This is a genomic window from Leptolyngbya sp. BL0902, assembly GCF_016403105.1.
GTDB lineage: Bacteria > Cyanobacteriota > Cyanobacteriia > Phormidesmidales > Phormidesmidaceae > Nodosilinea.
On the sequence record NZ_CP046155.1, the window covers coordinates 172,117 to 229,420 of the forward strand.

The 57,304-nt window shown below is 59.2% G+C and carries 50 protein-coding genes and 2 tRNA genes (1 of these 52 cut by a window edge); 26 read left to right on the forward strand and 26 right to left on the reverse strand.

Translation table 11 applies throughout. From position 1 onward, the window contains the following. Window positions 1-244: the 3' portion of a MotA/TolQ/ExbB proton channel family protein gene (locus GFS31_RS00725; protein ID WP_198806421.1), read on the forward strand. 446 nt of this gene lie to the left of the window's left edge; the window shows 244 of its 690 coding nt (coding positions 447-690); the start codon falls outside the window, past its left edge; it ends in the stop codon at window positions 242-244. 11 nt (window positions 245-255) lie between these two features. Continuing rightward, on the forward strand, window positions 256-672 hold the full coding sequence (locus GFS31_RS00730) for an ExbD/TolR family protein (RefSeq protein ID WP_198806422.1): 417 nt from the start codon (window positions 256-258) through the stop codon (window positions 670-672). Between the two features lie 198 nt (window positions 673-870). Here GFS31_RS00730 and GFS31_RS00735 read toward each other — a convergent pair whose 3' ends face one another. Together GFS31_RS00735 and ltaE are read right to left on the reverse strand one after the other, a co-directional pair. Then, window positions 871-1,488, reverse strand: a complete 618-nt coding sequence (locus GFS31_RS00735) for a DUF3318 domain-containing protein (RefSeq protein ID WP_317135094.1) — start codon at window positions 1,486-1,488, stop codon at window positions 871-873. 440 nt (window positions 1,489-1,928) lie between these two features. Next, entirely contained in the window at window positions 1,929-2,984 is a 1,056-nt protein-coding gene (gene ltaE, locus GFS31_RS00740; RefSeq protein ID WP_198806424.1) for a low-specificity L-threonine aldolase, read from the reverse strand. A 169-nt stretch (window positions 2,985-3,153) separates the two neighbouring features. Here ltaE and GFS31_RS00745 point away from each other — a divergent pair, with 169 nt between their 5' ends. Next, window positions 3,154-3,729 (forward strand): DUF981 family protein, encoded by a 576-nt coding sequence (locus GFS31_RS00745; RefSeq protein WP_198806425.1) that lies wholly within the window; start codon window positions 3,154-3,156, stop codon window positions 3,727-3,729. A gap of 201 nt (window positions 3,730-3,930) precedes the next feature. On the opposite strand, the gene GFS31_RS00750 is transcribed toward GFS31_RS00745, so the two are convergent. Continuing rightward, window positions 3,931-4,413 carry a cupredoxin domain-containing protein gene (locus GFS31_RS00750; protein WP_198806426.1) on the reverse strand — a complete coding sequence of 161 codons (483 nt, stop codon included), beginning with the start codon at window positions 4,411-4,413 and terminating at the stop codon, window positions 3,931-3,933. A 135-nt stretch (window positions 4,414-4,548) separates the two neighbouring features. Continuing rightward, window positions 4,549-5,253 (reverse strand): magnesium protoporphyrin IX methyltransferase, encoded by a 705-nt coding sequence (gene bchM, locus GFS31_RS00755; protein ID WP_198806427.1) that lies wholly within the window; start codon window positions 5,251-5,253, stop codon window positions 4,549-4,551. A gap of 241 nt (window positions 5,254-5,494) precedes the next feature. Here bchM and purE point away from each other — a divergent pair, with 241 nt between their 5' ends. Further along, window positions 5,495-6,028 carry a 5-(carboxyamino)imidazole ribonucleotide mutase gene (gene purE, locus GFS31_RS00760; protein ID WP_198806428.1) on the forward strand — a complete coding sequence of 178 codons (534 nt, stop codon included), beginning with the start codon at window positions 5,495-5,497 and terminating at the stop codon, window positions 6,026-6,028. Window positions 6,029-6,536: 508 nt separating this feature from the next. Beyond that, a complete protein-coding gene (locus GFS31_RS00765) occupies window positions 6,537-7,970 on the forward strand; it encodes an ammonium transporter (RefSeq protein WP_225907519.1) in 1,434 nt (477 codons plus the stop codon). A gap of 134 nt (window positions 7,971-8,104) precedes the next feature. On the opposite strand, the gene GFS31_RS00770 is transcribed toward GFS31_RS00765, so the two are convergent. Continuing rightward, entirely contained in the window at window positions 8,105-8,554 is a 450-nt protein-coding gene (locus GFS31_RS00770) for a protein tyrosine phosphatase family protein (protein ID WP_198806430.1), read from the reverse strand. A gap of 75 nt (window positions 8,555-8,629) precedes the next feature. Between GFS31_RS00770 and GFS31_RS00775 the strand changes: the two genes are divergently transcribed. The 5 genes from GFS31_RS00775 (at window position 8,630) to GFS31_RS00795 (ending at window position 13,094) form a co-directional block, all read left to right on the forward strand. Then, the gene (locus tag GFS31_RS00775) at window positions 8,630-9,565 is read left to right on the forward strand and encodes an alpha/beta fold hydrolase (RefSeq protein ID WP_198806431.1); all 936 of its coding nucleotides are present in this window, start codon (window positions 8,630-8,632) and stop codon (window positions 9,563-9,565) included. Between the two features lie 272 nt (window positions 9,566-9,837). Continuing rightward, window positions 9,838-10,086 (forward strand): hypothetical protein, encoded by a 249-nt coding sequence (locus GFS31_RS00780; RefSeq protein ID WP_198806432.1) that lies wholly within the window; start codon window positions 9,838-9,840, stop codon window positions 10,084-10,086. Window positions 10,087-10,681: 595 nt separating this feature from the next. Then, window positions 10,682-11,848, forward strand: coding sequence for a sodium-dependent bicarbonate transport family permease (locus GFS31_RS00785; RefSeq protein ID WP_198806433.1), 1,167 nt, complete (start codon window positions 10,682-10,684; stop codon window positions 11,846-11,848). A 113-nt stretch (window positions 11,849-11,961) separates the two neighbouring features. Continuing rightward, a complete protein-coding gene (locus GFS31_RS00790; protein WP_198806434.1) occupies window positions 11,962-12,294 on the forward strand; it encodes a P-II family nitrogen regulator in 333 nt (110 codons plus the stop codon). Window positions 12,295-12,698: 404 nt separating this feature from the next. Next, complete coding sequence (locus GFS31_RS00795; protein WP_198806435.1) at window positions 12,699-13,094, forward strand: response regulator; 396 nt, start codon at window positions 12,699-12,701, stop codon at window positions 13,092-13,094. A 47-nt stretch (window positions 13,095-13,141) separates the two neighbouring features. On the opposite strand, the gene GFS31_RS00800 is transcribed toward GFS31_RS00795, so the two are convergent. Further along, window positions 13,142-13,339, reverse strand: coding sequence for a hypothetical protein (locus GFS31_RS00800; RefSeq protein ID WP_198806436.1), 198 nt, complete (start codon window positions 13,337-13,339; stop codon window positions 13,142-13,144). Between the two features lie 179 nt (window positions 13,340-13,518). On the opposite strand from GFS31_RS00800, the gene uvrC reads away from it, so the two are divergent. The 3 genes from uvrC to GFS31_RS00815 all read left to right on the forward strand — a co-directional run bounded on the left by uvrC (window position 13,519) and on the right by GFS31_RS00815 (window position 16,953). Further along, window positions 13,519-15,531 carry an excinuclease ABC subunit UvrC gene (gene uvrC / locus GFS31_RS00805; RefSeq protein WP_198806437.1) on the forward strand — a complete coding sequence of 671 codons (2,013 nt, stop codon included), beginning with the start codon at window positions 13,519-13,521 and terminating at the stop codon, window positions 15,529-15,531. A 204-nt stretch (window positions 15,532-15,735) separates the two neighbouring features. Beyond that, window positions 15,736-16,524, forward strand: a complete 789-nt coding sequence (locus GFS31_RS00810; RefSeq protein ID WP_198806438.1) for a carbonic anhydrase — start codon at window positions 15,736-15,738, stop codon at window positions 16,522-16,524. Between the two features lie 3 nt (window positions 16,525-16,527). Then, a complete protein-coding gene (locus GFS31_RS00815; protein WP_225907520.1) occupies window positions 16,528-16,953 on the forward strand; it encodes a VOC family protein in 426 nt (141 codons plus the stop codon). Between the two features lie 204 nt (window positions 16,954-17,157). Here GFS31_RS00815 and GFS31_RS00820 read toward each other — a convergent pair whose 3' ends face one another. Continuing rightward, a complete protein-coding gene (locus GFS31_RS00820; protein ID WP_198806439.1) occupies window positions 17,158-18,570 on the reverse strand; it encodes a 1-acyl-sn-glycerol-3-phosphate acyltransferase in 1,413 nt (470 codons plus the stop codon). Window positions 18,571-18,609: 39 nt separating this feature from the next. Next, complete coding sequence (gene glgP, locus GFS31_RS00825; RefSeq protein ID WP_198806440.1) at window positions 18,610-21,219, reverse strand: alpha-glucan family phosphorylase; 2,610 nt, start codon at window positions 21,217-21,219, stop codon at window positions 18,610-18,612. A 361-nt stretch (window positions 21,220-21,580) separates the two neighbouring features. Here glgP and GFS31_RS00830 point away from each other — a divergent pair, with 361 nt between their 5' ends. After that, entirely contained in the window at window positions 21,581-21,718 is a 138-nt protein-coding gene (locus GFS31_RS00830; RefSeq protein WP_198806441.1) for a hypothetical protein, read from the forward strand. A gap of 138 nt (window positions 21,719-21,856) precedes the next feature. Here GFS31_RS00830 and GFS31_RS00835 read toward each other — a convergent pair whose 3' ends face one another. Next, window positions 21,857-22,981 carry a class I SAM-dependent RNA methyltransferase gene (locus GFS31_RS00835; protein WP_198806442.1) on the reverse strand — a complete coding sequence of 375 codons (1,125 nt, stop codon included), beginning with the start codon at window positions 22,979-22,981 and terminating at the stop codon, window positions 21,857-21,859. A gap of 188 nt (window positions 22,982-23,169) precedes the next feature. Between GFS31_RS00835 and infC the strand changes: the two genes are divergently transcribed. Continuing rightward, on the forward strand, window positions 23,170-23,670 hold the full coding sequence (infC, locus tag GFS31_RS00840) for a translation initiation factor IF-3 (RefSeq protein ID WP_198806443.1): 501 nt from the start codon (window positions 23,170-23,172) through the stop codon (window positions 23,668-23,670). A 146-nt stretch (window positions 23,671-23,816) separates the two neighbouring features. Here infC and GFS31_RS00845 read toward each other — a convergent pair whose 3' ends face one another. From GFS31_RS00845 to GFS31_RS00870, 6 genes are all read right to left on the reverse strand, one after another. After that, a complete protein-coding gene (locus GFS31_RS00845) occupies window positions 23,817-24,194 on the reverse strand; it encodes a response regulator (RefSeq protein ID WP_198806444.1) in 378 nt (125 codons plus the stop codon). Continuing rightward, window positions 24,187-26,937, reverse strand: coding sequence for an ATP-binding protein (locus GFS31_RS00850; protein WP_198806445.1), 2,751 nt, complete (start codon window positions 26,935-26,937; stop codon window positions 24,187-24,189). Before GFS31_RS00850 ends, GFS31_RS00845 begins: the two co-directional genes overlap by 8 nt. Window positions 26,938-27,083: 146 nt before the next feature. Then, the gene (locus GFS31_RS00855; RefSeq protein ID WP_198806446.1) at window positions 27,084-29,567 is read right to left on the reverse strand and encodes a response regulator; all 2,484 of its coding nucleotides are present in this window, start codon (window positions 29,565-29,567) and stop codon (window positions 27,084-27,086) included. A gap of 174 nt (window positions 29,568-29,741) precedes the next feature. Beyond that, the gene (locus tag GFS31_RS00860) at window positions 29,742-30,707 is read right to left on the reverse strand and encodes a peptidylprolyl isomerase (RefSeq protein ID WP_263974874.1); all 966 of its coding nucleotides are present in this window, start codon (window positions 30,705-30,707) and stop codon (window positions 29,742-29,744) included. Between the two features lie 179 nt (window positions 30,708-30,886). After that, complete coding sequence (locus tag GFS31_RS00865; RefSeq protein ID WP_198806447.1) at window positions 30,887-32,179, reverse strand: Glu/Leu/Phe/Val family dehydrogenase; 1,293 nt, start codon at window positions 32,177-32,179, stop codon at window positions 30,887-30,889. 223 nt (window positions 32,180-32,402) lie between these two features. After that, window positions 32,403-32,475, reverse strand: a tRNA-Ile gene (locus GFS31_RS00870). Window positions 32,476-32,728: 253 nt separating this feature from the next. On the opposite strand from GFS31_RS00870, the gene GFS31_RS00875 reads away from it, so the two are divergent. The 3 genes from GFS31_RS00875 (at window position 32,729) to GFS31_RS00885 (ending at window position 35,811) form a co-directional block, all read left to right on the forward strand. Continuing rightward, window positions 32,729-32,971 (forward strand): hypothetical protein, encoded by a 243-nt coding sequence (locus tag GFS31_RS00875; protein WP_198806448.1) that lies wholly within the window; start codon window positions 32,729-32,731, stop codon window positions 32,969-32,971. A 50-nt stretch (window positions 32,972-33,021) separates the two neighbouring features. Beyond that, window positions 33,022-34,446 (forward strand): hemolysin family protein, encoded by a 1,425-nt coding sequence (locus GFS31_RS00880; protein WP_198806449.1) that lies wholly within the window; start codon window positions 33,022-33,024, stop codon window positions 34,444-34,446. 291 nt (window positions 34,447-34,737) lie between these two features. After that, window positions 34,738-35,811: a Gfo/Idh/MocA family protein gene (locus GFS31_RS00885; protein ID WP_198806450.1), complete on the forward strand. Its 1,074-nt coding sequence runs from the start codon at window positions 34,738-34,740 to the stop codon at window positions 35,809-35,811. Here the strand turns inward: GFS31_RS00885 and GFS31_RS00890 are convergent. After that, window positions 35,808-36,386, reverse strand: a complete 579-nt coding sequence (locus tag GFS31_RS00890; RefSeq protein WP_198806451.1) for a L,D-transpeptidase — start codon at window positions 36,384-36,386, stop codon at window positions 35,808-35,810. The genes GFS31_RS00885 and GFS31_RS00890 overlap by 4 nt on opposite strands. A 131-nt stretch (window positions 36,387-36,517) precedes the next feature. Between GFS31_RS00890 and lipA the strand changes: the two genes are divergently transcribed. The 4 genes from lipA (at window position 36,518) to GFS31_RS00910 (ending at window position 40,992) form a co-directional block, all read left to right on the forward strand. Continuing rightward, entirely contained in the window at window positions 36,518-37,387 is an 870-nt protein-coding gene (gene lipA, locus GFS31_RS00895) for a lipoyl synthase (RefSeq protein WP_198806452.1), read from the forward strand. A 214-nt stretch (window positions 37,388-37,601) separates the two neighbouring features. Further along, window positions 37,602-38,792 (forward strand): BMP family ABC transporter substrate-binding protein, encoded by a 1,191-nt coding sequence (locus GFS31_RS00900; protein WP_198806453.1) that lies wholly within the window; start codon window positions 37,602-37,604, stop codon window positions 38,790-38,792. A gap of 11 nt (window positions 38,793-38,803) precedes the next feature. Further along, entirely contained in the window at window positions 38,804-39,892 is a 1,089-nt protein-coding gene (locus GFS31_RS00905; protein WP_198806454.1) for an ABC transporter permease, read from the forward strand. A gap of 152 nt (window positions 39,893-40,044) precedes the next feature. After that, window positions 40,045-40,992: an ABC transporter permease gene (locus GFS31_RS00910; RefSeq protein ID WP_198806455.1), complete on the forward strand. Its 948-nt coding sequence runs from the start codon at window positions 40,045-40,047 to the stop codon at window positions 40,990-40,992. Between the two features lie 68 nt (window positions 40,993-41,060). Here GFS31_RS00910 and GFS31_RS00915 read toward each other — a convergent pair whose 3' ends face one another. The 3 genes from GFS31_RS00915 to GFS31_RS00925 form a co-directional block, all read right to left on the reverse strand. After that, window positions 41,061-42,218: a helix-turn-helix domain-containing protein gene (locus GFS31_RS00915; protein WP_198806456.1), complete on the reverse strand. Its 1,158-nt coding sequence runs from the start codon at window positions 42,216-42,218 to the stop codon at window positions 41,061-41,063. Window positions 42,219-42,261: 43 nt separating this feature from the next. Next, window positions 42,262-43,218, reverse strand: a complete 957-nt coding sequence (locus GFS31_RS00920) for a hypothetical protein (protein WP_225907521.1) — start codon at window positions 43,216-43,218, stop codon at window positions 42,262-42,264. A 305-nt stretch (window positions 43,219-43,523) separates the two neighbouring features. After that, window positions 43,524-44,192 (reverse strand): Npun_F0813 family protein, encoded by a 669-nt coding sequence (locus GFS31_RS00925; RefSeq protein ID WP_198806458.1) that lies wholly within the window; start codon window positions 44,190-44,192, stop codon window positions 43,524-43,526. Between the two features lie 305 nt (window positions 44,193-44,497). Between GFS31_RS00925 and GFS31_RS00930 the strand changes: the two genes are divergently transcribed. Next, window positions 44,498-44,570: transfer RNA gene (locus GFS31_RS00930), tRNA-Arg, on the forward strand. Between the two features lie 73 nt (window positions 44,571-44,643). On the opposite strand, the gene GFS31_RS00935 is transcribed toward GFS31_RS00930, so the two are convergent. The 4 genes from GFS31_RS00935 to fumC form a co-directional block, all read right to left on the reverse strand. Next, on the reverse strand, window positions 44,644-45,297 hold the full coding sequence (locus GFS31_RS00935; protein WP_198806459.1) for a DNA-3-methyladenine glycosylase: 654 nt from the start codon (window positions 45,295-45,297) through the stop codon (window positions 44,644-44,646). Between the two features lie 14 nt (window positions 45,298-45,311). Next, window positions 45,312-47,594, reverse strand: coding sequence for a DUF4912 domain-containing protein (locus GFS31_RS21545; RefSeq protein WP_317135054.1), 2,283 nt, complete (start codon window positions 47,592-47,594; stop codon window positions 45,312-45,314). Between the two features lie 336 nt (window positions 47,595-47,930). Next, window positions 47,931-48,230: a hypothetical protein gene (locus GFS31_RS00950; protein ID WP_198806460.1), complete on the reverse strand. Its 300-nt coding sequence runs from the start codon at window positions 48,228-48,230 to the stop codon at window positions 47,931-47,933. Window positions 48,231-48,420: 190 nt separating this feature from the next. Continuing rightward, on the reverse strand, window positions 48,421-49,818 hold the full coding sequence (fumC, locus tag GFS31_RS00955) for a class II fumarate hydratase (RefSeq protein WP_198806461.1): 1,398 nt from the start codon (window positions 49,816-49,818) through the stop codon (window positions 48,421-48,423). Between the two features lie 438 nt (window positions 49,819-50,256). Here fumC and GFS31_RS00960 point away from each other — a divergent pair, with 438 nt between their 5' ends. Next, on the forward strand, window positions 50,257-51,510 hold the full coding sequence (locus GFS31_RS00960; RefSeq protein ID WP_198806462.1) for a M16 family metallopeptidase: 1,254 nt from the start codon (window positions 50,257-50,259) through the stop codon (window positions 51,508-51,510). 113 nt (window positions 51,511-51,623) lie between these two features. After that, complete coding sequence (locus tag GFS31_RS00965) at window positions 51,624-52,898, forward strand: M16 family metallopeptidase (RefSeq protein WP_225907522.1); 1,275 nt, start codon at window positions 51,624-51,626, stop codon at window positions 52,896-52,898. A gap of 149 nt (window positions 52,899-53,047) precedes the next feature. Here the strand turns inward: GFS31_RS00965 and GFS31_RS00970 are convergent, their stop codons facing one another. The 3 genes from GFS31_RS00970 to GFS31_RS00980 form a co-directional block, all read right to left on the reverse strand. Further along, a complete protein-coding gene (locus tag GFS31_RS00970; protein WP_198805430.1) occupies window positions 53,048-54,373 on the reverse strand; it encodes an IS4 family transposase in 1,326 nt (441 codons plus the stop codon). A 309-nt stretch (window positions 54,374-54,682) separates the two neighbouring features. Then, window positions 54,683-55,648: a glutathione S-transferase family protein gene (locus GFS31_RS00975; RefSeq protein ID WP_198806463.1), complete on the reverse strand. Its 966-nt coding sequence runs from the start codon at window positions 55,646-55,648 to the stop codon at window positions 54,683-54,685. After that, complete coding sequence (locus GFS31_RS00980; RefSeq protein ID WP_198806464.1) at window positions 55,645-56,238, reverse strand: Uma2 family endonuclease; 594 nt, start codon at window positions 56,236-56,238, stop codon at window positions 55,645-55,647. The genes GFS31_RS00975 and GFS31_RS00980 overlap by 4 nt, the downstream gene beginning before the upstream one ends. 218 nt (window positions 56,239-56,456) lie before the next feature. On the opposite strand from GFS31_RS00980, the gene GFS31_RS00985 reads away from it, so the two are divergent. After that, complete coding sequence (locus tag GFS31_RS00985) at window positions 56,457-57,056, forward strand: hypothetical protein (protein WP_198806465.1); 600 nt, start codon at window positions 56,457-56,459, stop codon at window positions 57,054-57,056. Window positions 57,057-57,304: the final 248 nt, after the last annotated feature.

The window sequence follows — 57,304 nt, forward strand, 5'->3', positions numbered from 1 at the left end:
GGCCACAGCGGCGGCAGCGGGGATTGGGGAAGCCCTGATTACCACAGCGGCGGGCATGGTGGTGGCCATCCTGGCGCTACTGGTATTTCGGGTGATGGTGACGCTACAGTCTCAGCAAATCGACTACTTCTCAGACGCCGGAAACGAGCTAGAACTGATCTATCGGCAATACTGGCACGAGCCCGCCCAACTCCCGGTCGAGGCCCAGGGCGACCGATTGCCCACCCCAGACCGCCTGCGATAGGGCCATTTCCCATGCGCTTCAAGACTCAATCCAGTCCGCCCCCGCCCCAGGTAGACCTCATCCCCATGCTGACGGTGATGATGGGGGTGTTGGCCTTTTTTGTGGTAGTCACCACCACCCTCAGCCAGGAAACCTTGGTAGACATCCAGCTCCCCGCCGAAGACCAAGCCGACGCCGACGTTCCCTTCCCCGCCGACCCCTTCATTGTGGAACTGGTGGGGGAAAACGAGGTATTGCTCAACGGCCAGCCCACGGATCTTGATACCCTGGCCACGCAGATGGAAGCCTACCTCAGCCGCAACCCCAACGACACGGTTTTTCTGTTGCCCCACCAAGACTTGCCCTACGAACAGGTGATGCAATTCCTCGGCGATATGCGGCGCATCGGTGGCAACCGCGTTTCCCTCGCCATCGAAGCCCAGCCCTAGCAGGTCGAATACAACACCCGACCTTGATAGCCCCAATTCCCTAAGGATTGGCCTGTAGGGTGCATTCGCGGCAATCCTCCTGCCAAGAGCCACCCTGGTCGCTGGGATTCGCCGCAATGCACCGCAGGAAAATCAGAGTTAGCCAAGTAGGCTGTGGCATGAGACCGGAATGAAGCGAGGGCAAAGTCTGGGGTGAGGCTAATACGCCGACCGCAGATCGCCCCGTTCGTTGCGAGCCCGTTCCTTGGCCTTGGCGGCGCTTTTCTTCAGGGCTTCGAGGCGCTTGATGTAGCGATCCCGCTGGCGCTTTTTGGGGGTTTGCTCGATCAAGGTTTTGAGGGCGCTGCCTAGGCTCTTGTAGGCATTGGGCAGGGTGTAGCCAAAACGGGTGGCGATGGCGATGGCCCGCTCATCGGCGTCGATGCTTTCTTGTAGGGTCTTTTGGTTGTTGTTACGCTTATACAGCCGCCAGCCCGAAAAGCCGCACAGCCCCAGGGCCAACATCAGCAGCAGGCCGTCCTGCACCCACAGTTCGCCCACGGCTCCGCCCAAACCAATGGCCAGCGCCGCCATTTCCCAACCATCGCGGGGAATAGTGTCGTTTTGGATGCGGCCCACCTCGTGCCAGAACATCAGGTTGCGCTGGTCGAGGGCCAGTTGTTCCCACTTGACGAGGTCGATCTGGATTTCAACCTGATCCTTGCCCAGTTCTTCGCAGGTAATTAGCGGCGGACTGACATCAATGGCCGATTCCACCGTCACCCAGCTTTGCAACTCGGGGGGCAGCAGGCTTCGTAACCGACGCAGCTCGCCCATATCAGCACGGGCCGTGGAAGTGGCGTAGGAGGTCATGGAGGTCAGAGAGGGGTAAAACAACCAAGGAAACGGGCCGCAGGCTCTGAGGGAGAGCCCTGTTCTTTCATCCTAAACGCCGCCTCTAGGATTTGGCTGACGCATTAACCGTAATGTCAACCGAACCAAAGCGGAATGGATACTCCTATAAATCCTACCTCATGCCCTTTTCGTCAAGGGGCTGCTGAGCATTTCTACCCGGTTTTGTAGATTTTGAGGAACCGAAGATGCTTGGATGCCATCGCCCCACGCCCTGTTTTCCAGGCTGTATGATGTTGCATCCCGTCGCTGCAAATCTGAGGATTCCGAATTTCGCGGTTTTGAATGGCAAGGTTCCCAACCGGATGGCGACAAGCCCCATAAACAACAAACGCTAGTTCTTCAGCGCCTCACCCCCGACCGTTTTACCCCTGGCAAAGGGCGCGAATCGCGGCCACCAACTTTTCCACCTGCTCCGGCTGAATCCAATAGTGGGTGACGGCGCGGAGGGTGTGATGGTCGTAGCCGCCTATGTGAAGGCCGTAGTCTTGCTTCAGGCGATTCACCAGGTCGGTCGGAGAGAGGGGCAGATCGTCCGCCAGGGCGAAAAAGACCATGTTGGTTTCCACCTGGGCAGGGTTGATCAGGATGCCGGGGATGGTTGCCAGCCCTTGGGCCAACTGTTGAGCCTTGTCGTGGTCGTCTTGGAGACGTTGGCTCATGGTTTTGAGGGCAATCAGGCCAGCAGCGGCGAGCACCCCAGCCTGTCGCAGGCCGCCGCCGAGTAATTTTCGATTACGTCGGGCGGTTTTGATGAAGTCTTGGCTACCCACCAGCACCGAGCCCACGGGCGCACACAGCCCCTTGCTCAAGCAAATGCTGACGGAATCGACCCATTGTGTGATGGCGGTGGGGTCACATTTCAGGGCCGTTGCGGCGTTGAAGAGGCGGGCACCGTCCAGGTGAACCCTCAGATTGTGGGATTGGGCAATGGCATGAACGGCCTCAAAATACTCGGCTTCAATCGCCGCCCCATGGTTGCCGCCGGAGCTATTTTCCAGCAGAATCAATCGGCTGGTGGGCAGGTGAGGGTCGTCCTCCCGAATCGCCGCCCGGATTTGGTCTAGATCCATCCGTCCCCGGCTATCGGTGGGCAACGGGCGCGGGGTGATGCCGCCCAAAACGGCTATGCCTCCGGCTTCCCAGCAATAGGTATGGGCGTCTTCTCCCATGATGGCCTCATCGCCCCGTTGGGCATGGCTGAGGGCGGCGATCAAATTGCCCTGGGTGCCGCTGGTCACAAACAGTCCCGCCTCTTTGCCCAGCATTGCCGCTGCTAAAGCTTCCAGGGCCGAGATCGTGGGGTCTTCGCCATAGACATCGTCCCCCACCTCAGCCGCCGCCATGGCCGCCCGCATCTCGTCGGTGGGCCAGGTCACGGTATCAGAACGGAAATCTACGGAGGGAGAAATAGCAGCCATGGCACAAAAACGGTTTTGGCCGCAGCATACTCTGATCCTTCTAGGAGAGGCAAGGTGGAATCGTGCCGTTATGCGCCTGTACGGGGTCTAGAGTTTGTTAGGATCCTGACGGATTACGGGGTTTTGACCCGGTGTTTTCCATTGTTTTAGCAAACTGGAGAAAAGCCCTATGTTTATCAACTACATCACCCTGATGCTCATCAATATGGTGGCAGGGCTGGTGCTGCTGGCAGATTTTGTCTATCGCGGCCTCGATGGGGCCAATATGAAGCGCTGGATTCCCGGTTTTGGCCTAGTGGGGGGCATTGCCCTCGCTACGGGGCTGCACATGATGTGGACATGGCCTGTTCCCGGCAGTTTCAACGTTTCCTTTGGCGAAACCACCGTGCTGTTTGGCGGGCTTTTCCTAATGGCCGCCATCGCCCTGGCCCAAGGCTGGGATCTATTCACCCTGACGGTCTACGCCTTTTTTGCTGGGTTAACCGCCATTTTGGTAGGGGCGCGTATCATCGACCTCGAACAAACCCGACGCCCCCTCGTTGCCGGACTGGGGTTCATCCTCACGGGCTTGGGGGGTGTTTTGTCAGCGCCCACGCTGGTCTATTTGCGCGACAACAAAACCTGGCGCACTGCCGGAGCCGCTGTATTGCTGCTGGCGGCGCTGATTTGGGCCTTTATTGGCTACCTCGCCTACTGGGGCCACCTGGAGTCCTTCAGCCAGTGGCAGCCCCCCGTCATGCGCTAGGCGACTTCCGTAGAAAATAACCTCAAAAACCCGGTTTCTAAGTTGTCCTAATCACGATAGGCCACCTTAATCACGAGACCGGGTTTCTGTACCCAAACTGGGATTCTATAAACTTTGAAAAACCCGGTTTTTGAGCTGTCTTAATCATTAATGATCTCAGATCGCGTTGTCAGAGAAACCGGGTTTTTGTCTCAAAGTAAACTATTCCACAATGAACCGACCGGCCATGCCCTCGGCTCGGTGATTGCCAACGCTGCAATAGTAGTCAAATTCTCCGGCTTGATCGGCTACGAATTCGACAGTGCTGCAATCTCCTCCAGCGGAGATCACCTCGGTGGCGGCATCAAATTCATCCACTACCCAGTCGTGGGTGCCTCCGGTGACGCAGAGGGTCAATGCCACCGTATCCCCCTGCTGCACAACGATATCGGGGTTGCTGTCGCCCGCGCCATCCAGGAAAAATGCGCGACCTTCCGCCGTCATAGCTATGGCAACGACCGCTTCGTCGTCTACCGCTGATTCGCTCTCGGTAGCGGGTTCAGCGGCGGTGGTTTCTTCCGCCGGAGGGGCAGCTACATCGCTATTCTGAGGGGAACACGCCGCCGTGAAGAACAACATCGCCCCTAGGGAAACCGTTGCCAAGGTGCGGAGTTGCGTGGATCGTTGAATGAAATGGCTAACCATAATGTCCGTACGTAACATCTGTGAAGAATTGTAAATCAATTCACAAATTGTCGCCGGGGGCACCTCATTGACATCCGCAAAGCCCGTTGAAGCAGGCCCAACGCCCCCGGTTCTCAAGATGTTCGCCGAGGTTGCCTAGGCGCTGGCCTTCACGGCTTCCAGCATTCGGGAAAAGTAGAACTGGGTTTTGGTCATGGCGCGGCGCTCAATTTTCCAGCCGCTGGATTCTAGAATGGCGACGATATCGGCCTCGCGATGTAGATAGGCGCGGGTGGTTTTGCTGGGGCCGGGGAAAAATTCGCCGATTTTCTTCAACAGGGTATAGCAAGGCGTTTTGGGCGCAAAGCTGAGGATCAGGCGCGATTCGGCCAGGGAACTGAGGTGCTTGATCATGCCTTCCACCTGTTCTTTGGGGTAGTGGATCAGCACATCCAGGCAAATCACCGTATGGTAGCTACCCGATAGCTCTTCTAGGTCCTTCACCTCAAAGGTGGGCACATTTTCGCCATTGAGGGCTTCTTCGGCTCGTTTCTGGGCTTCTTCTACCATTTTGGCCGAAATATCGCTGGAATAGACCTTCGCACCCTCCTGAGCTAGGGGAATGGAGAGACTGCCCACACCACACCCCGCATCGCAGCAGGTGATGTCCTTGAGATTGTCGTCGGCCTTCAGCCAGTCCAGCAGGGTATCAACGGTTTTTTGGTGGCCTTTGCGAATGTCGAGCTGCACTTTGTTGACTTCGCCATCGCCGTAGATGCGCCGCCAGCGGTCGAAGCCCGTGGCGTTGAAATAGTCGCGGACTACGGTTTTATCGTCGGTTTTGTCGTTGGTCAGCGTCATGGCGGCAGGGGTAGGGCGGTTGATAACTTCTGTAAAATCTTATGACGTTTTGCTACTGGCTTCCACCCTCGACATGATTTGAAACCTTTGAAAGACAAGTCCTGAATAGCGGGAGGAGGGAAGGGCGAGGTTCCCTCGCCCCGACGGGATGGCCCACCCGGGACGGTAGGGGCAAGGTCGCTTTACCCAATACCTTGTTTAACGCCTTGCACACTGTGTACATATTTAAGGAGATCATCAAATGACAACAGCGACGACAGCGCCGGAAATTGGCATCATCATGGGCAGCGATTCGGATTTGCCCACGATGCAGGCGGCAGTAGAGGTGTGCGAAGCCTTTGGGGTGGCCTACGAGGTGGCGATTGTGTCGGCCCACCGCACCCCAGAGCGCATGGTGCAATACGCCCAAACGGCCCGCAACCGGGGGCTAAAGGTGATTATTGCCGGAGCTGGAGGAGCCGCCCATCTACCAGGGATGGTGGCGGCCCTCACGCCCTTGCCCGTGGTGGGGGTGCCCGTGGTGAGCCGCACCATGCAGGGGCTAGATTCGCTCTACAGCATTGTGCAAATGCCGGGGGGGATTCCGGTGGCGACGGTGGCCATTGGCAATGCTAAAAATGCGGGGCTGTTGGCGGTGCAAATTTTGGCCTGTGACCGCCCTGCCTTGCTGGATCAAGTGGCGGAATATCGCCGCACGTTAGAGGCCGAGGTCTTGGCCAAGCAAGCCCACCTAGACCGTCTTGGCAGCCAAGCCTACCTTCAGACCATGGCCTAGGAAAAGGGTCGTAGAAGCCTTCCGCAGGAATTCGCCTTAATTCCCTGCAATTTCGATGTTAGGCCAATTCTCAGGGCAATAACCTCAGGCTTTCGCGTTTTTTAGGGCGTTGTGTATTTCCTGATACAGATTGACGGCCTCAGAATTGATGGAATCATGTTGTTCTGTAAAGCTTCGGTAACGTTACAGCGATGCAGGCCAGCCCCCTCTGGTGGTGCTGTGTTGTCCGGGTTGCTGGGCATGGGCTTCCCAGGATTAGCTCAGGCTAACCAAAGGGATTGTCCGGGTTGCGTCACGTTTGGCCTACGGGCTGACAAAACCATAGAGGGTTAGCGCCTTGATTGAGGTCTGCTCCGCCGCTGTCTGGCTATGGCTAGATTGTCTGGCAGACTGGCCGTGTCTACTGTCTGATTGTGTTGAAGGAACGTCTGTCAAGATGTCTAATTTTGCGTTGAAAAATCGTTCTAAGTCCCGGAGACGGTCAAAGCCGTCCTTCTGGACTGCCAGTGTGCCGCCCTTTGACCAAGCGGCAAAGCGGATCTTTGGTCGGGTTGGAAGCTGGGCTGGGTTGGCCTGCATTCCCCTGGCTATCGGGATTGTCGTCACCTGGAGCATGGCTGCCCACGCCCAGGATGAACTGACGGCGGCGGATGTGCAAACCGTCCTCGACAACATCTGGGTGCTGATTGCGGCCTTCCTCGTGATTTTTATGAACGCGGGTTTCGCCATGGTGGAGACCGGGTTCTGTCGGCAGAAGAACGCCGTGAACATTCTCACCAAGAACCTGCTGGTGTTTGCCCTGGCAACCCTTTCTTTCTGGTTCATCGGCTTTTCGCTGATGTTTGGCGGACTCGCCGGTAACGGCTGGATTGGCTGGGGTGGCATCTTCCTGGGTGGCCCCGCCGAAAACTACGGCCTAGAAACGGGAACAGGTCTCACTAAAGACACCTTCTTCCTGTTCCAAGCCGCCTTTGCGGGTACCGCCGCCACTATCGTGTCCGGTGCCGTGGCAGAACGGGTGAAGTTCCTCGACTTTGTGATCTTCAGCGTGCTGCTGACCGCCATTGCCTACCCCATCACGGGCCACTGGCTCTGGGGTGGTGGCTGGCTGGCCGAAATTGGATTCCACGACTTTGCTGGTTCTACCATTGTCCACTCCGTCGGTGGTTGGGCTGCGCTCATGGGTGCTGCCCTGCTTGGCCCCCGCATGGGCAAGTACACCTCCGAAGGTCAGGTGAGCGCTCTTCCTGGCCACAACCTCAGCATTGCAACTCTGGGCTGTTTGATTCTGTGGCTGGGCTGGTTCGGCTTCAACCCCGGTTCCCAACTGGCGGCTGACCTGGCGGTGCCCTACATTGCTGTGACCACCAACATTGCGGCGGCAGCGGGTGGTATGGCTGCTACCCTAACCTCCTGGACGCTGAGCGGCAAGCCCGACCTGTCCATGAGCATCAACGGCATTCTGGCTGGCCTGGTAGGTGTTACCGCTGGCTGCTACGTGGTGGGCTACGCCGGGGCCTTCTGGATCGGCTTGGTTGCGGGCGTCATTGTGGTGTTCTCCGTCGGCTTCTTCGACAGCATCAAAATTGATGACCCCGTGGGTGCCACCTCCGTTCACTTGGTCTGCGGCATCTGGGGCACCTTGGCGGTGGGTCTGTTTGCCAACGGCAACAACTTCACCCAAGCTGGTGCTGAAGATGCCATCGTCGGCCTGTTCTACGGCGGCGGTGTGGGCCAACTGGGGGCACAAATCTTAGGTGTGCTGTCCATTGGTCTGTTCACCGTAGTGGCTACCACCATCTTCTGGATGGTGCTGAAGAACACCCTGGGCATCCGCGTCTCCCCCGAAGAGGAGATGAAGGGCCTGGATATTGGCGAACACGGCATGGAAGCCTACAGCGGTTTCCTGAAGGACACCACCGACATGACCGGGGTAATGTAGGCTCTGGGTTGCAATAACCTAGCAATACATCCTAGGAGGGGTTAGCGACGGCTGGCCCCTCCTGTTTTTTCTAGATGCCCTCTTCTACGGGGAGAGGGGCTGGGGGGAGGGGAGAGCTTCACCCAAAAGGATGGCTACAGCGATGCTATGGCCTGGTCGATAAACCGCTGCCAGCACTCATTAGGTTGCCAAATGCTCAACAAATCCTGCTGGGCGGCGGCAGGGTCAAGCCCCAATTTCAGCACCCGATAAAGATAGACAAACACCGAAACCCTCATATTGAGGGCGCAGTGAACCAAGATTTTGCGTCCCTGGTAGGTATCCATCGCCGCAAAAAACTGATCTAGATCCGTCAGCGTTGGGTTTTCCCACACCACGGGAATTGCCACATAGGCCATGCCCAGACCTGCCACGGCGGCCTGTTCATCGGGCAACGCATGGTCAGAGGTCGGCAGAGCCAGGTTTATGACGACCTCATAGCCCGCCTGGGCGAGGGCGACAAACTCTGCTTCAGTGGGCTGTCCGGCGGTGGCGAGGGTGTCTGAAATCGGCAAAAACTGGCGCATCATGGTGAGGGTCGTCATAATCGGGGCAAGGCCGGGCGGCGAGTCAGCAAAATCTCGGATAGGATACGGTGGGCGCTGTTTGAGGAATCCGCGATGTCGCCAGATTATCTTCTTTTTGCCCAACATGGCTGGGCCGACAATAACCAACACATGGTCGCCCTAGCGCAGCAGTTAGCTACCGATGCTACCCGCATCATTGCCCCTAGTCTCAACTATGCGATGACCTGGCTGCGGATGGCTCCGTTGGTGGAAGAGGTGGAGCAGATCGCCACAAAGGCAGTGGAGACTTACCCCGACGCGCCCCTGCGCATCGTTGGCCATTCCATGGGCGGGCTGATTTGGCTGGAGGTGCTCACTCGCCATCCCGACTGGTGGCCGAAGGTGGAGTTCCTGGTATTGGTGGCCTCTCCGGTGGGCGGGGCCGACTTGGGCCGGATTATTGACCCCCTCCAGGTGGGGGTGGGCATTGCCGCTGACCTGGGCCAAGACCGACGGGCCATGGCCAGCGCCATCGCTGAACGGGTCAATACCTTGGTGATTGCAGGCAACCTAGACGGCGGCAGCGACGGCACCATTACCCTAGAAAGCGCCAAAGTTCCCCACGCCCAGTTTGTAGATATGGAAGGGCTGAGCCATGCCACCATGCGCGACCACCCCTGGGTAATAGAAACTATTCGACAATTCTGGCAAGGCAAAAGCTTTAGCGAACCCCTCACCCAGCACCCAGTCATTGAACAACTGCGGGCCATCCCCGGCATGACCGACGCTCACCTGCGCGACCTGCCCCAATCAGAACCGTTTTTGACCCTAGAAGATGACTCGGTCATTCGCGTCTGGCGGCATCCCCTCGGCATCGATCATGTGTTTGTGACCACCTCCAGTGGAGCCTGTCTTTACGCGGGCTACGTCGGCTGGCTGCATCGCACCGAACTATGGCACACCCTCACCCACCTGAAGGAGACTGTGGCCCATCCCCAGACATCTGATGGCCAAGAGATAGATGCCCCATGCGGCCTAGATGGATCCTAGGGCCAAAAGCCAAGCTTATAGATGGGTTCAGATAATGTAGACCGATGGACTGGGGCAAAGGATGGCCACAACCGCAACGCCCAGAATAAACTGAAAGATATGGTTAAACACAGAAGCATAGACTTCTATCTTCTGTGGCACCTTGGGTCTCCTGGCTAGAGATACCCTCAAGTCACAGGTGAAGGGTTAACAGGTGTTTTCGTGATGGGCAGGCTTTGGCGTGCCGCCGCTACACGCAACGGATCAGCACGGATCAACATTGGGCAAACACCATGAACAAGTTTAATGCGACACAATTACGCACCCGATTGGACAACACCCAGGAAGGCTGGATCGTTCAGGTCTATGGCGGTGATCGCCGCCTGCTCTGGGTGCTTGAGCCCTCCCACGCCTGGACATTTTTCTGGGGGGTGGGGGTTGGCCTATTGCTAGCGGTGGGGTGGTTTAATCTGGCGCGTCACAGCCCACCCAGCCCCCAGGCTTCACCGACGTCGATTCCCGCCGAAATGTGGGTTGACTAAGGACAGGTTAGCTCGAAGTGAGTTGACGGGCCGAGGCCCATCTCCCATTCCGCATCAACACTCGTGGTCAGGTTGCCCGCTCTCGTTGGGGGCAGCATGGCCTCCCTGAACGCCTAGCTCCAGTCTTGCTAAACCGAGCTGGATCACCCCACTTCAGCCCGGTTGGCCCATGGCACTATACATGGCGCACACACCATACATTGAGGAATCTCTGTGCAAACGATTCACATTAACCTTGCCTATAGTGAATTGCGGAGCTGAAAAGAAAAACTTATCAAATGGATTTGACATTGCGTTGCAACTTCATTGCAGAGGGCGTCAAAAATCCATCTGTCTCAGGATAGACTTAGGCTCATAGAGATTCAAGGCTTAATAGGCTTGAATCTATGGAAGGTGAGGTAGGCCAGCGGTCGCCTTCCAGCCCTATTCAGAGATCGGCCATCTCTGATCAGCCTGTCGGCAGGCTCCTTGTTAACACCTGTGCTGTGGGGGTGAAGCGCTACACCCCCGCATTCTTCAATCCTTTTACCGAATTCTCAAACGCCCACTCATCACAATTACCACTCCTCGACAGGGGAGGTGGAAGGAGGTTTTCGTGGATTTCATACTCGATTTTTTGGCCCGGTTTGGTTCACAGTTGCAGTCCCCCACCCTGGGGTTTTTGATTGGCGGCGTCATCATTGCTGCCCTCGGTAGCGAACTGGCAATTCCCGACGCCATCTATAAGTTCATCGTGTTCATGCTGCTGATCAAGGTCGGCCTGACCGGGGGTATGGCCGTTCGCGAGGCCAACCTGGCAGAAATGCTGCTCCCTGCCGTGTTTGCGGTCGTGACCGGGATTGTGATCGTGTTGATCGGTCGCTATACCTTCGCCAAGCTGCCCGGTATCCGCGTTGTAGATGCCCTAGCAACGGCAGGATTATTCGGTGCCGTTAGTGGTTCGACCATGGTGGCGGGCATCACCATGTTGGAGGGCCAAGGCATGGCCTTCGAGGCTTGGGCCAGTGCCCTCTATCCCTTTATGGATATCTCAGCGCTGGTGATGGCGATTGTGATGGCCAGCCTCTACAGCAGCAAACAGAAGCGTGAGAAGTATCTCAAAAATGAGAAGTTCCTCAGTCAGGAGTATGGGGATAGACAGCCCGTTGCCGTCGGTGGCTATGCCGATGAGGTGGGCGGGGGCTCCTCCGGCTATGCTGGCGAATCGGGCGGTTCTGGCGGTAGCTATGCCAGTGCATCGGACGGTTCTGCCAGCGGCAAAGTTCGGGTTTGGCCCATCGTCAAAGAAAGCCTCCAGGGATCGGCCCTTTCGGCTCTGCTACTGGGGATGGCCCTCGGTATTCTCACCCGGCCCGAAAGCGTCTACGAAAGCTTTTACGATCCCCTCTTCCGGGGGCTGCTGTCTATCCTGATGCTGATTATGGGGATGGAAGCCTGGGCAAGACTGAACGAGCTCCGCAAGGTAGCCCAGTGGTACGCCCTCTACGCCTTTGTGGCTCCCTTTGTGCACGGGTTTATCGCCTTTGGGTTGGGGATGATTGCCCACTACGTTACAGGCTTCAGTCCGGGCGGTGTGGCGCTTATGGCCGTCATTGCCGCCTCCAGCTCCGATATCTCGGGGCCTCCCACCCTGCGAGCGGGCATTCCCTCGGCTAACCCCTCCGCCTACATTGGGGCCTCCACCGCCATCGGTACTCCGGTTGCCATTGCCCTTTGCATCCCGTTCTTTGTGGGTCTGGCCCAGGCGCTGATGGGGAGCTAAGCCGAAAAAACTCTGGGTCAGCCCATACCCCACGGGGATGGCCCAGGAATGCAATACCCTAATGACTCAAGACCCAGTAACTCAATTACCCAATTTGTAAGGAGGTCGCCGCCATGTCTAAGCCAGCTAAAAAACTTGTCATCATCACCGAAAAACTGCTGCTAAAACAGATCGCCAAAATCATTGATGCCGCTGGGGCCAGCGGCTATACCGTGGTCGAAACGGGCGGTAAGGGCAGCCGCAATATGCGATCCTCTGGCCAGCCCAGCGTTTCCGATACCACCTCGAATATCAAGTTTGAGGTGCTGACCGATACCCAAGACATGGCCCTCGCCATTGCCGATAAAGTGGCCATGCAGTTTTTCAATGACTATGCGGGCATTATCTACATCTGTGATGCTGAAGTGCTGTACGCCCATAGCTTCTGCGGCCCAGAGGGCTGTTGAGGGTAGCCACGGAAGCCAGCCATGACGGATCTGACGGTCAGGGCATGGTGCCCTTGGCCTTCTCAGTACCAGACTCAAGCGTTAGTCTGAAACGCTAGACTCAGCGTCCTTCCCACACAATCCCATCGCAGCCGAGGGCTTATGCCTTCGGCTGTTTTTTGGGGTGGGCCTCCCCAGAAAGTTAGATAAGCAGCCTTGCAGGCCATGGCTTTAGGTTATAAACGTTAGTGTCTTAGGGTTTTCCCCCTAACTATTGCTGCTTTAATGGTGTAGCAACGCCATACACCCGGTTTCTCGTTCTAAGGTTGAAGGGCAGGCGAATGGCGAATATCCCTATTTCATCCAACCCCAATCCTCACCGTGGGAAGCACGGTTAGTGATACCTCCGCGCACCTCCACAGACTATGGCGTTATCCCAGCCGACCCTTACCCCACCGCCTCGCATTCTCGTGATTGAGGATGACTATGCTAACCGATTGCTCTTTTCTGACTATTTGACCTATGCGGGGTTTGTGGTGCTTGCCCTAGCCGATGGCACCGAGCTTGGCCCCACCCTCCACGCCTTTCAGCCCGATCTGCTAGTGTTAGACCTGGGCCTGCCAGACCCCGACGGTTACTGCATTCTAGAGCAACTGCAAACCCCTGGGGGCGGGCCACAGCTTCCGGTGGTGGTGGTATCGGGCTATGCCTTTGTGGATCATCAAGAACGCGCCTTGGCCCTCGGTGTCCATCAGTATTTGATCAAACCCGTGCGGATGAAACATCTTGTCCAAGCAATCCAGTCGGCGTTGGTTCGCTGAGGGCGGCTAGAGGGCAATGCTCCCGCTAGGGCCATGGAAACCCTGGCCTAGGACGGTGGATTGGGCTGGGAGGATCGTTGGGCTAGCAGAAATTGTTCGACCTCGCGGCTAAGGCGCTGCACCGATTCACCGATTTCTACCATGGAGGCTTCTAGCTGAGAGGAGGTGGCCATGGCCGATTGCAGACGGGTCAAAATGTCGCGTACCTGTTCTTGATAGCGGGCTTCAAATTCGGCTGGAGTCATGGCAATAGGGGGGTGATACAAGTGACGATAACGCAATTCAGGGTAATGCTCTATACACGCCTACCTAGATATATTCCAGATCAAAGTCCGTTGCTGTTCCCACCGCCTTGCAGCCTTTCGTCCGATGGGTGAGGGCGCTATCCTAAAGCAAGACCGTTTTGCACCAGGATGGCCCCGCTGTGACCGCTGCGGTACCCGCGACAACCTTTATCAACGATCCCGACCGTTTAGAGACCCGCCTCAAAGAGATCCCCAAGGAGCCGGGGGTCTACTTCATGAAGGATAGCCGCGACCAGATTTTGTACATCGGCAAATCCAAATGTTTGCGGAACCGGGTGCGGTCGTATTTTCGCGACATCTATGGCCATGCCCCCCGCATTACCACCATGGTGATGCAGGTGGTAGATATCGAAATCATCGTCACCGATACGGAATCTGAGGCGCTGGCCCTAGAGGCGAACCTGATTAAGCATCACCAGCCCCACTTCAATGTGCTGCTGAAGGACGACAAAAAGTATCCCTACCTCTGCGTCACCTGGTCGGAGGAGTATCCCCGCATTTTCATCACCCGCAAGCGCTTGAGGCACAGCAAAGATCGGTATTACGGCCCCTATGTGGATGTGGGCCTGCTCCGCAGCACCCTGAGCCTGGTGAAGCGGATTTTCCCGTTGCGCCAGCGGCCCCAGCCCGTCCACAAAAATCGCCCCTGCCTGAACTACGACATTGGCCGCTGCCCTGGGGTGTGCCAACGGCTGATTTCCCCGGAGGAGTACCGCAAAACCCTGCAACGGGTGGTGATGGTGTTTCAGGGGCGCACCACGGAACTGGTGGATATTTTGACCGGGCACATGGAAAAAGCCGCCGAGGACTTGAAGTTTGAGCAGGCCGCCCACCTGCGGGATCAGATTCGTGGGTTAGAACGGCTCTGCGCCGACCAAAAGGTGGCTCTACCGGACGACACCGTTTCGCGGGATGCCATTGCCCTGGCGGCGGACGACAAACACGCCTGCGTACAAATCTTCCAGGTGCGGGCGGGGCGCTTAGTGGGGCGGCTGGGCTTTGTGGCCGATGCCGAGGCGGGTGATCCCGGCACGATTTTGCAGCGGGTACTGGAAAACCACTATCAAACGGTGGATCCGGTGGAAATTCCCTCGGTGATTTTGGCCCAGCACGCCCTACCCGAAGCGGAAATTTTGGCGGACTACCTCACCCAGCGGCGGGGGCGCAAAGTCTCCATCGAAGTGCCCCAGCGCCAGGTGAAGGCCGACCTGATCGACATGGTGGAGCGCAACGCCCAGTACGAACTGGCCCGCACCCAGGCCGTGGCCGACCGCACCTTGCAATCCCTGCAAGATCTCGCCGTTGCCCTCGACCTGCCCGACCTGCCCAAACGCATCGAAGGCTACGACATTTCCCACATCCAGGGTTCCGATGCCGTCGCGTCCCAAGTCGTATTTGTAGACGGACTACCCGCCAAGCAGCACTACCGCCACTACAAAATCAAAAACCCCGACGTGCGCCCCGGCCACTCCGACGACTTTGCCAGCATGGCCGAGGTGATCCGCCGCCGATTCCGTCGCTATGCCGCCGATCCCAACCTGCCCCGCATCGGCAATCCCGACTGGCCGGACTTGGTGATGATTGACGGGGGCAAGGGCCAACTTTCTGCGGTGGTGGACGTTCTCAAAGACCTCAACCTGCTGCAAGACCTCAACGTGGTCAGCCTCGCCAAAAAGCGGGAGGAGATTTTCTTACCCGGAGAATCCCAGCCCCTCACCACTGAGGCCGACCAACCGGGCGTCCAGCTTTTGCGCCGCCTGCGGGACGAAGCCCACCGCTTTGCTATCAGCTTCCATCGCCAAAAACGCACGGAACGCATGCGCCGCTCCCGCCTGTCGGATATCCCTGGCCTGGGCCACCATCGCCAAAAGGAACTCCTCGCCGCCTTTCGCTCCATCGACTACATCCGAGAAGCCAGCCCCGAACAGTTGGCCACCGTCCCCGGCATTGGCCCCCAACTGGCCCAAACGATCTACACCTACTTCCATCCCCAGAGCGATCTCACCGGGGCCACGGACGATATCCCCCAAACACCCCTCACCAGGATTGACGAAGCCACCCCTGGGCCAGAGACACCGGGGGCCTTGCAGCTCACCCCAGGCCACAACGGCGACAGTGACCCACACCCATAACGGCCCCAACCCGCCCGCCCGACAAGCACAGATGATTGATACGATAAGCAAATCCTGTCGCTGGGGTGCCCTGCAATATGGGATAACAGTAGGGATGCCCGTCCGTCGATCCTCCTATCCGTAGGGTTATGAGTGGAAGTCAACGGGACAGGGCCAAGCGCCTTGGGCAAGGCATCACGTTATTGGGGACACAAGGAAAAACCAATGGAAAAGCTGCTGCGGGGTTTGCGGGAGTTTCAGGAGCACTACATTCCTAGCCACCAAGAGCTGATGCAGGAATTGGCCAAGGGGCAGCATCCTAGGGTTCTCTTTATCGGCTGTTCCGATTCGCGGGTGGATCCCACCATCATCACCCAGTCAGAAATTGGGGATTTGTTCATCATCCGCAACGCCGGGAACATTATCCCGCCCTACGAAGCCACCAACGGCGGCGAAGGAGCCACCATTGAGTACGCCCTAGAAGCGCTCGACATCAAGCAGGTGATTATCTGCGGGCACACCCAATGCGGAGCCATGAAGGGGCTGTTGCAACTGGGGGAACTTGAGGAAAAAATGCCCCTGGTTTATGACTGGCTGAGCTACACCGCCGCCACCCGCAAGCTGGTGTTCGATCACTACGGCGACCGCAGCAAAAAGGAAAAGCTGGATCTGCTGGTGGCCCAAAACGTCCTCACCCAAATTGATAACCTCCGCACCTATCCCTCCATCCACTCCAAGCTGCACACGGGCGAACTGTCCATCCACGGCTGGATCTACCACATCGAAAATGGTCAACTGCTGGCCTACGACGAAGAGGCTAACGACTTTTTGCCCCCCCACAGCAAAATTAACGCCTACACCGACAGCGCCAAGGTGGTGAAAGCTGGGGGGCTCTCGAAGGATCCGGAGGAGGTCAAAGCGGCCTTTAGCGAACCCGTGCAGCCCTACTGGCCGGGGGCCAACCGCCTCAGCCCCGAACAAGCGGCGCGGCTGTATCGAGGGGCCGTCGTCTAGACTGTGACGGACTCCACCGCCGCCCAGCCCCTAGCCTGCTCCAGCGCCTACGTGGTGTTGGCCAGTCAGGCGTTTGAGCCACTGGTCGCCTTCTATCAAGCTTTCCTCGGCCAAGATCCCCATCCCCACTGGCCCCAGCGCTATGCCGAATTTACCTGGGGCGGGTTGCGGCTGGGCATTTTCTCTCCCCAGGCCAGCCACGCCGCCGAATTTCAGACCCACCAAGCCGGGGCCATGAGTTTGTGCCTGGAGGTCGCTGACCTAGACCGGGCCATCGCCCACCTGACCCGCCTGGGCTATCCGCCCCCTGGCCCCATCCTCACCGCCTCCCACGGGCGCGAAATCTACGCCTACGACCCCGACGGTAATCGGCTGATCTTGCACCAGTCGCCCGCCACCGTAGGATCCCCCGCCGAATCGGAGGACTAGAGGTTCATGAGATCGCCAAGCCCCCGCCGCCCTCATCCCCCACCCCCTTCTCCCAGGGCGGAAGAAGGGGAGCCGGAAAGCCTGGTCTGGCCTCCCCCTCGCCCATGTTTGGGAGAGGGGGACTGAGGGGGTGAGGGCCGAGATGGGTATACACGGTAGCCCACAAGGAAAGGGGAGCCGGAAACGGCCTTTGATATTAGAAAACTACGGCTGGGGAATCATCCGTTCTAGGGCCAGTTGCAGATCGCTGGTGAGGTCGGCGACGGCCTGTTTGCGTCCGGCTTTATAGGCGGGCCAGCGGTCGCTCACCGAAATCGGTTCGCCCACGGTGATGGTGGCTACCTGGGGGCCAAGTTTGGGGCGCGGAAAGGGATTTTCGCCCTTAATCAGCCACACAATATCCCGCACAATCATCAGGGTTTCGGCAAAGCGTTCGGCGGTGGGGCGTTCTCGCACATACTGTCCGGTGACGGCCACAAAGTTTTCCACCAGGCGCATGTGCCACATTCGCAGGCTGGCTTCCTCGGCTTCCCGGTCGGCCAAACCACGGGCCACCGCCGAGAGGGGCTGATCTTCCCCCAACTCCTGCCGAAAAATCCGCTCCCAGCCCGCTTGCTCGATGCGGCGGCAGCGGTCGATCATGGTGCCACGGGGGGGCAGTTGAAAGTAGGTTTCGGCCACCTGCAAGGCCGTATCGCGCAACACCTCCAGCCGATCTGCAAAGGGGGCCGGAGGCGTGACTACGGGCATACGATACACCCGCTGATAGTAGTCCTCCATCACCCCTAGCAGGTGTTCTCCCAGGGCCAGCAGCCGTTGGTAGCGGCGCTGTAGGGCGGCATCCGTCAACCCCGCTGGGCTCGGACGCTCAGACAGGACAGAACTCGCCTCATCGGTAGCCCGCGTGGCTTGGGGCATGGCAACCAATCCGGTTTCTTGCTCTAGGCGGTCGAGCCATCCATCCAGTTTGTCCCACGGGGGCGGCGTGTATTGATAGGTGATCCCCACCGGAAGCAGGGACACCTGCTCCGAGCGTCCGGCCTGCTGCAGATCCTCCACGCACCAAAAGCCCATCTGGGCAATGCCCGGTTCTAGGGGGCTGACCAATTCCGTGTGGCCGTTGTTGCCGCCCTCTGGAGCCGCCGCCATGGGCCATGCTCCGTTGGCAAACAGGTGCCGAGCCGAGCGCAGCCCCTGGCGATCCAGTTTGCCCCGCTGGATCGGTGTGCCGCCCAGGCGCGAGTAGAACCCACCCACCCAAGCCCCCGCCCACAGGGGAATGCCTCGGTCGTAGATAAAGTGGGCATGAACTGGGTAATCCAGCGTCACTCCCAATTGCTTAGCCCGCCGAGGCACGTCGTACCACAGCAGATGGGCCAGACAAAAGGCATCCTGGGGGCTGGGGTGACGAAAGGCCAGCAGAAACCGATGCTGCTGAGCCTGGAAATCCCGCATCAGATACACCAGCGGATCTACATTGTGGGACTCCACCCGCTGCAAGTTTTCTCGCCAGCGAATCCAGGCGGGCATGAGCCATTGGGTCACCCTCAGCACAGTTCGATTCGGCTGGGGCGGCAAAAAACGCAGGGGCGGCTGGGCTTGCTGAAGAAACGACACGGCAGGATTCCCCCCGGACAACGGGAACAGGTAACAGATCTACCCGATGGCAGAGGATGCGGTCACAATGGGCACCTGCTCCGGGTTGGCCCAGAGGATGAGCTTAGGATCGTAGGGGCTGCTGAGGGCGGGGTGCTGGGGCAAAATCCGCAGGGAAAGCCCCTGGAGGCCGCTAGAGGTATATTCCACCTCGGTGGCGTAGAGGCTGTGGCCCTGGTTGTCTTGGCCTTGATAGGTCATGGGGGTGGCGGTGCCGCTGTGGATTTCGCCATCGACGGCCACGCTGCCCCGGTATAGCTCTACCTGCACATCATCGGGGGTGATGGCCCCCAGTTGCAGGCGGGTGGACACCTTGAGGAATTGATTCACTCGCAGGTCGGTGGCGTCGGAAATGGCGATTTCCGCAAACCGGATGTCGTACCAGTGTTCGGCCAGGTGGGATAGCCACACTGCTAGTTCTTTGCCGGGGCCGTAGTGCTGGGCTGCGAGGGCATGGGCGCGGTCGCTGGCGACGAAGTAGCCCCGGTTGGCGTAGTCCTTCACCATGCGGGCGGTGTTGAACTGGGGCGTGTTCAGGTAGATGGCCTCCTTCATTTTGGCCACCCAGCCGCGAGGGATTTCGTCCTTGTCGCGGTCGTAGAACAGGGGCACGACTTCTTTTTCCAGGATTTCGTAGAGGGCGTTGGCTTCGACATCGTCTTGGTAGTCGGAATCTTCGTAGTCTTCGCCGTGGCCGATGGGCCATCCGGTGCGAATGTAGTCCGCCTCATCCCACCAGCCGTCGAGGACGCTGAGGTTGGGCAGGCCGTTCATCGCCGCCTTCATGCCGCTGGTGCCGCTGGCCTCGCGGGGGCGGCGGGGGGTGTTCAGCCACACATCGCAGCCCGCCACCATATCCCGCGATAGGTGGATGTCGTAATTCGGCACAAACACAATGGATCGATCCAGGCCGTGGTCACGGGTGAAGTGGATGATGCTGCGGATCAGCTCTTTGCCCGGAATGTCCTTGGGGTGGGCCTTTCCGGCGATCACAAACTGCACCCGACGGCCTGTACCGTTGCCGTTGATGATTTTTTGGATGCGGTCAAGATCTCGCAAAAACAGGGTGGCCCGTTTGTAGGTGGCAAAGCGGCGGGCAAAGCCAATGGTGAGCACAAAGGGGTCAAGGCGTTCCTGGGCTTCGGTCAGTTCCCGCGTGGAGCCGCCCCGCTCCAGCAGGTTTTTGGCCAGCCGTTCCCGCACCGCCATCACCAACTGGGATCGGCATTGCTCGTGGTTGCGCCACAGTTCCTCATCGGGAATCGTCCGCACCCGCTCCCACAGGGAGGCTCCGGGACTGGCCTGAGACCAGTTGGGGCCAAGGTAGCGGTCGTACAACGCCTGGGTAGACCGAGCCACACAACTGCGGGCATGGACGCCGTTGGTAATGGCATGGATGGGCACCTCAGCTAGGGGAAGATCGGCCCAGAGGTCGCCAAACATCCCCTGGGACACCTGGCCATGGAGCTTACTGACGCCATTCACAAAGGTGGCGGTTTTAATCGCCAGCACCGCCATGCTGAAGGGGGCGGAGAAATCCCCGGTATTGGTGCGGCCCAGGGCCAGAAATTCCGCTTCCCCCAGGCCAAAGCATTGGCGATAGTGGCCCAGGTAGTGCAGCACCTTATCCGGTGGAAACAGGTCAATCCCCGCCGGGACGGGGGTGTGGGTGGTAAACATTTGGCTGGCCTGGGCCACCTGAAGCGCCTCGGCAAAGGAGAGGCCATCCTCCGCCATCAGCACCCGAATCCGCTCTAGGGCCATAAAGGCCGAGTGGCCCTCGTTCATGTGGTAGGCCGTGGGCACAATGCCCAGCGCCTTCAGCATCCGAATGCCGCCGATCCCCAGCATGATTTCCTGGTGAATCCGCATATCAATGTCGCCGCCGTAGAGGCGATCACAAATATCCTGGTCGTACTGGCTGTTGGGTTCAATGTTGGTGTCCAGCAAATACAGCGGCACCGTGCCCACCTGCACCCGCCACACCCGCGCATAGACCGTCCGGCCTGGATAGTCCACCTCAATGCGGATCTCGTTACCGTCGGCGTCCCGCTCCAAATGCAGGGGCATATTGTAAAAGTCGTTGATCGGGTAGCGCTCCTGCTGCCAGCCGTCGGCGTTCAAATACTGGGCAAAGTAGCCCTCCTGATACAGCAGCCCCACCCCCACCAGGGGCAAGCCAATGTCGCTGGCCGACTTGAGGTGATCCCCCGCCAGCACCCCCAACCCGCCGGAATACACGGGCATACAGGTGGTGAGGCCAAACTCCATGGAAAAGTAGGCGTAGCGCTCACCGGGCACCGGATTGGGCCGATGCTTGCCATACCAGGGCCGCTCCTTGAGGTAATCCTCTAGGCGCTGGGTTGCCCGATCCATCTGGGCCAAAAAGCCTTCGTCCTCGGTAATTTCGTTCAGCCGCTCTTGGCCAATGGTGCCCAACATCAGCACCGGATTGTAGCGACTCGACTCCCACAGATCCGCATCCAGCCGCCGAAACAGGTCGGCCATCTCCATATCCCAGTCCCAGTGGAGGTTATAGGCCAAGGTACGCAGAGCCTCTAGGCGCTGGGGGAGGGAGGGGGTGACGTTAAAGGTGCGAATTGGTCGCATAGGAATCGAAGCCAAAGAATACAGATCAGAAACCAGCCCCATTGTGACCCCGATAGGGCAACAATTTGGCAGGCTTAATACTGTTTTCGGAGATAGCAGGCCCGTAGGCCACCCCCCTAGGGTATACCTGCGGCAATCCGAGCATTCACGGATGCCACCCTGTCATCGGGCGACAATCTGCCCATTTCGACGGATTGTCGTTGGGGATCAACATCAGCGATAATAAAAACTATTAGAAATGCATATTCTGCGTTACTGTGGTCAACCGGGACTTTGTCGGACTTGCTATCGGAAAGCCCCTGGGCGGATCCCTGCCCTTGCCCTAGTAATGCCATAGACGCCGTTTAGAGGACTTTAAATCATGCAACGTTCTGCCACCAGTTCCGGCCTCACCACCCCTGTACACACCACCCAACCCCCCGAAGCCGAATTTGACCAATGGGCCAAAGCGGTTCGTCAGCAAATGGTGGCCGCCCTCAAACGTCGCGGCAGAGCCTAGTTGGCATTGGGCAGCGCAGGGCCTAACCCGTCGCTCAACCAGGCCGCTTACTGATGGGACTAGGACTGGATGCTATGGCCGCAGGGGCGGTGCCGCACCTGGGGCACAGTGCTATCGACAAAGGCGTTGGGATCAACGTTAGTACAACTCATACTTCATCCACTGGCAGGGGATAGACCCGTTATGCACGGCCCAGCGCTGGGCCGATTTGAGCCCAATGGTGCGGGCCAATTCCTTGTTGCCACTGAGGACAAAGGCGGTCCAGCCCTTGAAGCGCTGTTTAAGCACGTCTCCCAGCAGGCGATAAAAGGCCGCCAGATCCTCATCCTGGCCCAGACGCTCGCCGTAGGGTGGGTTGCAGAGCAGATAGCCCTGATCGGCAGGAGCCGCCAGGTCTTCGAGTTCCTGCACAAAAAACTCGATCTGATCCGCCAAGCCACAGCGTTCGGCGTTGCCCTGGGCCTGTTGAATGACGGATTCATCCCGATCACAGCCCCAGATTAGGGGCTTGAGTTCCCCACCATGGCTGGCATCGGCCTCTTGGCAAAGGTCATCCCATAGGTCGGCGTCAAAATCCGGCCAGGTTTGGAAGCCAAAGGATTCGCGAAATAGTCCCGGCGCAATGCCCAAAGCCGCCAGACTCGCCTCCAGGGGCAACGTTCCTGATCCACAGAGGGGATCAATCAGCGGCACATCGCCTGTCCAGCCCGTCCACTGCACCAAAGCCGCCGCTAGGGTTTCTTTGAGCGGAGCCGCCCCCACCGCCGCCCGATAGCCCCGCCGATGCAGGCTGTGACCAGAGCTATCCAGGCTCACCGTATAACGATCCCGTTCTAAATGCACATTCACCCGCACATCGGGCTGGTGGGCATCCACGCTAGACCGTTCGCCCCAGTGCTCTCGCTGCTGGTCAACAATGGCGTTTTTAACTTGCAGGGCAGTGAAGTGGCTGTGGTTGAGACGACGGTGCTGCCCTGACACATCCACCGCCAGGGTGCGATCGGGGGGTAGGTAGGGTCGCCAGTCGATCTTCTGGATGCCCTGGTACAAATCTTCGGCATCCACGCAGGGGCCATCCCCCAACCGCACCAGCACCCGAAAGGCCAGCCGCGACCACAGGTTGGCTCGATACAGCAGGCCCAAGTCCCCCTGAAAGGCCACCCCACAGAACCCTTCCTCCACCGCCTGTGCCCCCAGAGACGCCAACTCCGCCGCCGCCAAAGCCTCTAGCCCACGGGCAACGGTGGCAAAATACTGGGACATCGCACAACAGCCAAAAACAGCAGGGGGATAGGGTCTAGTGTTTTGTTAAGACCCGTTCCTGGGATACAACCAGGGAACAAAACCTAGGTTATTCTAGTGATAATCTTTAGCGGTGACTAGGACGGGTTTTCGTCCAGGTCACGGTATGGAGTGGGTACAGCTTACCCCACATTATCTCTGTCGAATTCTTGGAGGAACGACTTATTTCTAAGACTCAACTGGTCAATCGGCAAATTCGGTCGCCTCAGGTGCTCCTGATCGACCATGAAAACCAAAATCAAGGTCTGGTAGATACCCGCGATGCGCTGAAGCTGGCGGAGGAACAGGGGCTTGATTTGGTGGTGGTCTCCAACGGCAAAGATGCCCCTGTCGCCAAAATTCTGGATTACGGCAAGCTTCAGTATCAGCAGAGCAAGCGACAGAAGCAAAGCTCCAAGCCCTCGCTGAAGGAAGTCAAACTCCGTCCCAACGTGGGCGAGTCAGACTATCAACTTCGCATCAAGCGCACGGTGGAGTGGCTGTCTAAGGGAGACTCCGTGAAGTTTATTGTGCGGCTACGGGGCCGCGAGCACCAGCACCGTGACCGGGCTGGGGAACTCTTAGATCGGATTGTGCAGGACATCGGCGATGCCGGAAAAGTCCAGGCCCTCGATAAGCGTGCCCTGGTGCTGATGATTACTCCGGCCTAGAAACACCGCTGGCGCAAGACATGTCCCGGCGGGGGCTAGGGGTCGGTTGATCTAGGTCTGACGGGATTGATAGCACCCCAGCATAGCTGCCTGTTGCCTGGAAGTGTGTTGGCGCAGGCCCTAGCTGGCCGCTAGGTCGGGTGGGGTTAGGTATCCCAGCCAGCAATGGTGGCCACCTGCTGCCACACTTGTAGGGGGTCGAAGGGTTTGGCAATGACCCCAGCTACCCCTAGCTGACCAAAGCGGGCTTGGTCGCTGGGGAGGACGCGGGCCGTCAGCAGAATCACCGGAATGTGGGAGGTGGCGGGGTTGGCCCGGAGGTTCTCCACGACGGTGACGCCATCGAGGTCGGGCATAGACACATCGAGGACAATGGCATCCCAGGGGTACTGCTGGGCTAGTTCCAGACCTGCGTGGCCAGAGTGGGCTCCGGCGGTGTGCCAGCCGCCAAATTCCTCCAGAGACAGGCAGACTACATCACGAATGTCGGCCTCGTCGTCAATGACGAGAATGTGTTTAGCCATGGGGGGGGATGGGTAGGGTGAAGTAGAAGGTACTCCCAGATCCAACGGTACTCTCCACCCAGATGTCTCCACCGTGCTGGGTGATGATATTTTTGCAGATGGCTAATCCTAACCCGGTTCCCCCCCTCCGGCGTGAGTCGGACACGTCTATCTGGTGGAATCGATCAAAAATAGCTGTGTGTTGATCGGCTGGGATGCCGCGCCCTTGGTCGGCCACGGCAAAGAGGATAGTCTGGGGGGAGTGCCATTGGGCCCGTAACCAAATGTGGCTGTGGGGGGGAGAAAACTTGATGGCATTACTGAGCAAATTCACCAGGGTTTGAACGATGGCGTCGGGGGCCGCCCAAACAGTGGCCTGGATGACATCGCAGTGGAGGATAACCTTGGCTCCCAGGGCAAGGGCCTCCACGCCTTCAATGGCAGGCTGCACCAGGTGGGTAATGTCGCAGCGCTCCTGCACCAGCTTAGCTTTGCCGGAGGCTAGCCGCTCTAGGTCGAGGATGTCGTTGACCAAGCGAATCAGGCGGTCGGTATTGACCAGCGACACATCAAGCATGTGTTGGGCCTTATCAGGGCGACGCTGGAGGACACCGGAATCGAGAATACCCAGGGCTCCGCGAATGGCGGTGAGGGGGGTACGGAGTTCGTGGCTCACCATGGCAATGAACTCGTCCTTGAGGCGGTCAATTTTGTGCCGTTCGCTCATGTCTCGGACGACAACTAACACCTCATCGTCCGTCACCGGAACAATGCGGGCCTCTTCCCAGTAGGTTTGGCCATCCACCATAATCTCGTACTCCTGGCGCTGGATGGTGCCTGTGGCGAGAGCCACCTGAATGGCGTGCTGGCGTTCAGCGGCCACAACAGGGGGCAGGCTATCGTGCAGGGGCTGGCGGCGGGCCATCGTGGCATCGTCCGCCCAGTGAGCGACATCTAGATTGTAGATTTCGCGGGGAATCCCATCTCTACCGAGGCGCATCAGGAGGTCGGGGATGGCATTAATGAGCGCCTGTTTGGTGGCGTTACCCTGGGCAATGGAGGCGGTTTGTTCTGCCACTTGCTGCTCCAGTTCTCGCTCATAGTTGACCCGCAGGGCCTCCGCTTGCCGCCGCTCGGTAATGTCTTGGAAGGCGGCAATGCAGTAGCGCACCTGCCCATGGTCATCAAAGACGGGAATACTATGCACTTCAACGGGAATGCGTCGCTCCGGGCCAGCTATTTCGAGATCGTCGGCATAGGCGGCTTTTCCCCGCAGCCCTTGGGTAATGGGGAGATCCTCCACCGGATAGAGCGTCTCGGTGCCCGCTCGGTAGAGGCCGTAATCCTTGGATAACTCCGCGAGTTGGCTCGGCAAAATTCCCGCTGTCAGCAGTTTTTGGCCTTGGTAGTTGAGAAAGAGGATTTGGCCATCGGGGCCATGGACGCTAATGGCCACGGGCACCCCATCCAGGAAAATAGCGAGGGTGTCTTCGCGGTGGCGCAGGGTTTGCAGCGAGTTCACCAACTGCCTCACCATTTCGTCAAACCGCTGGCGCAGGGCATCGACTTCCTTGATCTGGCTGGGCTGACCGGGGGGTAGGAAGGTGGCTTCCTGGGCAAAGGCTTCCGTGGCTCGCTGGAGGGCCAGGATGGGCTTGGTGATGGCCTCCGCCGTCCAAACACCGAGGCTAACGGAACCGATCAGGGCCAAGCCACAAAACAGCAGCGTCCGGGTGAGGTTGGTGTGGATGGTGGCCATAAACTCTCGGCTGGGCATGGCCGTCACGATCAGCCAGTCGAGTTCCTCATCTAGGGGGCTGGCGTAGAGCAAATAGGGCCGCGTCTCAAACCAAAGGGTGGCCAAGGTGGGCGCTTTAATGTTGCTCAGGCGACTGTGATTATGGATCAGCCGCTCCACGGTGGCCCTCGTCAGGGCGTGGCTGCTGTCGTGCCAGGGCCGCAGACGATAGGGCGTTGAAGCTGGGGAGATCCCAGCCTCCCCGGCGAGCAGCAGGGTCGCTTCTCCAGCGGAGGTAGCCACCAGATCGCCATTCGTTTTGATCAAGATTATCTGCCCCTCGCGCTGATCCATCACCTGTTGCAATGTCTGGGTGAGATCTGGCAGTAAGACGCCAATGCTGGTGGTGCCTCGCAGTTCTCCCCGCTGGTCGTAGACGGGCTGAATGCGGGCCATCGCCAGGAGCGGCGCATCGGAGTGTAGGGCCACCCTGAGTTGCCAAAACCCCCGGGTGGTGTTCCCAACCCTGCGATACCAAGATCCTTCTGCCCCCTCTAAATCAAGGTGATAGGCCGGGGGAGAACTCCCAGGGCGGATAGCGGTATCCCCAGCATCGTGCACGCGCCGATGGGCTGGGGTGGAGGGCTGCCGGAGGAGGCGGGCATCGCCGTTGGGCTGTCGTGACACCTCCAGAACGCTGCCAACGGGGGTCGTCATCGAGAGTTCAGTAATCTCCGAAAACCCCTGGATTTGCTGGAGGAAGTGATCCTCTAGGGAAGGGAGGACGGCGGCCTGGGGGGTGGCCGTGATCACTTGGGCATTCACGCGGGCTAGGGTGCGCGGAACTTGCAGATAGGCATCAAGACTAGCTGCCACCCGCTGATCCATCTCCCCCAGCAGTTGCAGCGCCATATCCTGCAACGCCCGCTGGCCGCTGCGGTAGGACAGATAGCCCACCAGCCCCGTCAGGCTAAATACCTGGAGCACAAAGGGAACAATCAATAGGGTGCGTAACGAAACCGCCATGGGGCCTCAACCAAAGGTGGGTGGCTGCGATGGATAAGCGCGATGGATGATCGATCTAGACGGAGGAGTCAATCGCCCTGCCCCCGCAGCCCAGCCTGGCGGGTAGGCTAAACGTGGCAAAAGAGCGCGTTTGCGATCTTCTAAGCCTAGCGCGACACGGGATAGAGAGACAGGGTATTGCCTCCTCTCGCCTGGGCCTCTCCCAGGGCCTGTTCGGCGGCTACGATCAGGTGCCTAGGCTCTAGGGTAGCGCAGGGAACCGCTCCCCCAATGCCCAGGCTCAGGGTCATGGAGGGCCGATGTTGGATGGCCTGGGGAAGGTGCAGATGATCGATGGCCTGCTGAATTCGGGTGGCCACCCGCAAGGCCCCATCGAGATTGGTGTTAGGCAGCAGGATGTTAAATTGGGCCTCGCCGGAACGCGCCACTAGGTCAATGTTGGGATTGACTGTATGATGCAGGGTGCGAGCCACCCGACGCAGCACCCCATCGCTGGCCCCTGCCCCGTAGGTCTGCTGGTAGGCCGCGAAATCGTCTAGGGCACAAAGCAGCAGGGCCAGGGGGGCCTGATCCTGAACGTGGCGATCCCACTGCTGCTGGAGAAATCGCTCGAAATGGCCTATGGTAGCTACCTGGGTGAGGGGGTCGTGATCAGACTGATCCCATTGCAGCGACCGTTGCTGCCGCATCTGATCTAACTGCTGGCGCAGGCGAGATCGCTCTACCCGGCTCAGCACCCGCGTGACCAGTTCTGGCCCCACAATGGGTTTGCCTATGAGGTCATCGCCACCAGCCTCAAACACCTGCGTCACCGTTACGGTATCGGAGCGGGTGGCCAGCATGAGGGTGGGCAAATTGCCGTAGGTAGGGTCTTGGCGCACCACCTGGCACAGGTCAAAGCCGCTGAAGGTAGGAGTATCCAGGGCTAACATCAGCAAATCTGGCTGCACCTGCCGTAGTTGCTCCCAAAACTGGCGAGGGTCACTGAGGCCCACCACCTGTAAGCCCCAGGGAGACAGCAAATCCTGAATCGTGGCTAGGGTTGCGGTATCGTCATCCACCACCAGCACCCGTGATTCTGGCAAACGACCACAGGGCAAAACCTGTTCCAGGGCCTCAACCACTTGGCAGGGGCTGATCGGGGCTACCAAATAGCGATTTCCCTGAAGCCGAGCCACCTGCACCCGTTCTTCCAGGCTGTCTTGGGAGGTAATCACCAAAACAGGCAGGTGGGGATACTGGTCGCGGATAGCTCGCAGGGGGGCCAGCTTAGTGGTGGGGGGCGCAGCGGGATCAAGGCCCAGTAGCACCGCTCCCACCTGGGGGTTGAGGGGAGTTGAGGCCACCTCAGGCAGGTTTGCCCAGACCTCCACCGGGTAGCCCTGCTGGGAGAAATATCGCTGGAACTGGGAGCTTAGGGTCGTTTCTAAGTTGATCAGCAGCAAATTACATCGCTGGACAGGTAGGTTTGGCCTGCCTTGATGGGGGTTTACCTCAACCGAAACCATGGGTGGCAGCAGGTTGTTCGTGGCGGTAACGGTCTGCTTTAGGCGCTGAAAAACCTCGACTATCTGAGCGTTCTGATCAGGGCTTAGGGGGTCGGGCTGGCCCAGGAGTGCTTCTAGGGATCGGGCCTGGGCCGATCCCTCGGGATCGCCAAAGGTGCCTAATCCTCCGGCCAATCGGTGGGCCTCTGCCACAGCTTGGCGGCGGTCAGCGTCGGTGAGTCCCGTCGTTAGGAGGCGTTCCAGGGCATCCTCTAGGTGAGCCAGACGCCCTGGCAGCGACGACTGAAACTGCTGGGTGATGGTTGCGATTTTAGCGGCCACCGAGGAAGGCGGCACCGCTGTGGGGGTAGGCCCAAAGGCGGCCTCCGCCTCCCTCAGCGAGCTTGGAGACCTATCCCCTGACTCAGCCTTGCCGTCGCTGGGTGGGGCAAGTTCCGTGGGTTCTGTGGGTTCACCCAGACGATAGCCCAGGCCGTAGACGGTTTGAATCACAGTTTCGGCAATACCGCTGCGTTTGAGGCGATTTCGCAAGTCTTTGACCAGGTTCGTTACGGCCCCCTCCGTGGGGGAGTCGTCCAGCGTCCACAGGTGATCAAGGATATTGCTACGGCTAAAAATACGCTGGGGATGGCGCAGAAACAGCTCCAGCAGGCTATATTCCTTTGGCGTCAAGGGAATAATGTGCCCTCGATAGGTCACTTGAGCGAGGGCGGGCTCCAGCTGAATAGGCCCCCAGGTGAGGGAAGGGATCTCCGTCGCCACCGCCCCTCGCCGCAGCAGAGCCCGCACCCTGGCCAGCACGCTGGGAATGTCGAAGGGTTTCGTCACGTAGTCATCGGCCCCGGCATCGAGCCCGGTAATCACATGTTCGTCACCCGTTTGGGCCGTGAGGATGAGGATGGGGGTAGTGCTGCCGATCTGCCGCAGTTGCCGACAGAGACTAAGGCCGTCTAGGTGGGGCAGGTTTAAGTCAAGGAGAATAAGGTCATAGTTCCACTGCGAGGCCAAATCCAAGGCCACCCGACCATCGGTGGCCTGTTCTACCGTGTAGCGCGCGGCAGTGAGGTGGAGAGCTAGGAGCTGACGAGTCGCCGGATCGTCTTCAACCAAAAGAATTTTCATAGAACCAGCCAATACCGAGCCCTAAGCCCGAATACTGCAACCTCCAGAGTATCGCTAAAATCCTGGCCTTTCCCCCGCCAGCGAAGTAAGAAAGGCAGGTTTCTGGGCAAGGGCCAAGGGAAACGTAGTCGTCCAGGGATGCCCTGGATCCAGCGCTACCCAGCCTTGACCTTTCTAGGTGGGTTGTTCTAGGCGGCCATCGGCCAGAGGGCCATCGACCTGGGAGACGTCAGCCTGGGGGCCATCGACCTGGGAGGCATCAGCCTGGGGGCCATCGACCTGGGGGGCGTCAGCTTCCGGGGGGCACAACAACTCGGCATTCTTCGTGAGGGCATTCTGCACCTGTTCAACCAGCCAGGTGTTGAAGAGTTCCTCCAACAGCCGCTGACGGGTGGCTTCGTCAAGCTTGGCGGGCAAGAACTTTTCTAACCGCACCACCACAAACCAATCTCCCACCTTCGTGGGGGGCCACAGTTGGCCGGGTTGGCTAATGGTGAGGATACGGCCCAGGGTGGGGTGGGGCACCGAGAGTTCTACCGGGCCAATGAGTCCTCCCGTTTGGGATTCCTGCCCTTCGGAGTATTGGCGGGCGAGATCCGCAAAGGGTTCGCCATCGTCCTGAATGCGGAAGTAAAGCTCCTGGGCAAGCCCAGCTTCGCGGGTGCGAATGAGGGAATACAACACCCGATCCATCTGGGTTTTGCGCTGGAGGAAGTAGGAGTCTACCTTGTTGCCCCAGGTATCGAGCTTAAACTTGTGCAGTCGCCGATCTCGCTGGGCCACCGCGTCTAGATCGGCCAGGGTAAGGCCCCGCTGCTCTAGGTAGGTTTGGCACTGCTCGGAGGAGGTGATCTGGTTGGCCTGTGCGAACTGATCTACCGCCGAGGCGATTTCTTCCTCGGTGAGAGAAAAGGGGGCAATGGCCTGGTCAATCACGACTTCTCGCAGAAAGGCGGGCAGCAGACCATAGCGGCGCAACCGGGGCAGCAGATCCGTGGCCGCGAGGGCCTGTTCCCCCACCCGCAAGGATCCATCACCCTCTGGTTCCAGGGGGATCGCCTCCGGTTCCGGGGGTATGACCTCTGGTTCTAGGGGTATGGGTTGATCACGGAATCCATCAGCAGCGGCTAGCCCAGACACAACTTGCTTCCTTCGGCAAAACTCCCCAGCCCAACCTTAGCGTAATCCCTTTCCCTTGCCGCCGTTTGTTGCCAGATTCTCATGGTTTCCCCCCGGCAAGGGTGGCCCCAGATCGCAAGGTGCAGACATCATCCGTTCAACGGGGAGACTACCACCAGGCCCTGGGGATCTGGACTGGGTTAGTGGGGATCAACGTAGTCATCGCGGATGCCCTTGGCGTTGAGGGCGTCGCCGAGGCGAGACAGGGCATGGACGTAGGCGGCGGTGCGGCCAGAAATGGCCTTGTCTTGGGCAATTTGCCAAATGCGTTCGGCTTCGGCCACCATCATGCCCTGCAAGCGACGGTTCACCTCCTCCCGCGACCAGTAGAGCCCGCTGCGGTTTTGCACCCATTCAAAGTAGCTGACGGTAACGCCCCCAGCATTCACCAAAATGTCGGGGAAGACGGTGATGCCCTTATCCTCCAGAATGTCATCGGCATCGGCGGTGATGGGGCCGTTGGCGACTTCAAAAATGTAGCGGGCCTGAATGTGGGCAGCATTGTCGGCGGTAATTTGGTTTTCCAGCGCCGCCGGAATCAACACATCCACCTCCAGGGTCAGCAGGTCTTCGTTGGTGAGGGTGGTGTGGGCTTGGTCAATATTGCAAACACTGTCTTGGCAGTAGATGGCTTGCAGGCTGCGGTGCTCGGCCTTAAACCGCTGGACGCTGGGAATATCCAGTCCCTGGGGCGAAAACACACCGCCCTGGGAGTCGCTGACCGCCACCACCTTATACCCCGCATCAAACAGCAGCCGCGCCACGGTGCTGCCCGCATTGCCAAACCCCTGCACCGCCACCGTGGTCATTTGGGGGCGTTTGCCCACCTTGGCCATCATCGCCTCAATCACGTAGAATGCGCCCATGCCCGTGGCGGTGTCGCGTCCTTCGCTGCCGCCCATACTCAGGGGTTTGCCCGTAATCACCGCCGGACTGTGCTTGCGCTGAATGATGCTGTACTGATCCACCATCCAGCCCATGATCAGGGCATTGGTATAGACATCGGGGGCAGGAATATCCACATCGGGGCCAATAAAATCAGCGATGGCGTCAATGTAGCCCCGGCTCAGCCGCTCCAGTTCAAACTTGGACAGTTCCTTGGGGTTGACGGTAATGCCGCCCTTGCCGCCGCCCAGGGGCAGGTTCAACGCCGCACATTTAAAGGTCATCCAAAAGGCGAGGGACTGCACCTCATCCAGGGTGACGCTGGGATGGTAGCGAATGCCGCCCTTGGCGGGGCCACGGGTATCGTCGTAGCGCACCCGATAGCCCTGAAACACCCGCAGATGGCCATTGTCCATCCGCACCGGAATCGACACCGTGAGACTAGCTTTGGGATAGCGCAACCGCTCCGAGGCATCGTCAGAGATGGTGACATACTTGAGGGCGCGTTCGAGACGGCGGTTAGCATCGGACAGGATAGAGGTGGTCATAAAATCCCCAGAATGCAGTCGATGGCGGCCCTGGGACATACCCCCACACTCGGCCACGATCTACCCTCAACATTCCGCGAAACGATGACCGCCGCTGCAATCGGCAATAATTTGTATCACAGGTTACGGCTTCGCGGGGGTTAGGCGACGGCAACTAGCCTAGGATGGCCGTCATGCCCACGCCTAGCCTGCCCAATCGTCCAATCTCGTTGGCCCATACCAATCCAGGGTGCAGGAGTTGAACCTGCCTGAGGCGAATTATGAGTTCGCTGCCTAATCCGCTCGGCCAACCCTGGGGTTTTATCCTATTCTAAAGCCTTGCTCCGGGAAGCGTTCAAGTTTTTTAGGATTGGGGAGCGCGGCTAGGGTGGGCCAGCCATCGCCGATGGTTGAAGCAGAAGGCGGCACAATGGGCGTTCTCCCTCGATAAGATGTTGCTAGAATTAGGCATCCTTGACCTAGCCCCAGGGCGGGGCTGAGGGTCAAGCCTAGGTTCTATAGCTGTTTTCTCCCGTTCGCTTTCCCCTCGTTTCCCTCACAAGACACCCCATGAATCCCGCTGTTGCCTTTACGCTCATTCTGTTGTCGCTCATGATGGGAGCTGGCGTGGTCAGTGCATCCTGGGGGTTTACCCTAGGGCGACAGGCGCTTACGGGTATTCGGCAACCGGAGGCGCGTCCCACCAGCGGCACCCCCGTGGCCAATGCCAATACCCCCAGCGCAGCCACGTTTGCCAATGAGGCCGAAATTTTGGAGCAGGTGAAGGCCCGAATCAACGGTGGCGTTCAGTAGGCCCGTAGGCCAAAGCTCCCGATGGGGGCGTCCTGGGGCACTGTTACCCTATGCAGCTTTCTCTTTTTCTGCTAAGCCTAGTCGTTCCTGACGCGCTGCCCGTTGCCGCTGTGCTGTCTCGGCTGATGGCGGTGTTCTTGCTGATTGGCATTAATGCCTTCTTTGTGGCTGCCGAGTTTTCCATGGTGTCGGTGCGGCGGTCGCGGATTAGCCAACTGGTGGCCCAGGGCGATGTCCAGGCCAAAACCGTGCAGCAGCTTCAGCGCAGTTTAGATCGGCTGCTGTCTACCACCCAGCTTGGTATTACCCTCTCCAGCTTGGCCCTGGGCTGGATTGGCGAAAGCACCATGGCGGTGATTGTGGCCTACGGCTTGGCTCAAACGCCCCTAGCCCAAGGGCATCGGGTAGCCCTAGCTCACACCATTGCCATCCCCGTGGCCTTCTTTGGGGTGGCCTATCTGCAAATTGTGCTGGGGGAACTGTGCCCTAAGTCTGTGGCGATGCTCTACCCGGAGCAACTGGCGCGGTTTTTGGGGCCACCCAGCCTCACCATTGCCCGATTCTTCAACCCGTTCATCTGGATTTTGAATCAGTCTACCCGGTGGCTGCTGCGCCTAGTGCGGATTGAGTATAGCGATCAGTTTGGCTATAGCCGCCTGACGCCGGAGGAATTGCAGCTCATTATCCGCACCACCACCGAAACCCCTGGACTGGAGGCCGAGGAGCGGGAACTGCTGAACAATGTGTTTGAATTTCGGGATGTGACCGCCGGGGAAATCATGGTGCCCCGCACCCAGATCCACGCCCTGCCCCGGTCTGCTTGCTTTAGGGACTTGCTGGATGCGATGGCCTCCACCGAGCATTCCCGCTACCCGGTGATGGGCGATTCCCTCGACGATATTCAGGGCACGGTGGATCTGAAGCAGCTTTTCCAGCCCCTTGCCCAGCAGGCGATTACCGCCGAAACCGAGCTTCAGCCCTGGATTAAACCTGCCCGCTTTGTGCCCGAACACACCCCCCTGCACGAAATTTTGGCCACCATGCAGCGCACCGGACAGGAAATGGTGATTGTGGTCGATGAGTTTGGCGGCACCGCCGGACTGCTCACCCTGCGAGACTTGACCACAGAAATCATTGGCGATGTCCACTCCCCAGGGGACGAAGACGACGCCTGGGTACAGCGCCTAGACGATCAGTCCTACCGCATCAAAGCCCAGGCCGATCTCTACGACGTGAACGAACACCTCGGTCTAGACCTGCCCTACAGCGATGACTACCAAACCCTCGGCGGCTTTTTGATCTACCAAATGCAAAAAATCCCCCAGGCCGGGGAAAGCCTGATCTACGCCGGACGGGAGTGGAGCATTCTCTCCACCCAAGGGCCAAGGCTGGAGGAGATCCTCATGCGAACCCTAGACCCGCTGCCGATCTCTACCACCGAAGAACCGCCGCCTAGGATCCAGCCCAAAAACTGACACATTCCGTTACCAACAGGCGTCGCACCTGCCTAGGCTAGGGTCACTGCTCCCTAGAACTACCTAGCTGTCCTAGAACGGTTGAAACATCCAAATCCAATGGGCCAGGGTTTTCCAAGGTTTGTCATTAATCTTCACGAGTTGAAGCATTGTGATAGTATCTGGATGATTTCGCCCCGGCCCGAAATGATTCTTGTTGGGCGTTCCATTAGCCCTCTAGGGCCGTGGTTCCCTGGCTCACTGGCCGCATTGCCTAGGACTGCTTAACCCACTCTCATCCCCGCCCTAGCTATGATCTTACCCCGCAATCTACCGGATCCGATTCGTGTTGGCGTTATTGGTGTGGGCAACATGGGCCAGCACCACACCCGCGTCCTCAGCCGCTTTAAAGATGTGGAACTGGTCGGTATTTCCGATGTGAATGTGGAGCGGGGGCTGGATACCGCTGGCAAGTATCGGGTGCGTTTTTTTGAGGACTACCACGATCTGATTCAGCATGTGGATGCGGTGTGTGTGGCGGTGCCCACCCGGCTGCACCATGCGGTGGGGATGGCCTGCCTTCAGGCGGGGGTGCATGTGCTGATCGAGAAGCCCATTGCCGCCAGCATTGCCGAGGCAGAGTCCTTAGTCAATGCCGCCGCCGAAGCCAATTGTATTTTACAGGTGGGCCACATCGAGCGCTTCAACCCCGCCTTCCAAGAACTGCACAAAGTGCTCAAGACCGAGTCTTTGCTGGCCCTAGAGGCTCGCCGCATGAGCCCCTACTCCCAGCGGGCGAACGATGTGTCGGTGGTGCTCGATCTGATGATCCACGACATTGACCTACTGCTAGAACTGGCTAACTCTGAGGTGTCTACCCTCACCGCCAGCGGCGGGCGCGTCGCCCATTCCGACTATCTCGACTACGTCACCGCCACCCTCGGCTTCAGTAACGGCATTGTGGCCACCCTCACCGCCAGCAAGGTGACGCACCGCAAAATCCGCACCATCATGGCCCACTGCAAAAATTCCCTCACCGAGGCGGATTTTCTCAACAACGAGATTTTGATTCACCGCCAAACTACCGCCGATTGCTCCGCCGACTATGGCCAGGTGCTCTACCGCCAAGACGGGCTGATCGAAAAGGTCTACACCAGCAACATCGAACCCCTCCACGCCGAACTAGAGCATTTCATCAACTGCGTGCGCGGTGGCGAACAGCCCTCCGTGGGTGGCGAACAGGCCCTCAAAGCCCTGCGCTTGGCCAGCATGATTGAACAAATGGCCCTCGATGGCAAACCCTGGCAGGCGATGAGTGGCGCGGCGTTGAATGGTGTGGCGGTGAATGGTGCCATGCCCGATGTTGAAGTTGGGGTTTCCGCCTAGGGTTTGACGACCACTGGGGTACCCAGTTGGATGTGGCCGTAGAGGGCTTGGATGTCCTTTTCCAGCATCCTCACACAGCCGTGGGACACGGCTTCGCCGATCAGGTTCTCCTGGTTGGTGCCGTGGATGCCGATGTGGTAGCCTCCCTCCACCAAAAAGCCAATCCAGCGGGAGCCGAGGGGATTGCTCGGCCCTGGGCCAACGGGTTCTTGGGTGATGGGGTGTCGCCACACAGGGTTAATCCGCATATCGCGCACCGCAAACTCGCCAATGGGGGTTTGCCAGCCATCCTGGCCCACCGCCACCGGGGCTTGCAGGATCACCTGTTCGTTTTGGTACAGCCGAATTTCGCGGGCCTGCAAATGTACTTCAATGCGAGTGTTTGCGGTCAACAAGCTCTCTGGAGCCTGACGTAACGGCAAGGTCAGACGAGCCAGACGCATGGGCTGAAAGGGAGCATCGGGGTGCCAGCCGTTGGGGTAGTAGTAGTCGCGCCATGCCCCGGCCGCCAGCAGCCCCGCCGCTCCGTAGCAAATTAAGATTCCACACCGACGTACCGCAGATGGCTTTTCCATCTTGCCCTAAACCCACCCCCGCGCTTGTTTTTAGGATACTCCGATCCCCCAGATCCGTATCGGTGGATTGCGCTTCGAGGGCTTGCTATGATGAAACTCCAAGTTCAGCATCGGGTATCTAGGGAAACGCTGTGGCAGTAAAACCAGACTGGTTACGGGTAAAGGCTCCCCAGTGGGAGCGGGTAGGAGCGGTTAAGGCCATTCTGCAAGATTTGGGCCTCAATACCGTGTGCGAAGAAGCCTCCTGCCCCAACATTGGCGAGTGCTTTCAGGCGGGAACGGCCACGTTTTTGATTATGGGGCCAGCCTGCACCCGTGCTTGCCCCTACTGCGATATTGACTTTGAAAAGAAACCCCAGGCCTTGGATCCCACCGAACCCCTGCGGCTGGCAGAATCGGTGCGGCGCATGGGCCTCAGCCATGTGGTGATTACCTCCGTCAACCGGGACGATTTGGCCGACGGCGGAGCCAGCCAGTTTGTCGCCTGCATCGAAGCGGTGCGGCGAGAATCGCCCAAGACCACCATTGAGGTGCTAATCCCTGACCTTTGCGGCAACTGGGATGCCTTGGCCACCATCCTGTCCGCCCAGCCCGAAGTGCTGAACCACAACACCGAAACCGTGCCCCGGCTCTATCGTCGGGTTCGGCCCCAGGGCGACTACCAGCGGTCGTTAGAACTGCTGCGCCGCACCCGTGAACTCGCCCCCTCGGTCTATACCAAGTCGGGCCTGATGGCGGGCCTGGGTGAAACCGACGTCGAAGTGCAGCAAGTCATGGACGACCTGCGGGCGGTGGATTGCGACATCCTCACCCTGGGGCAATATCTGCAACCCGGCCCCAAGCACCTGCCCGTGGTGGATTTCATCACGCCGGATCAGTTCAACACCTGGCGCGAGGTAGGCGAGGCCAAGGGCTTTTTGCAGGTGGTGTCGTCTCCCCTCACCCGCAGTTCCTACCACGCCGGGGAAGTGCAGCGGCTGATGGCCCAGTATCCTCGCTAGGGGCAGCGATGGGGCCGACCGGATCTCCGGTTGCTCCGTCGCTAGGGGCCGAGGCTGGGGAAAATTTCCCAGGAAGCGAACAAAAAGTGGCCTGGGATACAACTGCACCCTGGGAATTTACCAATTCTTAAGGGAGCGGGGTGGGGGAAACTCTACCTCGGAGACGCTTCACTGTTCTGCGCCCGCCATCCTACCCCTGTAGAGAAGATTCCCTATGACTGATCGTCGTCGTTCCCTCGTTTTTTCCCGCCGTCAGGTCGTCCGTGGGCTGTTGGCCACTTCAGCCTTTGGCCTGACCGCCAAGTTGAGTACCAGTTGCGCCTCCTCCCCCAATACCGGAACCACCGGAGGGGGAGGAACTTCGGGAGAAGAACTGGTAGTAGGATTTCTGTACGTTGGCCCCAGGGATGATTTTGGCTATAACCAGGCCCACGCCGAAGGGGCAGCGGCCATGGCCGCCAATGTGCCCGGTATTCGGATTGTAGAGGAGGCTAGCGTCCCCGAAACCACCGCCGTGGCCGAGGCCATGCGCAGTATGATCGAAATTGACGGGGCCAAGGTGCTGTTCCCTACCTCCTTCGGCTACTTCGACCCCCACATTTTGGAGCTGGCGCGGGAGTTCCCAGAGGTGCAGTTTTTCCACGCTGGTGGGCTGTATCAGGAGGGCGTTCATCCCAACAATGTGGGCAGCTACTTTGGCTACATCGACGAAGCCCAGTACGTCGCAGGCGTGGTGGCAGGGCATATGTCTAGATCGGGTCGCCTGGGTTTCGTGGCGGCCAAACCCATTCCCCAGGTGCTTCGCAACATCAACAGCTTTACTCTGGGAGCGCGTTCGGTGAACCCAGAGGCGACCACCCAGGTGATCTTCACGGGAGACTGGGCCTCTCCGGTGAAGGAGGCCGAGGCTACCAACAGCATGGCCGACCAGGGCATCGACGTGATCACCTGCCACGTAGACAGCCCCAAGGTGGTGATTGAAACCGCCGAACGTCGAGGCATTTTTTCCTCCGGCTACCACGCCAACCAGGCATCCCTCGCCCCCAACGGCTATCTCACGGGGGCCGAGTGGGATTGGTCGAGCATCTACACTTCCCTAGGCCAGCAGTTCATGGAAGGCAAAACCCTGATGGCGGGGGATATTCCCCACATTCTGCGGGGTGGCCTTGCGGACAACTTCTGCCGCCTCTCCCCCTACGGTGAGGCCGTCACCGCCGAAGCCCAGGCCGCTGGGGATGCCGCCATGGCCGGGGTGAAAAGCGGCGACCTCATCATCTATGATGGCCCCCTCAAAACCAACAGCGGCCAGGAATTTTTGCCAGAGGGCAAGGGTCTTCCTATCGATGATGTTGAGCTGGAGAAGATGAATTTCCTGATCGAAGGCGTCAACGGTTCTGTTAGCTAGGGGAGACTGCCATGATCTCTACCCAACCCTGGCGGCGTTCCCTCGAAGCCGTCGTGATTCCAGCGGGGGCGGTGCTGGCAGCGCTGATCATCTTTGGGATGTTCTGCGCCCTGGCCGGAGCCAATCCCTTTCAAGTTTATGGATCGATCTTTCGAGCCGCCTTTGGCAGTTGGAGTGCTTGGCAAAACACCCTGCTGCGGGCCTCGCCGCTGATGCTCACCGCCCTCTGTACCGCCCTGCCTGCCCGGTTGGGCCTGGTGGTGATTGGCAACGAGGGAGCCTTAGTCATCGGTGCCCTAGCGGCGACCCTGACTGGGTTGGGGCTGGGCACAGCTCTACCGGGGTTTGTGGTACTGGTGGTCATGGCCCTAGCGGCGATTGTAGCCGGGGGGCTGTGGATTATGGCCGTCGGTGCCCTGCGGCACTATCGCGGCGTCAACGAAACCATCAGCAGCCTGTTGATGAACTACATCGCCATTGCCCTGCTCAACCACCTGGTACAGGGGCCCATGCGAGATCCCAGCTTTGTCGCCAAGCCCTCCAGCTTTGAGATTGCTCAGTCGGCTTGGCTGGGCAACCTGCCCACCACCCGTATCCACTACGGCCTCGTCTACGGCGTCATCGCCTGTATTCTGGCCTACCTACTCATCCAGCGCACTACCTTCGGCTTTGCCGCCCGCACCGCCGGAGGCAACGTCCGCGCTGCCCGCATGGCCGGGTTGCCCGTGGGTAAACTCACCCTGGCCATCTGCTTTTTGGGGGGTTCCTGTGCGGGGCTGGCGGGCATGGTGGAAATTGCGGCGGTTCAGCGACGGCTGAACGAGTCCGTTGTCTCCAACTACGGCTATGCCGGAATTTTGGTGGCCTTTGTCTCCAAGCACAATCCCCTGGCGATGGTGGTGGTATCGGTGCTGTTGGGGGGCATTTTGGCCAGCGGCGGCATTCTGCAACGCTCCCACAACCTACCCGACGCCACGGTGATGGTATTCCAGGGCATTGTCTTCCTCTGTGTGCTGTTCAGCGACTCCCTCTACGGACGGTTTCCCATCTTCCAGGATCGTCCGGCCCAGATTATCCCGGAATCCAGCGTATCGGCCTAGGGCTTATCGCCATGAGCCACATCCTGGGGATCCCCCTAAATCCCCCTTAGAAAGGGGGACTTTGAATCCGGGTTCCCCCTTCCTAAGGGGGCCAGGGGGAATCCACCCACCCTACGGTGAGTCCTATTGTTCCATCCTCAAGAGGTTTATCCATGGCAGCAGAAGCATTGGGTTGGTGGGGGGTTCCCCTGGGCATTTTGGCCGGAACCCTGCGGGGGAGTGTGCCCTTTTTGTTTGTCAGCTTGGGGGAGTGCCTGACCGAAAAAAGCGGCAAGATTAACCTTGGCCTAGAGGGCACCCTGCTGATGGGGGCGATGAGTGCCTACGCCATCTCTTTTCTGACAGCGGATCTCGTGGGGCCTGCCCTGTCGCCGTGGTTGGGGGTGCTGGCGGCGGGCGTCGCGGGGATGGGGCTGGGAGCCATCCACGGTTGGCTTTCCCAGCAGCCCAGGGTGAACGATGTGGCCACGGGCATCGCCATGATTATCTTTGGCGGTGGGTTAGCCAATTTCCTCGGCAAGCCCTTTATTCAGCCCCAAGCGCCCCAGTTGCCCACCCTAGGGGCCGGAAGTTGGAGCAGTCTGCCCCAGGTGCAGTCGGCCCTGCAAATTAGCCCGCTGTTTTTGCTGGGGGTGGCGGTGGTGCCGCTGATGAGTTGGTTCTTCAAGTCCACCCGCTGGGGGCTGTATGTGCGGGCGGTGGGCGACAGCCCCGAAGCGGCCAAGGCCATGGGAATTTCGATTTTTAAGGTGCGGATGGCCAGCATTGTCATGGGCAGCTTTCTGGCGGGCATTGGCGGCGCGTCATTGTCCCTCTATTTTCCTGGGGTATGGACAGAGCGCATCTCCAGCGGCCAAGGTTTGATGGCGGTGGCCCTGGTGATTTTTGCCCGCTGGCAACCCTGGCAATGCCTGTGGGCATCGCTGCTGTTTGGGGGAGCCCAAGCCCTCGGCCCCGCGTTTCAGTCCGTGGGCATCAATGCCTACTACTACCTGTTCAACGCCGCTCCCTATATCCTCACCCTGGCGATTATGGTGCTCACCTGTTCGCCGCAGCAAACCCTGGCCGGATCCCCCGGTTCCCTCGGTCAGGAAGACTAGCGCCGCCGAGCGCCGCCTCTGATCTTCCAAGCACCGTGCCGATGGGTGGGGGATTCCTGTGGGAGGGCCTAGGGGCTGGCCTCGGCCATAGCTTCGCGAGGGTCTTCTAGGGCAAAGACATGACCGTCGATCAGAAGACGGGTGATTCCTTTGGCCTGGAGGTAGGGCCGGGTGGTTTCTAGCAGACTGCCATCGGGAACCTTGATCACCCGCTGGTTGCGGCGAGAAAAACGACGGGCCACCCGCTGGTTGTCAAACACGGGCAGGGTGCGGTGGTCGCCTTCCTCATCGGGAATTTGACCCAGGCTGGCAAAGGTTTTCAGCGGCAGCACCACCAGCTCCGACGAAGCCCGCTCGACCACAAGGTAGCACTGGGGCGGCAGGTCGCTGGGGGTGAGGGGGGAGATTTCTACAACATCCAAACGGGGCGCGACCTCTGAGGCATCGCCATCCCAGTCGTCCTCGTCGTCGTCGTCGTCCTCATCCTCGGCATAGTCATCATCTAGGGTGGGGCTGTCCTCAGCCCAGTCGTCCTGGGGGGAAGCAGCCTTGGCCGCCGCTTTTTTGACTGGGGCAGGGCGAGAGGGCTTAGCGTCTAGCGTCGGTTCGGCGGCGGGGGCGGGTTCGGTAGGCTCGGTCTCTGCGAGATTGGTCAGGGTGAGTTGGGCGGCATCCTCCGGGGCGGTGGGTGCCGAAGCGGGATCGGCACTCGCCCCACGAGACCGCTTCCGACGACCTCCCCCAGCGCGGCTGGCCACCTTATCCTCGCTGGAGGAGGACGAGGTGGCGGGCTCGGCGGTGGCGATAACCTCCGCCGCTACTTCCGGGGCGGCGGCGGGATCGGCGGTGGCCCCTCGTTTTTTGAGGATGGGCGGAGCTTTGCTGCCCTCTGGCTTGATCTCCGGGTTGGTCTCCGGCTCTGGTGTGGAGTCAGGTTTCAGGGAAACCTCAGCCACAGCAGCCTCGATGGCGGCAGCCTCTACAGATGGTTCTGGCCTTGCCTCCCCAGCGGCGGATCCAGCGGCTAGGTCTCGATCTCCGGTGCCGCGTTTTTGCTGAATCAGCGTTTTGTACTCGGCTTCCGGCAGACTGGCCTTCAATAGGCGGCTAATGGTGCTATTGCTCACCCCGTATCGCTCGGCCAAGGTGGAGGTAGTCTCTTCGGGTTGGCGATATAGCCCCAAGATAGCGGCTTTGTCGGCCTCGGTTAGCTTTTTGGGTGCCATAGACGGGTTCTCGCAATCATGCCATCTAATATCTTAAGCCGCGCTATCCCCTTCGGCGGCGAGAACTACGGCGAGAATTTACAGAAACCGCGTGCTCCACCACAGCCCCCAGCCAGAAAAAGACGGCGGCCAAGGTCCAAAACACCTCCCACACGGCACTGCCTTCGAGGTAGGTATCGGTGCTGCCTGCGTAGAGGAAAAACATATCCGCTACGTAGAGAAAGAACGACGCTACCGCAATCAGTTTCCAGGATTGGGAAAACCGCCCCCCCCAAAAGGCCACGAGTAGGGTGCCCGCAATGATCAGCAGCACAATATCTCCCAGCAGGTAGAGGAGTTTCACAATACCCTCAAAGGGCTCTAGGAGGTTGTCGATGGCTACCGCCCAACTAGGAGCCGAGGGAGGCGGATCAACCGCTGGAGCCGTGGCGGGGACGGGTTCGCCAGGAATCGCCTCTGGGGCCACCTCTGGGACGGCAGGGGCCTGGGCTAGGAGATAGGCATTGGGCGTCGTGGACGCCGTGGGCAAGGTTTCAGCGTTGGCGGCTTGAAGGCTGACAAACACCGAGAGCAGAATTCCTCCTAGACCAATCCCTAGCACGATTAGCCATTGGGATAGCTCTAGGTTAAGCCGCCGAGGCAACACGGCCTGGAACATCCCCACCGAGAGAAACACATAGCAGAGGATGTAGAAAAAGTCCGCAAAAGACACTACCGGATCCAATCCCCAAAGGTTTCCCCAGAGGAAGAAGAAAATATTGCCCAGGGCGTACATCATTAGCCCCAGGCCAATCCAAAACCAAACCGTGCGGCCACTAACGATCTGGGGGCTGCGCCAATTGCGAAAACAAAGCAGCGAGGCAATGAGAAAGGCTCCCGTTTCTAGGAGGTTAATCCCCAACACAAACCACTCTGCGGGTTCATTGCCACCGGAGGGCACAAATAAGAGGGAAAACAGCAGGCTGACGACGCCCCAGGCAATACCGGATCCTATCAGCACCGGGGTTGAGAGTAGCGACTTGGAGGAAGGAGTTGATGACTGGCTCAACGGTACGCTCCTGGGGTGACGACACAACACAGTAATCAGTGGCCCCGCCGTTGCACCCGTTGGGATTAAAGCTGGCGATACCCCTGAACGCCTGAATTGTAGCGACTTCGGGCTCAAAAGTCTGGGATCCGGCCATTATTTTAGCAATCTAGGGCGAAACGCAATACTTGTTCATGGCTCGGTGAGGGAGGCCCCAGCGACTTGTGGCCCCACGTTGCCGCCCCACCTAAACCCACCCAAGCCGGAGTCATAGGGGTCTAGAGCCAAACCTTGCCCGTGGGCGAGTTTTTCAACCAGGCCAGGAAGTCTTGACGCTCACCCTTGGGCAAGTCCTCTAGGGCATCGAGGGAGCGGGCCGCAAAGGTGGTGTTGCCAAAGTAAGTCTTCCCCATGTGGTAGGTCGCTTCTAGCAGGCGGTGCAGGTGGTGTTCGGCCCAGGGAGGCAGCGGGGCCATAGCCAACGGATCGACCGTTAGCAGATGCCTAACGGCCTGGGGCGTACCCGTTTGGGGAAATTTCCATTGGGCAAACACCGTGCTCAGCTCCGTCTCAAACTGCCGAGCCTGCTTTGGCCCCAGCAAGTCCTCCACATCCATATACAACACCTGCACCAACAGCAGACAGGCTTTAATGTGGGCCGCCGCTGCCGCCGCTGCCGCCGCTGCCCCGTCATCGAGATCGGGCTGATCCAGGCGAATTTTGCCCCAAATACTGAAGCGTTCCGGCTCCTCTAGCAGCACACAGGCTTTACCTCGGTTGTCGGTCAAATCGCGCCACAGAGCACGGGCATCCTCCTCCTGGGCCGCATTGAATACGCTCAAGAGCCGAAAGGTTTGCCCCTGGTAGGTCAGGATGGGGATCGGCTGATCCTTACCGGGATGCTGCATGGTTTTAATGTCAACATCCTGCCGCTTGAGGATAAACATGGTGTGCCCTGCTGGTGTCTGGCGAAACGGAGAGACCTTGCAGTCGGAGGTAGGTCGAAGTCAACCGTCACACCAAGCCCTAGTGAGCCCTGTCACGGCTGTCCCACCCACCATTCTGCCCTGGGGATTTGAAAAGGTCGTGTGATAGCGATGACTTATTGTAGCGGCCCTCGCTCAGATCACATCATCTCCCCCCCTGGCGACCCCATTGCTCAGTGAGATAGAGTGGGTAGAGGTTCGTCGTCCTCGTTTAAGATGGGGAGGGAGTCAGGAAGTGAATCATGTCTTGGCTTCAGCCTACATCGGGGCCATTAGCTCAGCGGATAGAGCAACCGCCTTCTAAGCGGTCGGTCGCTGGTTCGATTCCAGCATGGCCCGTTTCCAGCGTACCCCTTCCACCTGAGATTCCTGGTTGCTTGGAGAAATTGGGGCTCTGGTAGCCGCTACAATTTCACCGAGAGCCAGCGCGTTTAGATACAGCAGGGGAGTCATCGACGTACCAGCGCCAGGGTAGATCGGTGCCCTGGGTAAGGCCGATGCGAGTAGTTTGAAAGCGGTTCTGGGGTTGGGCTACGCGCTGCCGCCAAGCTGGGGTAGGCGGGGCCAGCCAGAGCCCGCTATCGGGCACTAGGGGCTGCTCGGTGAGGCGACGGTCGATCTCCAAAAGCTGGCAGGTTTTGCCGGGGCCAGCCCCCCAGCGAGTGGGCTTTTCTGGACGCTTGCCGGGGCGGCTGTCCTCGCGGCATTGGGCCAGCCAGGGAGGCACGATCTCCAACTCCACCGCCCGAATGAGTACGGCACTGGGCACCCGATCTTGGTCTGTCACCACGTTAAAACAGTGGTAGATGCCGTAGATCAGGTACACGTAGCTGTAGCCCGCTGGGCCAAACATCACCCGGTTGCGCGGCGTTTCGCGGCGGTAGGCATGGCAGGCTGGATCACCCTCGGTATAGGCTTCGGTTTCCACAATCACCGCCTCCAGGTGCCGACCATCGGGCCATTGGCGCATTAGCCGACAGCCCAACAACTCCGGGGCCACCTCCACCGCTGGCCGACTCAGCCAGTCGGAAGAAATCACCCCATCAGCGGGCCTCTTGGTGGACATTGTGTGGTCTTGCCCTAGAACCATTCGTCCTGGGCTTCTTCCTTGGTGTTGGTTTGGCGGTCGGGGGTTTGGCGATCAAAGGTCATGTGAATCGACCGATTTTGTTCGCCATCCGCCGCCACGGCCATGATCGGGTAGTCGATGTTGCCATCGGGGAAGCTAGTGTGGACGCGGAAGGTGCCTTCTAGGGTGAGATGGATGGGCTGGCCAGAAAGGGTAACGGAGGCATCGGGTTCGGTGGCTCCGTAGACAATCAGCTCCGCATCGGCCACCAGCCAGAATTTGCGGGGGCGGGCCGGGGGCATGGAGGCCGAGAAGCCTACCCCAGACATGGTTAACCCCGAAATGCCGGACATATTCAGGCCGGACACATTCAGGCCAGACATCCCAACGCCAGACATCCCAACGCCAGACATATTCAGGCCGGACATGCCAACGCCAGACATCCCAACGCCAGACATATTCAGGCCCATGCCCACCCCAGACATGCCGCTAATCCCAGACATGGTAGGCACCATGCTTCCTGGCCCTGGCATTCCATGGAGCAACCCAGCCCCAGAGGCTCCCCAGGCATAGGAACTTTCTGCGGACTGGTAGGGTGCCACGGATCCAGCAACGTGCTGAATTGACCCCGCGATGTGCGGAATGGAACCTGGCAGCGACTGGATCGACCCAGCAACATGCTGCACCGATCCAGCGACGTGCTGAATCGACCCGGCCACCTGTTGCGCTGACCCAGGGATGTGCTGAATTGACCCCGCCACCTGCTGCGCCGATCCCGGTACGTGGGGCACCGATCCGGGTACGTGCTGCATGGAACCATAGATTGAGCCATCCACCCGATCTGCCTCGCCCGCCTGGGAAATGGCATACATTTGCTCGTGCAGGCTACGGGCTTTCTGGCTGGGGTCTACCAGGGTCATTAGGGTTTTGCCCCGCAGGTCTTCCTCCCAGGTCACGGTTTTAAAGTGGTCTTCGCTCCAGTCGGAGGGATAGATAGGGGGGATGCGAATGGTGTTGGATTGGGCCAGCAACAGCCAGCGGCCATCGCGGGCAATGTAGCCGATTTCAACCTGGTAATCGCGGTCGCTGACGGGAATTTGCAGATACCAATCCCGCGCCAGTTCATCACAGTCGCACTGCTGCATTCCGTGGGGGACTTGATGGTTGCGGTCAATATCGGTCACATCGTAGAGCCGCAGGGCCAGCCGTTCGCCCCCTTGGCGGCGCAATTCTTCCTTGTGGGTGTGGGGTGTATCCCAATAGGCATAGGCCCACTGGGGATCGCGGGGCATCAGCACAATGCGGCTTTCGCCATAGCCATCGGGTAGGGGCGGCAGGCCATCGTCAATGGTGGATAGATCGAGGCTGCCATCGGTGGGTTGCCCCACGATGTCAAACTTGCTGGCCTCGATATCAGTCTGGTCTTCGGTGCTGGCCATCGCCGCCGCTGCCCCTGCGGCCAAGCCCGCTGCCCCTGCGGCCAAACCAGCCATCCCCGTTGCCACCGCCATCACCGGAACGGCACTGGGTTGAGGCACGGGTGTTTCTTCTATCGCCGGGGCCGCTGGTGGTTCAGAGGTTTCGACAGCAGGAACAGGGGGGATTTCCTCGACTACGCCAGGTTCAGGGGTTTCAGCGATTATGGGCTCAGGAACTTCAGCCGCCACAGGTTCAGGAATTTCAGCCGCGATGGGCTCAGGAATTTCAGCCGCGATGGGCTCAGGAATATCGGCGACCACGGGTTCAGGTACCGCCGCTGCTGCGGGGGATGGATCAAGCCAGGGATCAGGCTCTAAGGATGATGCGGCTGCGAGTTCTGAAGACACTGGAGGCACCGTCGCCTCTGAAGGCTCAACAACAGAAGGCTCAGCAGGTACGGGTTCTGGAGAGACATCCGCCAGGGAAGTGGGGGGCACCGTTTGAGTGGGCTCAGGGGCAGGCGTGGGGGAAGCCGCCGCTAATTCCTCTGGACTCACCCCCTCGGAGGTCGTGGATCCTCGGCGACTAGCGGCCCAGCCCAGGGCACCGACCCCAGCCGCGATAGGCAACAGCCACCACCAGGCAAACCCGCCCTGGGGTGGCGGCGTTGGTGCATTGGGAGTGGTGGGGACTTGGGCCAAGGGAAACGCCGTCACCATGGGCTGAATGGCCGCTGGTAGGGGGGCAGGTGCCGGAAACGTCGTTGAGGGTTGGGTGGCTGGAGAGGGTAACGGCAAGGCAAGAGCCTTCAAGCCAACTTGCGCCGTGCTAAGGAGCAGCAGCGCCGCAACGAGGGTTCTGGAGGAATACGGCATCGTGACGAGGGGGTCAGAGTACTCTAACTGCGAAGGTGGTGTCAGACTGAGCCAATCTAACCGGGCAAACGCCGCCTAGGGTGAACCCGGTTAAGCGAGATTGAGAAGGATAGGTTTCCCCTCAAGTCATCGAGTTTTAGGCTCAGACCCAAGAATTACGCACAACTATCGCAGCATTCGCCAGGGGAGTCAATGGGAATTGGCGACATGGGAAAGCAGGGCCAAAAACTGGCCAAAACCAGAGGATTTGTCCCATCGACTGGGGCTATGCCACCCATCGCCATCGTCTTGCTTGGGACTCGATTGGGAATTGATTGGGGATCAATCGCGGATTGATTAGGAATCTAAATAGAGTTCGGCCTGCCAAACCCGCTCCTGAAGCTGTCGAAATAGGGCACATTTGGCCGTACTAAACGCCTCTCCCGCCACCAAGGCCGACAAAATGGCCTCTTCATCCTGACGGGCCAAACGACCATCCGCCGTTAGATGCTCGATTAGGTGCTGGAAGTCCGAAAGTTCCTGCTGGCGGGCGTCATTGCCGCCCATGCAATTGGGGCCATCTCCCTGACTATGGGAGGACACATACCCCTGTCCCCGATTCCTAGACAGCATCGGGGTTTCTCTGACCATGACCATGGCAACCTCCTAGTGAGGCGAGGGTTACTGGAATGCCATCCACCATTGAACGCCAAAGCACCCCGCACCAATGTTCACCGGGGCACAACCTCCAAAAGGTTTAAGAATTGCCTGGGCTTAGGGGTTTGGGGGGCAGCAGAAATCCGGTTTTTGCCAGAAACTGGGCTTCTACACTGGGCTACTGGGAGAGCTACGGCTGGGTCATGCGGCGGGGGTTGATGGCCCGGTCAAAGTCCTCGGCGCTGATGTAGCCCAGGGAGAGGGCGGCGTCTTTGAGGGTGAGGTCGTGCTCGAAGGCGTGGTGGGCAATTTGGGAGGCTTTGTCGTAGCCAATCACCGGGCTGAGGGCCGTCACCAGCATCAGAGAATTGTCTACGTACTGGCTGATTTTCTTGCGGTTGGGGGTCATGCCTTCTACCAAAAATTCGGTGAAGTTGTGGCTGCTGTCGGTCATCAACCGCGCCGATTGCAGAATGTTGAAAATCATCAGCGGTTTATAGACGTTCATTTCTAGGTAGCCGCTGGCTCCGGCAAAGGCGACGGCGGCATCGTAGCCCATCACCTGCACCGCCACCATGGCCAGGGCTTCGCATTGGGTGGGGTTCACCTTCCCCGGCATGATGGAGGAACCGGGCTCGTTTTCGGGCAGATGAAGTTCGCCAAAGCCCGCCCTGGGGCCGCAGCTCAGCAGGCGAATGTCGTTAGCAATTTTGTACAGCGACACCGCCAGGGTTTTCAGCACACCGCTAGTCATCACCAGGGCATCGTGAGCCCCCATCACCGTGAACTTGTTGGGGGCCGTGACGAAGGGCATCCCGGTAAATTGGGCGATGTATTGGGCGGCGGTTTCGGCAAAGCCAGCCCCGGCATTCAGCCCTGTGCCCACGGCGGTGCCCCCCAGAGCCAGGGGATAGAGTTCCGGCAGCACCGATTCCAACCGAGCGAGATTATCGTCCAGCATCCCCACATAGCCAGAGAATTCTTGCCCTAGGGTGAGGGGAACGGCATCCTGCATGTGGGTGCGGCCAATTTTGACGATATCGGCCCAGGCGTTGGCTTTTTCGTGGAGGGCGTGGCGCAGACGGTTGATGCTGGGGATCAGCGAGTGGTGCAGGGCTTGGGCCGCCGCAATGTGCATCGCCGCCGGAAACACATCGTTGGACGACTGGGACATATTCACATGGTCGTTGGGGTGAATCGGCGTTTTGCTGCCCAGTTCGCCCCCGGCCCGCTCGATGGCGCGGTTGGCAATCACCTCGTTGACGTTCATGTTGCACTGGGTGCCGCTGCCCGTCATCCACACCCGCAACGGGAAGTGATCGTTAAGTTGCCCCGCCAAAATTTCATCCGCCGCCTGGGCAATCATTTGGGCCTTCTCGCGGGGAAGTTTGCCCAAATCCGCATTGGCTAGGGCCGACGCTTTTTTAATCGTGGCAATGGCATGCACCACCGCCAGGGGCATGTGGTCTTGGCCAATGGAAAAATAGCGGATGGAACGCTGGGTTTGTGCTCCCCAGTAGCGATCATTGGGTACGGCAATGGCCCCCATGCTGTCGGTTTCTTGGCGGGTGGTGGGTTGTTCCGGCATGGGGCGTCTCCATCGAGTTCACGAACCGATCCAACTATACCGACTCAACCTCGGATTCTAGTCGTTCAGTTCTTCATCCCCACGGCCCATCTCCGCCGATCAAGCCATTGGGCTAGGCATTGGCAGGAGTAAAGACAGCGCCCCCAGAGCAGCGGCCAGAGAGACCACGGCAGAGGCAAATAATGATGAAGATTTTGCCGTGTTTCTGCCTGATGCTGGGGCCGTCGATAGTTCCTCGAAAAGAAACGCTAAAATAGATTCGCCATCTTTTTAATCCTTAAAACTCGCACCTTCCCCATCCGGTGAGATAAGGCTGTTCCCAGATCGCGTTGGCCTTCGCTACGGGCGGGTTTGTGACCCGTGGGTCATGCGTTTACCAGGGCATCGAAGGAGGATGGAAAACCAAGATTTGTGGTTCGTTACGTAAGGGTTTGCCCGTTGAAATTGGTAGAGTTTCCCGCCAGCGTCATTCAGTTAGAGAACGGGTTAACGCTCATTCATCAAGAGATTGCGGCAACCCCTGTGGTAGTGGCCGATGTGTGGGTAAAGGCTGGGGCCTTGGCGGAACCTGCGGAGTGGGCGGGGATGGCCCATTTCCTGGAGCACATGATTTTTAAGGGCACCGATCATCTGCTGCCCGGAATGTTTGATTACGCTATCGAAACCCAGGGCGGCATGACCAACGCCGCCACCAGCCACGACTACGCCCACTTTTTTATCACCATTGCCGCCGAGATGCTGCCCGCCACCCTGCCCTACCTGGCGGAACTGCTGCTCCACGCGGCCATCCCCGCCGATGAGTTTGGGCGCGAGCGGCAGGTGGTCTTAGAAGAAATTCGCCAAGCCCAGGACGATCCCGACTGGCTGGGGTTTCAGGCCATGTCTGAGCAGGTGTATCAAGGTCATCCCTACGGTCGTCCAGTGCTGGGCACCTCGGCCATTTTGCAGCAGCGATCCCCCGAAGAAATGCGCTGCTTTCACCAGGCCCACTACCAGCCCCACAACATGACCGTGGTGATTACCGGAGGCATTCCCCTAGAGCCCACCGTGGAGATGGTGCGCCATGCCTTTCGGGCCTTCCCCAGTCCGGCCCCTTGCCCACCGCCCACCGCCGCGCCCCTCCCGCAACTTCAGGGCGTCCACCGCGACATCCTCACCCTGCCCCGCCTCGAACAAGGACGGCTATCCATGGCATGGCTTGGCCCCGGCATCGAAGACCTGCCCACTGCCTTTGGCCTCGACCTGATCTCGGCCCTGCTGGCCCAGGGGCGCAGCTCGCGGCTGGTGCGAGAACTGCGGGAAGAACGCCAACTGGTGCAGGACGTTGCCGCCAGTTTCTCCCTCCAGCGAGATTGCAGCCTGTTTACCATCCAGGCGTGGCTCGACGCCGATCAGGTGGATCGGGTAGAGGCCATCATCTGCGACCGCCTCAGCGAACTGGCCAGCCAGCCCATCCCAGAGGCCGAACTCGCCAGGGCCAAACGCCTGCTCTGCAACGACTACGCCTTTTCCACCGAAGCCCCCGGCCAAATTGCCGGACTCTACGGCTACTACGGCACCATCGCCGCCCCCGACCGCTGCCTCACCTACGTCCCCACCATCCAAAGCTACACCGAAGCCCACCTCCGCCAAATTGCCGCCCAGTACCTCACCCCCCTGCGCTATGCTTCCACCATCCTGCGCCCCGCCTAGGCCATCCCCATTACACGATCCCTAACTCCCGACTCCCCACTTCCGACTCCCCACTTCCCACTCCCGACTTCCCACTTCCCACTCCCCCCGTCCCCTATCCCTACATCCTGCCTGTGACCGCATCTCTCCTACACGCACCCCGCCTGCATCGCACCGTCTTGGCCAATGGGCTAACGCTCCTCGTGCTCGAAAACCCCGTGGCGGATATTATTTCGGCCCGCATTTTTATTCGAGCGGGTAGCGCCTTTGAAACCCCAGCCGATGCGGGTTTAGTCAGTTTTCTGATGGGCCTGCTGACCAAGGGCACCGAGAGCCTATCGTCGATGGACATTGCCGAAGCGGTGGAATCCGTCGGGGCCAGCCTGGGCACCGATGCCACCACCGACTACAGCGTCATCAGCCTCAAAACCGTCGCCGCCGACTTTGAGGACATCTTTTCCCTCGCCGCCGACCTGCTGCGCCGCCCCAGCTTTCCAGAGGCCGAAATTGACCTCGAACAACGGCTCACCCTCCAGCAAATTCGATCCATGCAGGAGCAGCCCTTCACGGTGGCCTTCAACGAGCTGCGGCAGGCCATGTATGGATCCCACCCCTACGCCCTCTCCAGCGTTGGCACCGAAGCCAGCGTGGCCGCCTTCACCCAAGACAGCCTGCGGGCGTTCCATCGCCAGCACTTCCGCCCCGATAACCTGGTGGTCACGGTGGTGGGCCGCATCAGCCCCGAAGCCGCCGTCGCCCAAGTAGAGCGCACCCTGGGCGATTGGGCCGTGCCTACCACGCCGCCCCCCACGCTGCAATTTCCCACCGTAACGCCCCCCCATACCCGGCTTCCCCTCTTTCAAGACACCAACCAGGCCATTGTGATGGTGGGCTACGACGGAGCCTCGGTGCAGCATCCCGCCTATGCCGCCCTCAAGCTGCTGAACACCTACCTGGGCAACGGGCTGTCTAGCCGCCTGTTTGTGGAACTACGGGAAAAACGCGGCCTCGCCTACGATGTGTCCGCCTTCTACCCCACGCGCCTGGGCCAGTCGCAGTTTGTGGCCTACATTGGCACCGCCCCCGGCAACGCCGCCACCGCCCTAGAGGGTCTGCGGTTTGAGGTCGAGCGCCTGCGGGAGACCCTGCTCACCGAAGACGAACTGCAAGCCGCCAAAAATAAACTGCTGGGCCAATACGCCCTCGGCAAGCAGACCAATGCCCAACTGGCCCAACTGCTGGGCTGGTACGAAATTTTGGGCCTAGGGGTGGAATTTGATCAGCAATTCCCCGACTTGATCAACGCCGTCACCGCCCTGGATGCCGAAGCCGTGGCCCAAGCTTTCTTCCGCGATCCCACCATCGTCCTCCTAGGGCCAGAGGCCACCATCGCCCCCCTAGTGCCCTAGCCCTCACCCCCAGCCCCTATCCCTATGGGCTACTGTGACACACATCTCAGCCCTCACCCCCTCAGTCCCCCTCTCCCAAAAATGGGAGAGGGGGAAGCAAGACAAGCGTTTCCGGCTGCATCTGGCTCCCCTTCTCCCGTCCTGGGCTACTAAGTACACACAACTGAGCTTTGGGCGAGTGACCATCCCTCAAAGATGGCCTCAAATTTTCTAAGTCCTTGGCTCAAGGTACGAATGCCGGGTGGCGGTTGGGAGCGATAGCCCGACCATCCCCCCAGGCGTGCAATGAGCCAAGTGGCCCAAGGTAGGGAGCCTGGGGAGAAGGGATTCTGCTGTTTTCGGGTTCGCCCCTGCAACGTCGGCATCAACTGCTCCAGGCATTGCTGTTGCGGTTCGCTAAAGGTCACCGAGGCGGAGAGAGATTCATCGGCTCGACCGGTTTTCAGTTGGAGCAGCCTCAAGGTCACCATTAAGGCCAGGATGGTGAGGCGTTCAATGGCCTTAACCGACTCCAGGCGGGTGGATTCAAGGTCAAGGCCGACTCGCTTAAGCAACGCAAAGAACTGTTCAATCTGCCAGCGCCACCGATACCACTGAATCACTTGTAACGCTTGCTCCACGGTCGTGACGGGATGGGTCGTCAGTAAGCGCCAATGAATGGGCTTGACTCCGGCAGGTGGCGTGACCTCTTTGGCCTCCACGGCATAGAGGGAAACCAATTCGGGATAGTCGTGGGCATCGACCTTCCGGGGGCGGCGAAGGGTAACGGGCGTAAAGCGCACCGCTAGCCAAGCTTCACGGGACTCTCGGTGACCACGAGGGTCGGCCAGCACCTCAACGGCATAGGTGCCCTCAACGGGTTGCTGAGCCAGTGTCTCGTAGAGCATCGTGGACTTATCGTGCAGTCGTCGGTTACGGCAAGCGCGCACTAACAGGTGCGTGTGGGCATCAGGCACCCGAACCCACTCTTCGTAGATATCGCTCTCACGGTCACCCACATGGGTCACACACACAGCATCCCCAGCCATCAAGGGGACTCGACTGTCCTCGGCAGAGCGCAGCCACTTATAGGATTCTTTCTCCTCAATCGGCAACTGAGGATAGTGCCGCTGATGTTTGTCGGGTCGTTTCGGGTCACGATGCCATCGTTGAATCGCACTCAAGCCCAAGGGAAAGCCACTCTCCGCATCGGCCACTAGGGTCGGATGGACGAAAAACCCGATATCACGATGATTGCCGACCACCCCGACGTCCTCAGGCTTGAGATGCTTCGCCTGAGCCTGCAAGTTAATTTCGCTACTGTCGCTGATAGCCAACACATGACGCCCCGCCACCTGTTGCTGGCAGTGGTCTGCGGCACTCCTGACCAGTTCTGAGACGCTCACATTCTGATTCTCCAGAAAGCGATAGTACCCTACCTGTTCCGCTCGGTTGCGGCTCATCGCCCGGATGTTCACCGATAGCGACTCACGCATAGAGTCATACAGCGCCGCCCCCTTTTTTCCAGGCGGCGATCCCCAAAAGCACTGCCCTGTGATACTTCAGCGTGAATTAGGATAGGATTTTCCACCGCAATTCCCCCACGATTACTAACCGCATCCTACTCCAACCTGACTTGTGTGTACTTAGTAGCCCGTCCTGGGAGAAGGGGTTGGGGGATGTAGCTTGCTTCCCGTAGGGTGGGGAAAGCCCCGGCAGCAGGGGTTTCAGGACTTATGTATACGCAGTAGCCCCATGGGAGAGGAATTTAGGGTGAGGTCAGTCAGGGCATAGGATGGCTGAGCTTAACCTAGACTGAGGTAGGGCAACTCTGGCCCAGCGGGGATGATGCCCCCCGGATTGAGGGGAAACAGGTTGCCGTAGTAGTCGCGCTTGACCGCCGCCAGATCGCAGGTAGCGGCCACTCCCGGCTGCTGGTATAGAGCTTGGACGTAGCGGCAGAGGGCGGGATAGTCTTGAATGCGGCGGCGGTTGCATTTGAACAGGCTGTAGTACACTGCATCGAAGCGAAACAGCGTCGGGAAAAGGCGCACATCTGCCAAGGTGAGGGCCTCGCCACAGAGGTAGGGCTGGGTGGATAAGGTTTGCTCGATGGCGTCCAGGGTGTCGAACAGTTCCCCACAGGCGCGGTCGTAGGCGGCCTGGGTTTGGGCAAAGCCGCAGCGATATACGCCATTGTTCACGCTGGCGTAGATGCGCTCGTTCCAGGTATCAATCTCGGTTTTGAGGGCGGCGGGATAGAGGTCGAGATCGGGATTGGTCGCAAACTCGTTGAGCGATTGGTTGAGGATTTGGATGATCTCACCGCTGTCGTTGTTGACGATGGCTTTGGCGTCAAAATCCCACAGCACAGGCACCGTCGCCCGTCCGCCAATGCCCGCCTGTCGGTAGAGTTCCGGCAGGGTGCGGCAATTCTGGAAGGGCGTCGGAAACACCCAGCAGCCCTCATCCGGCGAGGGTTCTACCACCACCACCGCCACCGCATCCTCCAACCCCTTCAGGGCGCGGGCGATCAACGTGCGGTGCGCCCAAGGACAGCCCATCCCCACCATCAACCCATAGCGCTGATCCGCCGGAGGATGGGGGCCATTGGCGGAAAGCTCGCCCCGGCACTGGCTGGGGGGCCGCTGATAGTCGCCGCCCTCGTTGCTGGGGGCCATTTGGGCCATCATCCGCTGCCAGAGGGTTGTCCACACCCATTTGCCCGTGCGGATTAGCAGGCCGGGGGGAAGGGATGCCGTCTTAGTCATGCCATCTCCAGCGGTAACAAAGCATGGAGGTTGAGTTCAAATCCCGGCAAGACGGATTCCCCGGAGAGCGTCACCGTAAAAGGCACGACTTCCGGGGCCACATCGGGACGATACACCGCCACCGTGCGGGTTTTGGGGTTCACTAGCCAGCCCAGCCGACAGCCGTTGTCCATATATTCCTGCATCTTGGCTTGCAGCGTTGCCCCATCATCAGTGGCCGACAGCAGTTCCATCACAAAATCAGGACAGAGGGGCGCAAATCCCTGGCGTTGGTCGGGGCTGAGGGCCGTCCAGCGTTCCATCGCCACCCAGACCACATCCGGGGAACGAATCGCCCCATTGGGCAACCGAAACCCGCTAGAGGAATCAAACACCTTGCCCAGCCTAATGCGTCGATTCCAGAGCGCGACATCAGCGATGAGTTCAGAGTTGTAGCTACCACTCTCGCTACCCGTTGGCGACATGGCGATTAGTTCTCCTGTGGCCGTCCGTTCTAGGCGCAGGTCGGGATTGGCCTGGACGATGGCGACAAACTGCTCTTCGCTGACCCGCAAGGTCTGCGGCAGATGAACGGCAACGGTGGCTGGCATAAACAAACCTGCGAAACGCCATGGCCCTATTCTATCTGGCTCTATTCCGACTCTCGCATCCCTAAGCCGAGCGGCAATGCTCTCAATTAAATCCCCTTCACGCTTAGGCAAACTGGTGACACCGCTGCTGTGGCCCATCTCCAACTTCAGCCGACCGCCTGGGAGGGATCATTTCGGAGGAAGAATTAGAATAGGACGTATAACTCTGCGGTACAGGTATGGCTGATCCCGTCACCATCGAAGATATTTATGAGCTATTTCGTCGATCCCAAGCAGAAGCAGATCGGCGATCAGCAGAGGCGGATCGGCGGGCAGCGGAGGCGGATCAGCGGGCAGCGGAGGCGGATCGGCGGTTGAAGCGGCTGGAGCAAATTGCTGCCAACACCAGCCGCGAGGTGGCTGGGCTAACGACTCGATGGGGCCAGTTTGTCGAAAACCTGGTGGAACCTGCGGTGGTGCGGTTGTTCCAAGAGCGGGGCATTGAGGTACAGGAAACCTCTCGTCGGCTCAAGTCTCAGCGCCCTGGGGCCGAAATGGAGATTGATATTCTGGCGGTGAATGGGGATGTGGCCGTGGCGATTGAGGTCAAATCTCGTCTTTCTCGTCAGGATGTAGAGGATTTTTTGACCCGATTGCCCAAGTTTAAGCAGGCTTTTCCCCAATACGGTACTTACCATATCCACGGTGCGGTAGCGGGGATTGAAATTGATGCAGGGGTAGACCGCTATGCCTATCAACGAGGGCTATTTGTAATTAAGCAAGCTGGAGATACGGTTACTGTGGCTAATGACCTCAGGTTTCAGCCGACTGCGTGGTAGAAATCGCTTAGGAGAGAGGATTAGAATAGCAAGACCATAGGATGGGTGAGCGATAGCGTAATGTATCAAATTCTTGCCCATCATGGATTACGCTTTGCCAATCCATCCAACACTTCTTTGTCAATAGAACCAAGGTCGCCTAAGTTAAAGTCGCTAGGGCTTTCTGGTAGACTGATTTTGAGATCTCTGAGCTTCTTGAGGTCTTCTTGCCGTTGTAGGATTGGACGGCATATTTAGTTGACGCGCCA

What these genes read in the sequence shown, in the direction of transcription:
- GFS31_RS00730 (WP_198806422.1), top strand. Translation starts at nt 256, where the DNA reads ATGCGCTTCAAGACTCAATCCAGTCCGCCCCCGCCCCAGGTAGACCTC.
- GFS31_RS00735 (WP_317135094.1), bottom strand. Translation starts at nt 1,488, where the DNA reads ATGGGCGAGCTGCGTCGGTTACGAAGCCTGCTGCCCCCCGAGTTGCAA.
- ltaE (WP_198806424.1), bottom strand. Translation starts at nt 2,984, where the DNA reads ATGGCTGCTATTTCTCCCTCCGTAGATTTCCGTTCTGATACCGTGACC.
- GFS31_RS00745 (WP_198806425.1), top strand. Translation starts at nt 3,154, where the DNA reads ATGTTTATCAACTACATCACCCTGATGCTCATCAATATGGTGGCAGGG.
- GFS31_RS00750 (WP_198806426.1), bottom strand. Translation starts at nt 4,413, where the DNA reads ATGGTTAGCCATTTCATTCAACGATCCACGCAACTCCGCACCTTGGCA.
- bchM (WP_198806427.1), bottom strand. Translation starts at nt 5,253, where the DNA reads ATGACGCTGACCAACGACAAAACCGACGATAAAACCGTAGTCCGCGAC.
- purE (WP_198806428.1), top strand. Translation starts at nt 5,495, where the DNA reads ATGACAACAGCGACGACAGCGCCGGAAATTGGCATCATCATGGGCAGC.
- GFS31_RS00770 (WP_198806430.1), bottom strand. Translation starts at nt 8,554, where the DNA reads ATGACGACCCTCACCATGATGCGCCAGTTTTTGCCGATTTCAGACACC.
- GFS31_RS00775 (WP_198806431.1), top strand. Translation starts at nt 8,630, where the DNA reads ATGTCGCCAGATTATCTTCTTTTTGCCCAACATGGCTGGGCCGACAAT.
- GFS31_RS00780 (WP_198806432.1), top strand. Translation starts at nt 9,838, where the DNA reads ATGAACAAGTTTAATGCGACACAATTACGCACCCGATTGGACAACACC.
- GFS31_RS00790 (WP_198806434.1), top strand. Translation starts at nt 11,962, where the DNA reads ATGTCTAAGCCAGCTAAAAAACTTGTCATCATCACCGAAAAACTGCTG.
- GFS31_RS00795 (WP_198806435.1), top strand. Translation starts at nt 12,699, where the DNA reads ATGGCGTTATCCCAGCCGACCCTTACCCCACCGCCTCGCATTCTCGTG.
- GFS31_RS00800 (WP_198806436.1), bottom strand. Translation starts at nt 13,339, where the DNA reads ATGACTCCAGCCGAATTTGAAGCCCGCTATCAAGAACAGGTACGCGAC.
- GFS31_RS00810 (WP_198806438.1), top strand. Translation starts at nt 15,736, where the DNA reads ATGGAAAAGCTGCTGCGGGGTTTGCGGGAGTTTCAGGAGCACTACATT.
- glgP (WP_198806440.1), bottom strand. Translation starts at nt 21,219, where the DNA reads ATGCGACCAATTCGCACCTTTAACGTCACCCCCTCCCTCCCCCAGCGC.
- GFS31_RS00830 (WP_198806441.1), top strand. Translation starts at nt 21,581, where the DNA reads ATGCAACGTTCTGCCACCAGTTCCGGCCTCACCACCCCTGTACACACC.
- GFS31_RS00835 (WP_198806442.1), bottom strand. Translation starts at nt 22,981, where the DNA reads ATGTCCCAGTATTTTGCCACCGTTGCCCGTGGGCTAGAGGCTTTGGCG.
- GFS31_RS00845 (WP_198806444.1), bottom strand. Translation starts at nt 24,194, where the DNA reads ATGGCTAAACACATTCTCGTCATTGACGACGAGGCCGACATTCGTGAT.
- GFS31_RS00850 (WP_198806445.1), bottom strand. Translation starts at nt 26,937, where the DNA reads ATGGCGGTTTCGTTACGCACCCTATTGATTGTTCCCTTTGTGCTCCAG.
- GFS31_RS00855 (WP_198806446.1), bottom strand. Translation starts at nt 29,567, where the DNA reads ATGAAAATTCTTTTGGTTGAAGACGATCCGGCGACTCGTCAGCTCCTA.
- GFS31_RS00865 (WP_198806447.1), bottom strand. Translation starts at nt 32,179, where the DNA reads ATGACCACCTCTATCCTGTCCGATGCTAACCGCCGTCTCGAACGCGCC.
- GFS31_RS00875 (WP_198806448.1), top strand. Translation starts at nt 32,729, where the DNA reads ATGAATCCCGCTGTTGCCTTTACGCTCATTCTGTTGTCGCTCATGATG.
- GFS31_RS00880 (WP_198806449.1), top strand. Translation starts at nt 33,022, where the DNA reads ATGCAGCTTTCTCTTTTTCTGCTAAGCCTAGTCGTTCCTGACGCGCTG.
- GFS31_RS00885 (WP_198806450.1), top strand. Translation starts at nt 34,738, where the DNA reads ATGATCTTACCCCGCAATCTACCGGATCCGATTCGTGTTGGCGTTATT.
- GFS31_RS00890 (WP_198806451.1), bottom strand. Translation starts at nt 36,386, where the DNA reads ATGGAAAAGCCATCTGCGGTACGTCGGTGTGGAATCTTAATTTGCTAC.
- GFS31_RS00900 (WP_198806453.1), top strand. Translation starts at nt 37,602, where the DNA reads ATGACTGATCGTCGTCGTTCCCTCGTTTTTTCCCGCCGTCAGGTCGTC.
- GFS31_RS00905 (WP_198806454.1), top strand. Translation starts at nt 38,804, where the DNA reads ATGATCTCTACCCAACCCTGGCGGCGTTCCCTCGAAGCCGTCGTGATT.
- GFS31_RS00910 (WP_198806455.1), top strand. Translation starts at nt 40,045, where the DNA reads ATGGCAGCAGAAGCATTGGGTTGGTGGGGGGTTCCCCTGGGCATTTTG.
- GFS31_RS00915 (WP_198806456.1), bottom strand. Translation starts at nt 42,218, where the DNA reads ATGGCACCCAAAAAGCTAACCGAGGCCGACAAAGCCGCTATCTTGGGG.
- GFS31_RS00925 (WP_198806458.1), bottom strand. Translation starts at nt 44,192, where the DNA reads ATGTTTATCCTCAAGCGGCAGGATGTTGACATTAAAACCATGCAGCAT.
- GFS31_RS00935 (WP_198806459.1), bottom strand. Translation starts at nt 45,297, where the DNA reads ATGTCCACCAAGAGGCCCGCTGATGGGGTGATTTCTTCCGACTGGCTG.
- GFS31_RS21545 (WP_317135054.1), bottom strand. Translation starts at nt 47,594, where the DNA reads ATGCCGTATTCCTCCAGAACCCTCGTTGCGGCGCTGCTGCTCCTTAGC.
- GFS31_RS00950 (WP_198806460.1), bottom strand. Translation starts at nt 48,230, where the DNA reads ATGGTCATGGTCAGAGAAACCCCGATGCTGTCTAGGAATCGGGGACAG.
- fumC (WP_198806461.1), bottom strand. Translation starts at nt 49,818, where the DNA reads ATGCCGGAACAACCCACCACCCGCCAAGAAACCGACAGCATGGGGGCC.
- GFS31_RS00970 (WP_198805430.1), bottom strand. Translation starts at nt 54,373, where the DNA reads ATGCGTGAGTCGCTATCGGTGAACATCCGGGCGATGAGCCGCAACCGA.
- GFS31_RS00975 (WP_198806463.1), bottom strand. Translation starts at nt 55,648, where the DNA reads ATGACTAAGACGGCATCCCTTCCCCCCGGCCTGCTAATCCGCACGGGC.
- GFS31_RS00980 (WP_198806464.1), bottom strand. Translation starts at nt 56,238, where the DNA reads ATGCCAGCCACCGTTGCCGTTCATCTGCCGCAGACCTTGCGGGTCAGC.
- GFS31_RS00985 (WP_198806465.1), top strand. Translation starts at nt 56,457, where the DNA reads ATGGCTGATCCCGTCACCATCGAAGATATTTATGAGCTATTTCGTCGA.